We start from the raw sequence: 54,984 nt of genomic DNA on the forward strand, positions 1-54,984 counted from the left end.
GCGGCGCTGCCGAGCGCGGCGCAATATGCGCTGCTGGAACGGATCGAGCAGGGCGCGGGTGCGCGGGTGATCGCGGGCGCGAGCGGCGACATCGCGTCCGAGGTCGAAGCCGGGCGGATGCATGCCGAGCTGTACTACCGGCTGGATGTGATGCCGGTGCGCATCCCGTCGCTGGCCGAGCGGCCCGAGGACATCCCGGTGCTGTTTCGCCACTATGTCGCGCTGGCGGCCGAGCAGGCCGGGCTGCCGATGCCGGAAATCGCGCCCGATCACATGGCGGCGCTGATGGCGCAGGACTGGCCTGGCAATGCCCGCTCGCTGATGAGCGCGGCGATGCGTTTCGTGCTGGGCATGCCCGGAGAAACCCAGGCGGCGGCCGAGCTGGGGCTGGCCGAACAGATGGCGCGGGTGGAGCGATCCTTGCTGATCGCGGCGCTGAGCCGTCAGAACGGGCGGGCGTCGGAGGCGGCGAAGGTGCTCAAACTGCCGCGCAAGACGCTTTACGACAAGCTGGCGCGCTATGGCATCCGCCCCGAGGAGTTCCGGCGCGGATAGTGCGAACGCAGCGCGCTTTGCCGGGCCAGGCCGGGGGGCCAGCCCCCCGGACCCCCCGAGGTATTTCGGGCCAGATGAAGGGCGGGCCGGGCGCGGGACGACGATGGGACCGAGTCGTGTGCGAAAATCCGCACAATACCCAATCGCGCTGTGCGGGATGCCGCACAATGCTGTAACGCAGCATCGTGGCGCGGGGCGCAACTTGATTGCAAGTATTTGATATTGTTTCAATTTCTCAGGGATTGCTGTTTTTTCCGGCTCTTGACTTGAGCGCATGGCCGGTATGCGAAAACATGCCTGCGTCGCGTCATTGAAGACGCTGATTGCAATGTCTCAATGAATGGGAGGAGACTGACATGAAATTCCTGACAGCCACCGCAACCGCGATGGCCCTGAGCCTCAGCGCTGGCGGCGCTTTCGCGGCCTGTGACGATGGCGAGATCGTCGTCAAGTTCAGCCACGTCACCAATACCGACAAGCACCCCAAGGGGATCGCTGCCTCGTTGCTGGAGCAGCGCGTGAACGACGAGATGGACGGCACGATGTGCATGGAAGTCTATCCGAATTCGACGCTCTACAATGACAACAAGGTCCTGGAAGCCATGTTGCAGGGCGATGTGCAGCTGGCCGCACCGTCGCTGTCGAAATTCGAGCAGTTCACCAAGCAGTTCCGCCTGTTCGACCTGCCCTTCATGTTCAAGGACATCGAAGCGGTGGACGCGTTCCAGGCGTCGGAAACCGGCCAGGCCATGCTGGATTCGATGCAGCGCCGCGGCCTTCAGGGGCTGGCCTACTGGCACAATGGCATGAAGCAGATGTCGGCCAACGTGCCGCTGATCGAGCCGAGCGACGCCGAGGGCCTGAAGTTCCGGGTCCAGTCCTCGGATGTTCTGGTCGCGCAGATGGAAGCGATCGGCGGCAGCCCGCAGAAAATGGCCTTTTCCGAGGTTTACGGCGCGTTGCAGCAGGGTGTCGTGGACGGGCAGGAGAACACCTGGTCGAATATCTACGGCAAGAAGTTCTTCGAGGTGCAGGATGGCGTCACCGAGACCAACCACGGTGTGATCGACTACCTGGTCGTGACCAATATCGACTGGCTCAACGGGCTTGACGAGGATGTGCGCGAGCAGTTCCTGACCATCGTCAACGAGGTCACGCAGACCCGCAACAGCGAATCCGCCAAGGTCAACCAGGAGGCCAAGCAGGCGATCATCGACGCCGGCGGCGAGGTGCGCGAGCTGACGCCCGAGCAGCGTGAGAAATGGGTCGAGGCCATGAAGCCGGTCTGGGAACAGTTCAAGGACGACGTCGGCCAGGAGACCATCGACGCGGCCCAGGCGATCAACGCCAGCATGTAACACCGCGTTGCGCCACTGGCGCAACCGGCGGGCGGGCCGTTTCGCATGGCCCGCCCTTTTCTTACCCGGTGAGAGGGAGGGGGAGAGATGCAGACCCGTCACAGCACGACGGACAGGATAGAGGAGACGGTGATCGCCGCGCTTCTCGGTCTGATGACGATGGTGACATTCGCCAATGTCGTCGCGCGATACCTGTTCAATTCCAATATCCTGTGGGCGCTTGAACTGACCGTGTTCATGTTCGGCTGGCTGGTTTTGCTGGGCGCCTCCTATGCGGTGAAGAAACGCGCCCATCTGGGGGTGGATGCGCTGCTCAACATGATGCCGCAGGGGCTGCGCCGGGGAATGGCGCTGTTTTCGGTGACCTGTTGCCTCGTGTTCGCGCTGATGCTGCTGAAGGGAGCCTGGGATTACTGGGCGCCTTATGCCGAGCTGCCGCCGACAACGGGCCGCTGGTTTCCCACCGGGCTCAATTTCGAGATGCGTGGCCAGGGCTGGTACGAGGTGCAGGACATCCCGATGATCGCGCCGCTGAAGTTCCTTGAGACGCTGATCAACGAGGGGCAGAGCTATGAGAAGATCCCCAAGGCGATCCCTTACCTCGTGCTGCCGATCTCGATGCTGCTGCTGACGCTGCGTTTCGCGCAGGCCGCGGGCGCGATCTGGCGGGGTGAGAGCGATCGGCTGGTCGCCAGCCATGAGGTCGAGGACGAGCTTGAGAATATCCGCGCCCAGCAAGGGGAGCATGAGTAATGGAAGTCCTTCTTCTTTTCGTCATGGTGATCGGCCTGATGCTGGTCGGCGTGCCGATCGCCATTTCCCTGGGGCTGAGTTCGACCCTGTTCCTGCTGTGGTTCTCGGACAGTTCGATGGCCTCCATCGCGCAGACCCTGTTCGAGGCCTTCGAGGGGCATTTCACCCTGCTGGCGATCCCGTTCTTCATCCTCGCCTCGTCCTTCATGACGACGGGCGGCGTGGCGCAGCGGATCATCCGATTCTCGATTGCCTGCGTGGGGCACCTGCATGGCGGGCTGGCGATTGCAGGGGTGTTTGCCTGCATGCTGTTCGCGGCGCTGTCGGGGTCGAGCCCGGCGACGGTGGTCGCCATCGGCACGATCGTCATCGCGGGCATGCGGCAGGTCGGCTATACGCGCGACTTCGCCGCCGGGGTGATCGCCAATGCGGGCACGCTTGGCATTCTCATCCCGCCCTCGATCGTGATGGTGGTCTATGCCGCCGCGGTCGAGGTCTCGGTCGGGCGCATGTTCCTTGCGGGCGTGATCCCCGGCCTGATGGCGGGCGGGATGCTGATGACGGCGATCTACGTCATGGCGCGGCTTCGCAACATGCCCAAGGGCGAATGGCTGGGCTGGGGCGAGATCCTGTCTTCGGGGCGCGATGCGGCCTGGGGGCTGTTCCTGATCGTCATCATCCTGGGCGGTATCTATGGCGGCATCTTCACGCCGACCGAAGCCGCCGCCGTGGCCGCCGTCTATTCGTTCTTCATCGCCTCGTTCGTCTACAAGGACATGGGGCCGCTCGCGACCAAGGGCGAAGGGCGCAACCTGAGCCTGTTGCACAAGCCGCAGGCGCTGATCACGGCCTTCTTCCATGCCGATACGCGGCACACATTGTTCGAGGCGGGCAAGCTGACGGTGACACTTCTATTCGTGATCGCCAACGCGCTGATCCTCAAGCATGTGCTGACCGACGAGCAGATCCCGCAGCAGATCGCAGGTGCGATGCTGAATGCCGGGTTCGGGCCGGTGATGTTCCTGATCGTGGTCAACGTGATCCTGTTGATCGGCGGGCAGTTCATGGAGCCCTCGGGCCTTCTGGTGATCGTTGCGCCGCTGGTCTTTCCGATCGCGATGGAGCTGGGGATCGACCCCATTCACCTCGGCATCATCATGGTGGTCAACATGGAAATCGGGATGATCACGCCGCCGGTTGGTCTCAACCTGTTCGTGACCTCGGGCGTGGCGGGGATGCCGATGATGAGCGTCGTGCGCGCCGCCCTGCCCTTCCTCGCGGTGCTCTTCGTGTTCCTGATCCTGATCACCTATATCCCGTGGATATCGACGGTGCTGCCCAATACCTTCATGGGGCCAGAGATCATTACGAAATAGAGTTTGCGGTAACGAGTGATACGCGCCGTCCCCCCGTGGGGCGGCGCGTTTTCATTTGCGCGCGCTACTTCCCCTTCCAGACCGGGTCGCGTTTCTCTGCGAAGGCGCGGGCGCCCTCGGCCTGGTCCTCGGAGGCATAAAGCACATCCACGGTTTCAAACTGGCGCCGGGTGATCCGGTTCATGGCATCCTGGAAGGTCATCGCCTCGGCCTCGCGCACGATCTCCTTGAGTGCGGCGTAGACAAGGGGCGGCCCCGATGCGAGATGCCCGGCCATTTCGCGCGCCTTCGCCATCAGGTCGCCCGCGGGGTGGACCTGATTGACGAGACCCCAGCGGGCGGCCTCTTCAGCGTCGATCCAGCGCCCGGTCAGCAGCATTTCCATCGCGATGTGATAGGGGATGCGCTTGGGCAGTTTCACACTGGCGGCATCGGCCACCGTGCCCGAACGGATCTCGGGCAAGGCGAACTGCGCGTGATCCGCGGCCAGGATGATATCGGCCGAGAGCGCCCATTCCAGCCCGCCGCCACAGCAGATGCCGTTGACGGCGGCGATGATCGGCTTGTTCATCGCGCGCATTTCCTGAATGCCGCCAAATCCGCCCGGCCCGTAATCGCCATCCACCGCGTCACCATCGGCGGCGGCCTTGAGATCCCAGCCGGGGCAGAAGAATTTCTCGCCCGCGCCGGTGATGAGGGCGACGCGCATGTCGGGATCGTCGCGAAAATCGCGGAACACTTCACCCAGGATGCGGCTGGTGGCGATGTCGATGGCGTTGGCCTTGGGCCGGTCCAGCGTCACCTCGAGCACATGGCCCGAGCGGCTTGTCTTGACGGGGCTCTCTGTCATGGCGTCTCTCCGATGGTTGCGATGGTGATGAGCGCATCCACCGCCACGGCGCGGTCGGGCGTGCAGATGAGCGGGTTGATTTCCACCTCTTCGAGGTGTTCGGCATGGCGGGTCACGTAATCCTGCACCGCCAGCACCGCATCGGCAATGGCGGCGCGCGCGACCGGCGGCGCACCGCGATAGCCCGCCAGAAGGGGCGCGATGCGCAACCCGTCGAGCGCAGCATCGATATCGGCGCGGGTCACGGGCAACAGGAGCTGTGCGCTGTCCGCGATGATCTCGGTGAGGGTGCCGCCCGCGCCGAGCGTCAGCACGAAGCCATGCGCCGGATCGCGGGTGACGCCGACCAGCAACTCCACCAGCCCGTCGGTGATCATCTCTTCGACCAGCCAGCTTTCGCAGGGCATGGCGCGCGCGGTGGCGATGGCGGCGGCCGCGTCATCGCGCGCCAGCACGACGCCGCCCGCTTCGGTCTTGTGGGCAAGGCCCTCGGCCTTGATCGCGAGCGGCGCGCCGATCCGCTGCGCGGCGTCTTGCAACGCCGCATCGTCACCGGCACGCAGTGCGTTCGGCACCGCCACGCCATGCCGGGCGAGTGCCGCCTTGGCCTCGGCCTCGCTGAGGGTGACGGGCGCCCTGGGCGCGCCGGGCAGCAGAAGCGGTGCGGGATCGCGGCGGGGCCGGCCGAGAAAGGCGGCAACCTCGATCGCGCTCAGCGCATCATCAAGCCCGAGCAGCGGCACGAGCCCCGCCTCGATGCCGCGCAGGGCAACGGGTTCGGGCAGCGCCTCGGGCAAGGTGGCGATCAGCGCAAGCGGCTTGCCGCTGTCGCGCGCGGCGGTGGCGCTGGCCGTGATGATGCATTCCCAAGCTTCCATGGAGCAGCGATCCGTGCGCGGGAAATCGGCAACAACGCAGCCAAGCGCCAGGTCCCCCGACAGCATCGCCGTGAACGTGCACGCCATAGCCGGGACATTGTCCCAGATATAGGTGTGATAATCCAATGGGTTGGCGAGGGACACCATCGGCCCGAGCGCTTCCCTGAGCGCGGCTTGCTGGCCCGTCGAAAGTGGCGGACATTCGATATCGCGCCCCGTCGCGCTGTCGGCCACGAGGCTGGCCTCGCCCCCCGAGCAGGACATCGAGGCGATCCGGTTCGATGGCAGGGCGCCTGCGAAATGCACGAGCTTCAGGCTTTCCAGCAAGGCGGTCAGGCTGGAGACCTGCGCGAACCCCAGGCGCCGCAAGAGCGCCCGCCCGCCCGCATCGCTGCCCGCCAGCGAAGCGGTATGCGAAACCGCCGCCGCGCGCGCATGGGCCGAACGCCCGGCCTTCAACGCGATCACCGGCTTGTTGCGCGCATGTGCCTCGGCGGCAAGCGCCTCGAAGGCGCGCAGGTCGCCCACCCCTTCGATATGCAGGCCAAGCGCGGTCACGCGATCATCGGCCAGAAGCGCGCGCCCCATATCGGCAAGGCCGGTCTGCGCCTGGTTCCCGGCGGTCAGCACATAGGCCAGCGGCAGGCCGCGCGCCTGCATGGTGAGGTTGAGCGCGATGTTGGAGCTTTGCGTGAGGATCGCGACGCCCGAATCGCAGCGCTGCCCGCCATGCTGGTCGGGCCAGAGCAGCGCCCCGTCGAGGTAATTGACGAAGCCATAGCAGTTCGGCCCGATCACCGGCATCGCCCCCGCCGCCTGCAGCAACTGCGCCTGAAGGTCGGCGCCATCGCCGGTTTCGGCCTGCGCCTCGCTGAAGCCGCTGGCGAAACAGACCGCCCCGCCCGCCCCCATCAGGGCAAGCGCGCGAGTCATCTCGATGGTGGCGTGGCGGTTGACGCCGATGAATGCCGCATCCGGCGCGCCGGGCAGATCGGCGAGCTCGGCATAAGCCGCGACGCCGCCCAGCTCGCTGCGGCGCGGATGCACCGGCCAGATATCGCCGGCAAAGCCCATCTTGCGGCATTGCGCGACCACATTGGCGCACCACGCCCCGCCGCCGATCACGGCGATCGAGCGCGGGCGCAAGAGGCGGGAAAGATCGCGTGTCATGGATGACTCCCTCGTGAAGAAAAGGGGCGCTGCCCCTTTTGGCCTTCGGCCAATTCACCCCGAGGTATTTCCGGCCAGATGAAGTAACCCGCTGTTAACCCTGCCCCGGCATACTGGCCGCGCGGCACAGGCTGAGGAGCCGATGGCCGCGCAAGGTGAAGCCCCTCGTTCCTTGTGGACGGGGGGTGCTCCATGAAGCGGGCCGTGGTCTTCATCTGGCGGGAAATACCTCGGGGGTTCGGGGGCAGCGCCCCCGATGCGATGGCCCCGATATCCCGCGCACCGTCCGCCTTCATGCGCCGAGCGGTCGCAGCAATTCGCGGCTGATGATGTGGCGCTGGATTTCGCTGGTGCCGTCCCAGATCCGCTCGACCCGCGCATCGCGCCAGAACCGCTCGATGGGCAGATCGTCCATCAGACCCATGCCGCCATGCAGCTGGAGGGTGGCGTCGGTCACGCGGGCCAGCATTTCGCTGGCGTACAGCTTGGCGCTGGCGATCTCGCGGTTGGCGGGCAGGCCCTGGTCAAGCCGCCAGGCGGCAGCCAGGGTGAGAAAATCTGCGGCGTCGATCTCGGTGATCATGTCGGCGACCTGGAAGCCCACGCCCTGGAACTTGCCGATGGGCTGGCCGAACTGGCGCCGTTCGGCGGCCTGCGAGAGCGCGTATTCAAAGCAGCGCCGCGCGCGCCCGACGCTCATGGTGGCGACGGTGATCCGGGTGGCGTAGAGCCACTCGTTCATCACCGCGAAGCCACCATCGACCTCGCCCAGCACCTGCGCGTCGGGCAGGCGGCAATCGTCGAATTCCAGCACCATGTTCTTGTAGCCGCGATGGCTGACCGAGTTGTATCCGTCGCGGATGGTGAAGCCGGGCGTGCCACGATCCACCAGAAATGTCGTGATCCGCTTCTTGGGGCCGCGGTCGGTCATGTCCTCGCCGGTGGCCACGAAGACGATGACGAAATCGGCGTGATCCGCGCCCGAGATGAAATGCTTGGTGCCGTTGAGCACCCAATCCCCGCCGTCGCGCCGGGCGCTGCATTTCATGCTGCGCACATCCGATCCGGCGTCCGGTTCGGTCATCGCCAGCGCGTCCATCCGCTCGCCGCGCACCGCCGGCAGGAGGTAGCGCTCGCGCTGTTCGCCGGTGCAGGCCATGAGGATGTTCTGGGGGCGTCCGAAGAAATGCGTGAGCGCCATCGAGCCGCGCCCGAGTTCGCGCTCGACAAGGGCGAAGTCCAGATGACCCAGCCCCGCGCCGCCGACCTCTTCGGGGAAGTTGCAGGCATAGAAACCAAGGTCCAGCGTCTTGCGCCGGATCTCCTGCGCGAGCTCGGCGGGCACCGCGCCGCTGCGCTCGACCTCGGCCTCGTGGGGATAGATCTCGTTCTCGACGAAGCTGCGCACGGTCGAGACGATCATCTCCTGTTCGTCACTCAATCCGAAATGCATGGGTTCAGTCCTTATCGGCATGAAGCGCCGCCAGTTCCGCGACGCGGCGGGCGACCTGGGGCGCGGGGTCACAGGAGCGGCGGGTTTCGAGGCTGACATGGATCATCAGCTGATCGGAACTGGCCAGCACCGTGCCATCGCCCGCGCGGATCATCTGGTGGGCGCAGCGCAGTTTCTTGCCCGCGCCTTCGGTGACGCGGCTATGGACCTCGACCCGCTCGCCGGCATGGGTTTCAGCGAGGAAACGGATCGTGGATTCAACGGTGAAATAGCTGAGCCCGGAGGCGATGTAATCGGCATCGGCCCCCACATGTGCCATGACCACATCCGCCGCGTCCGAGAATATCTGCCCGTAGCGGCCTTCGTTCATGTGGCCGTTGGCATCGGTCCAGTCCACCGCGATCACCCGCGACTGCGACACCAGCGGATCACCTTCGGCAAGCGGCTGGCGCAGGCTGTCCTGATGCGCGTTGATCAGCCGCCCGGCGGCATTGCCCTGCTGCCGGAGCGCGCGCATCATGGCGATGAGGTTGCCATCGCGCTTGCGCTCGAGTTCGCGGATCGACAGGTGCCCCGACTGCGCGTCGGACTGGCTGGCGATCTTTTCCACCAGTTCGTCGCTCATTTCGGGCACATCCATTAGCTTGGTCCAGGGCCAGGCCAGGGCCGGGCCGAACTGGGCGATGAAATGGCGCATCCCCGCCTCGCCCCCGGCGATGCGGAAGGTCTCGAACAGCCCCATCTGCCCCCATCTGAGGCCAAAGGCATAACGGATCGCGTTGTCGATTTCCTCGGTGGTGGCGATGTCGTCATTCACGAGCCACAGCCCCTCGCGCCAGACGGCTTCCATCAGGCGGTCCGCGATATGGGCGTCGATTTCCTTGCGCACATGCAGGGGATAGAGCCCGACCGAGGTGAGCAGCGCCTTGCAGGTTTCCACAGCACCCGGATCGGTGGCGGGCGACGGGACGACCTCGATGAGTGGCAGAAGGTAGACCGGGTTGAACGGGTGCGTCACCATGATGCGGGACGGATCGGCGGCGCCCTCTTGCAGCTCGGAGGGTTTGAAACCCGAGGTCGAGGAGCCGATCAGCGCGCCCGGATCGGCGGCCTGGATCTCGGCGAAGACGCGGTGCTTGAGGTCCAGCCGTTCGGTCACGCTTTCCTGCACCCAATCCGCGCCGCTGACCGCCTCGGCGATCGAGGCGCAAAAGCTCAGGCTGCCCTCGTCCGGCAGGGCGCAGTCATAGAGCATGGGCAGGGCGCGGCGGGCATTGTCGAGCACTTCGCCGACCTTGCGCTCGGCCTGCGCGTCGGGGTCGAAGACACGCACGTCCCAGCCATTGAGCAAAAAGCGCGCGGCCCAGCCGCCGCCGATGACGCCGCCCCCGATGATCGCTGCGGTTCTTGTCATGTGTTGTCTCCTTCCGGGCGCATCCGAAGTGCGCCTTCGTCATATCCGTTGAATTCCAGTATCTCGCGGGCGGCGGTGATGCGGTCGCCGCCGCCCGAGGCCGCGCGGTCGAGCACCCAGCCGAAGCTGCCATCGGGCGTGCCGATGGCGGCGGTGCGATAGCCCTCATCGACCCAGACCACCCAGAGTTCCAGCGCCCCCGAGGGGCCGGAAAGCCGCCAGCGGTTCGGTCCCAGAACGGTGGCGGGTCGTGTGATGCGCCGGGTTTCACAGGCGCCGCCCGCATCGCAGACCCTGCGCGTGAAGGTGAATGTGTCGGTCTCGCCCGGATGGAAGCCAACCGCGACCAGCCCCGCCATGTCGGGCGTTGGCGGCGTGGCCGCGCGCAGCACCCAGTCGCCCGAGAGCCGCGCATGATCACTGCGCGTCGTGACCGAGAGCGGCTGTCCCGTGTCGCGATACCCCGGCCCGGTGGGCGCGGTGGCACAGGCTGCAAGGAGCAGCAGCGAAAAGAGGCTGACACGCAGTTTCATGGCACCATGCTTTCGGTATGGCCGTCCACCGCCAGCACCTGACCGCTGACGCGGGCGGCGGCGGGAGAGGCGAGGAACAGCGCCATGTCGGCAAGGTCGTCGGCGCTGACCCATGTGCGCAGGCTGGAGCCCTTGACGTAAATCTGGCGCACGTCGTCGGGGGAAAGCCCGCTGGCGGCGGCTTCCATTTCGACGACGCGGTCCATGCGCGCGCCCTCGACTGCGCCGGGGGCGATGGCGTTGACGCGCACGCCTGCGGGGCCAAGCTCCATCGCCAGCGTCTTCATGAGGCCAATGAGCCCCCATTTGGCCGCGACATAGGGGCTGCGATGGGGCACGCCATAGAGGCCGGAGGTGGAACTGGTCAGGAGGATCAGCCCGGCGCCCTGCCCCCGCATCACCCGCGCCGCCCAGCGGCAGGTGAGAAAGGCGCCGTTGAGGTTGACATCGAGGCAGGCGCGCCACGCGTCGAAATCGAGATCCTCGATCCGCCCCGCCGGGCCGCCGGTGCCCGCGTTGGCGCAGACCACGTCGGCGCCGCCCCAATCCTGTTCGACCTTTCCAAGAAAGGCGTCCATCTGTGCGGGATCGGTGACATCGGCCTGGACGGCGATGGCATCCGGCATTTCGGCCCGGGCGGCGGCGACGGCCGATGCATCCGCATCACAGAGCGCAACGCGATCGCCGCGCGCATGAAAGCGGCGCGCAAAGGTCAGGCCGATCCCCGAGGCACCGCCGGTGATGACGACACGCTGTCCCATGATCGCTCAGCCCTTGGGCGCTTGTTTGCGCAGGTTCAGCTTCTGGCGGACTTCGTCGGGGCCGATCACCCGCGCGCCAAGGTTCTCGACGATCCCGGCGGCGCGTTCGACAAGCTGCCAGTTCTCGGCCAGCACGCCCTTGTCGAGCATCAGGTTATCTTCGAGCCCGACGCGCACATTGCCGCCCGCCAGCACGCTGGCGGCCACATAGGGCATCTGGTTGCGCCCCAGGGCGAAGGCCGAAAAGGTCCACTCGGAAGGGATGTTGTTGACCATCGCCATGAAGGTGTTGAGGTCATCGGGCGCGCCCCAGGGCACGCCCATGCAGAGCTGAACCAGGGCGTCGGGTTCAAGGATGCCGTCCTTGACCAGTTGCTTGGCATACCACAGGTGGCCGGTGTCGAAGGCCTCGATCTCGGGTTTCACCCCCAGTTCGGTCATCATGCGGCCCATTGCCTGCAACATCCCCGGCGTATTGGTCATGACGTAATCGGCCTCGGCGAAGTTCATCGTGCCGCAATCGAGGGTGCAGATTTCCGGCAGGCAGTCGGCGACATGGGCGACGCGTTCGCTGGCGCCGGCCATGTCGGTGCCCGCCTCGTCCACCGGCAGCGGTGCGTCGATGCCGCCGAAGGTGATATCGCCGCCCATCCCGGCGGTGAGGTTCAGCACAACATCGGTGTCCGAGTCGCGGATCCGGTCGGTGACTTCGCGAAACAACCCGCGATCACGCGAGGGCGCGCCGGTTTCGGGGTCGCGGACATGGCAATGGACCACGGCGGCCCCGGCCTTGGCGGCGGCGATGGCGCTGTCTGCAATCTGCCGGGGCGAGCGGGGCACATGCGGGCTGCGGTCCTGGGTCGCGCCCGAGCCGGTCACGGCACAGGTGATGAAAACCTCGCGGTTCATGGCAAGCGGCATGGGGTCCTCCTGATCTGCTGCGGGTCATGCGATGGCATGAGTTGCGCGAAGGGTAACCCGCTGGTGGCCGGATCGCATATGCAGTATCAGACAATTATCATGCCTGAATGGACAAAAACCACGGACGCGCCGGTGCGCATCACCTTTCTGCTCTTTGATGAGTTCTCGAACCTGTGCCTGGCGAACTGCCTGGAGCCGTTGCGCGCAGCCAACACGATCACGCGGGCGCGCGCCTTTGACTGGCAGATCGTGACACCATCGGGCGCGCCGGTGCTGTCCTCGAGCGGGATGCAGGTGATGCCCCACGCCGCCCTGCCCGACATGCAGGGCAACGCCGATTACCTGTTCGTGCTGGCCAGCTATTACCACGAGGCGCATGATTCGGGCGCGACGCGGCGGGCGTTGCGGGTGGCGGCGCGCAAGGCGGGCGCGGTCGTGGCGCTGGATGCGGGGCCGTGGCTGCTGGCGGCGGCGGGGCTGCTGGCGGGGCGGCGGGCGACGGTGCATTGGGACCTGCTGGACGCCTTTACCGAGCGGTTCCTCGATGTCGAAGCCGAGCGCGCAAGGGTCTTGCGCGACGGGCCTTGGTGGACCTGTGCGGGGGCGATGTCGGCGCTTGATCTGACGCTGGGGCTGATTGCGGATCACCTGGGGCTGGCGGCGCGGCTGGATGTGGAATCACTGTTCATTCATGGCGATCCGCCGGTGGCGATGCCGCGTGAACGCCAGGCGGTGAGCGATCCGCTGGTGCACCGGGCGCTGAGCCTGATGCGCCAGAACACCGAACGGCCCCTGCCGCAGTCGGTGCTGGCGCGCAGGCTGTCATGCCAGGCGCGCACGCTGGACCGGCGGTTTCGCGCGACCCTGGGCGCGCCGCCCGGTGCGGTCTATCGCCATCTGCGCCTTGCGGCGGCGCGGCGGATGCTGGAAACCACCAGCCTCGGCATCGCGGAAATCGCGCTGCGCAGCGGTTATGACAGCCCCGCCGCGCTGACGCGGGCGGTGCGCCGCCTTTACGGGGCGACGCCGTCGCAACTGCGCGCAAGCGCTTGAGCCGCCCACGGTTTCGGCGCAGAATTGCGCCATGACAGAACCCACGAACGCCCCCCGATTTCGCCTGCGCCTTGTCTTTGCCAGCAACGAGATGCTGGGACCGGGCAAGGCCGAGCTGTTGGAGCGGATCGCCGAGACGGGGTCGATCGCGGCGGCGGGGCGTGGGATGGGCATGAGCTACAAGCGGGCCTGGCAGTTGGTCGAGACGATGAACGCGATGTTCCGCGCTCCGCTGGTCGAAAGCACGCGCGGCGGCGCGCGCGGCGGCGGGGCCGTGGTGACCGAGACCGGGCAAGCGGTTCTGGCAGAGTTCCGGGGTCTCGAGGAGGCCTCGAGAACCGCTGGCGCGGACCATATCGCGCGGCTGACGGGGATGCTGCGCGATATTCCCGATGGAAAATAACGCTTGCCTTGCGGGTGGCACTTTCGATATTCCCGGTGAAACATATCGCTTTGCTGAGGGAACCAGATGAGCCTTACATCCACGCGCCGCGCGATTGCCGCCATACTGGCCGCCGCGCTGCTGCCCGCAACCATTGCGCGGGCCGACAGCGTCACGGTCTTTGCCGCCGCCAGCATGACCAACGCCATGCAGGACGTGGAGGACCGGTTCGAGGCCGCAAGCGGTCATGAGCTTGTGGTGTCACTGGCAGGATCGTCGGCGCTGGCGCGCCAGATCCAGTTGGGCGCCCCGGCGGATGTGTTCATCTCGGCCAATCCGGGATGGATGGATACCCTGGAATCCGAAGGGCTGATCGCGGAGGGCACGCGGTTCGATCTCTTGAACAACGCCATCGTGCTGATCGCGCACGGGTCCGATGCGCCGCAGGTCGATATCGGCCCCGGCATGGACATGGCGGGGTTGCTGGATGGCGGACGGCTGGCGATGGCGATGGTCGATGCGGTGCCTGCCGGGATCTATGGCAAGGCGTCGCTGACATCGCTGGGGCTGTGGGATGGCATCGCCCGCGATGTGGCGCAGGCCGACAATGTGCGCGCCGCGCTGGCGCTGGTGGCGACCGGCGAAGCGCCCTACGGCATCGTCTATGCGACCGATGCGTCGGCCAGCGATAACGTGACGGTCGTGGGCACCTTCCCCGCCGAGAGCCACCCCCCGATTGTCTACCCTGCGGCACGTATTGCGGGACGCGAGAGCGAGGCCGTGGCGACGTTTCTTGAATTCCTGCGCGGTCCCGAAGCGCGCACGGCCTTCGAGCGACAGGGGTTCATCGTGGTGCAGGAGTAACGCGACCGCATGGGATGGCTTGAACCGCAGGAATGGGAGGCCGTGGCGCTGTCGCTGAGGGTCTCGTTCTGGGCAACGCTGGTGGCGTTGCCCTTTGGCGTGTTCATCGCCCATGCGCTGGCACGCTGGCATTTTCCGGGCAAGCAGCTGTTGAACGGGCTGGTGCACCTGCCGCTGATCCTGCCGCCGGTAGTGACGGGCTACCTGTTGCTGTTGACCTTCGGCACCAAGGGGCCGGTGGGCGCGCTGTTGCAGGATTTCGGGATCGTGCTGGCGTTTCGCTGGACCGGCGCGGCGCTGGCGGCGGCGGTTATGGGCTTTCCACTGATGGTGCGCGCGATCCGCCTGTCGATCGAGGCGGTCGATCCGAAGCTGGAACAGGCGGCATCGGTCCTGGGGGCATCGCGGGTATGGGTCTTCGTGACGGTCACGCTGCCACTGATCCTGCCGGGGATCATCGCGGGCAGTATCCTCGGCTTCGCCAAGGCAATGGGCGAGTTCGGCGCGACGATCACCTTCGTTTCAAACATCCCCGGCGAAACCCGCACGGTGCCCACGGCGATCTATGCCTTCTTGCAGGTGCCGGGGGGTGAATCCTCGGCGATGCGGCTGGTTGTGGTCTCGGTCGTGGTGGCGATGGGGGCGCTGATCATGTCGGAATGGCTGGCGCGGCGAGCGGCCAAAAGGGTTTCGGGAACATGACGCTCGCGGTGCGCATCAGACATTCATTCGGGGATTTCATGCTGGATGTGGATTTCGAGGCGCCGCCCGGCTTGACGGTGCTGTTCGGGCGTTCGGGATCGGGCAAGACGACGGTCATCAATGCGGTGGCAGGTCTGCTGAGACCCGATGAGGGGCGTATCGCGGTGGATGGGCAAACCCTGCTGGACAGTGCGGGCCGCGTGGACCTGCCGCCGCATCGCCGGGGTCTGGGATATGTGTTCCAGGAGGCGCGGCTGTTTCCGCATATGAGCGTGCGCCAGAACCTCAAGTTCAGCCGCTGGTTCCGCAAGGGTACGCGCGCCGATTTCGGGCAGGTGGTCGAGATGCTGGGGATCGGCGACCTGTTGGATCGCCGCCCCGGTGCGCTGTCGGGGGGCGAGCGCCAGCGCGTCGCCATCGGGCGCGCATTGCTGGGCGATCCGGGAATCCTGCTGGCCGATGAGCCGCTGGCGGCGCTGGATGATGCGCGCAAGGCCGAGATCCTGCCCTATTTCGAGCGCCTGCGCGACGAGGCGGCGGTACCGATCCTGTATGTCAGCCATTCCGCCGCCGAGGTGGCGCGGCTGGCGACCACGGTGGTTGCACTGGAAAATGGCCGTGTTGCGGGGCAAGGCCCCGCCGCCGACGTTCTGGGCGATCCGATGCTGACGCCGCTGGGTGCGCGGGCCATGGGCGCGGTCCTGTCGGCGCGGGTGGTGGCGCATCACGATGACGGACTGAGCGAGCTCGATGCCGGTGGCGTGCCGCTTTTCGTGCCGCGGGTGGTGCAGTCGGCAGGGCAAACCATACGCCTGCGTATTGCCGCGCAGGAGGTGATGTTGTCGCGCGCAAGGCCCGAGGGCGTGTCGGCACTCAATATCCTTCCCGGCACCATCGAGCAGGTCCGCCCCGGCGAGGGGCCGGGGGCGATCGTGTCGCTGGCGACCCCCGCCGGGCGCATCCTCGCGCGGATCACGCAACGGTCCGCCAAGACGCTTGGGCTGGCCGAGGGAATGCACTGCCACGCCATCATCAAGAGCGTCGCCATCGCGCCGCAGGATATCGGCGGCCAGGACTAGAACCGCGCCCGGGATTCAGGCCGCGTCGGCACGGCGGCTGATATGGCGATAACCCGCCTCGCCATGCCAGAACCCGTTGCTGAAGGACGTGCCCGTGCAGATCGCCGAAAGCCGCGCGCGCCCCTCATCAGGGTCGATACGCCCACCCAGAACCTCGTCGAACACATGCGCCACGGCGACCATATCCACATCCTGCGGCATCAGCCGGGCATGAGTGATGCCAAGCGCGCCCATGCCGCTCAGTTCCTGTAGCAGTTCGATATAGCTTTCGGATTGGGTCTGGATGCCGTTCACGCGCAGGATCGGCTGACCGTCGCCCGTGGACAGGGGCATGCCGTCCGGGTCGTCCTCGCAGATGAACTTGCAGTTGTCCTTTGTCCGGCCATGCGCGCGCGCATGATAACAGCGCGCCGAGACCGCCAGCGGCGCGCGGCCGAACACCTGCACCTCGACCCCGACGCCAAGCGTGGCGGCGGCCTGCGCGGCGACGGCGACCGCGTCGCGGGGCATTTCGGCGGGCAGGCAGACATGGGTCGCCCCCTGCCCCGCCATCCAGTCTATCGTGGCCTCGTTATAGGCATTGAGGAATGGCCCCACGCGATGCGCCCGCCCGCCCCGCGCCAGAAGCCCGGCGGCATTGTTGATCTCGACCTCGTGCTCCTCGATTTCCATCAGCCCGTCGGTGGCCTGACGCTCGCGCTTGAGCATGACCTCGGCCAGCGAGGAGAGCACCACCCGCTTGCCAGCGCGGGTAAGCCGCTCGATCATCCGGGGTATCTCGCGCTCGAAGAAGGGCGCGCGTTTGGAGCAGATCACCTCGCCCAGATAGACCGTCGAAACGGGTGCCTCATCGGCGATGCGCGCGTAGAAATCGGCCCGGCGTTCCGGTGTCCAGTGATAGGCCAGCGGCCCCAGCGTCAGCTCCATCGCTCTATCTCCATTTCTTGGTCTGGAAGGCGCCCTGGGTTTCCTTTTGCCCTTCGGTGAGGGCGACCAGGTCGGCAAGGTCAGGCGTGGCCCCGGCGCGCACGGCATCGACCGCCGCACGAAACGCGCCGACCACCTTGCGCACATAGCTTTTGGAGCGCTGCCGCCCCTCGATCTTGAAGGCATGGACGCCCGCGCCCATCAGGTCGGGCAGGAGCCGCGCCAGGTTGAGGCTGACCGGTTCTTCAAAAGCATAATAGCCCTCGGGTCGGTGCGGCGCGGCATAGCGCCCCTTGCAGATTGTGGGATAGCCCGCGGTCTCGTCGGGGGCGAAACGGTCGATGGTGAAGCCGCCAAGGCAGGAACGCAGCCCGCCATTGGCATCCTCTTCATAGGTGACCTTGCCCGCTGGCGAACAGACCCCGTCCATGTTGGTCGACTCGCCGGTCAGCCAGCTGGTCAGCGAACAGCGCCCTTCGACCATGAGCCCGTGATTGCCGAAGATGAAGGTTTCGATCTCGCAGGGGATTTCCTGCTTGATGGCGCGGATCTCCGGGATCGTCAGGATGCGTGGCAGCACCACCCGCTTGACGCCGAAATGCTGGCAGTAATAGCGGATCGCCTCGGGGCTGGAGGCCGCCGCCTGCACCGAAAGATGCAGCCGCAGGCCGGGGTGCTCGGTGGCGATGTGGCGGGCGACACCCATGTCGGCGACGATGCAGGCATCCACCTGAAGCCGCGCCGCATTGGCCGCCGCCGCGCGCCACAGATCGAACTTGCCCGCAGGCGGATAGGTATTGAGCGCCAGCAGCACCTTGGCGCCACGCGCATGGGCATAGGCGACCGAAGCCTCGAGCTCGGGCAGCGTGAAGTTCAGCCCCGGAAAGTTGCGCGCATTGGTGGCATCCTGAAAGCCGCAATAGACCGTATCGGCCCCGGCATCGACCGCCGTGCGCAGCGCCGCGGGCGTGCCGGCGGGGCAGACCAGCTCGCCCGCCTGCGAGAAGTCGGCCGGGGCGTTCATGGCGCGCTCCTCTGGCGCAGCGCATCGAGCAGCATGCGCCCCGGAGGGCCGAAGAGATCGGCGGTATCCTGGGCGATCGAGCCCTCCACATCGTCGAGCGCGTTGCGCAGGCTGACCACGGCTTCGGTATTCCCGGAGATCACCAGGTCACGCGAAAAGAACGCCGCATCGCCATCGGTCTCGCCATCCACGAGGCTGAGAAGCAGCATGAACGGTCCCTCGATCCGCGCGTCATGGGCCGGGAGCGGATCGCGGGGCACGGCGCGAAACAGCGGCGCCTGCGGATCGGGGCGCAGATGCAGGGCGAACGGGAGTTCGCTGGCGACAATCAGGAAATCGGCCTGCTGATAGGGCGCGATGCGCGCGAACATGCCGGGATGACGCGCCGCGATACGGCGCACCACGCGCTGAAGAACGGGCTGCAGGAGCGCGCGCAGCGGCGCGGTTGGAAGCAAGGCGGAAAACGCCGCGCGCGGGCGCGGTGCCGAGATATCGGTCATGTCGGGGTCTCCGGTCTGTCTGAGAGGCGGTTGCCGGGCCAATGAACGGACCTCATGCGACCGGCGCGGCACTGGCGTGGCGCGGCGGCGTGCATCGGGGCGGTTCCTGGCATGGATCGGTCCTTTCGTCAGCGCGCCGGGGCGCGCCGGGACGACGGGATATCCAGCCCCGTCTATGCAAATTCGTCTAGTGCTGTTAATAGGTATTGTAAATGCCGACTCCAGCCGGATAGCAGCGACCATGCGTCTCACCTCCTTCACCGATTTCGGCCTGCGGATGCTGATGCGGATGGCCAGCGCGCCCGAACGGGCGTTCTCGACCGCCGATCTGGCCGAGGAGTTCGGGCTGTCGCGCCACCACCTGTCCAAGATCATGCAACACATGGCGCGTGCCGGGCTTGTCGAAACGCGGCGGGGTGGCGGCGGCGGCGCGGTCCTGGCGCAGCCCGCACAGACGATCCGGCTGGGCGACATCGTGCGCAAGCTCGAGGTCGGGCAGCCGCTGGTGGAATGCATGGGCGCGGATGGCGGAGCCTGCACCATCGACGGGCAATGCCGCCTCAAGGGACATCTGCATGCCGCCGAAGCGGCCTTTCTGACGGAACTGGACCGGCACAGCCTGGCCGATATCGCCCTGCCCCGCGTGATGGCAAAGCCATAGCGGCGGCGCGCACAGCGCGATCAATATTCGAGGGATCGGGATGGTGTGGTAGCGGAGGAGGGACTTGAACCCCCGACACGCGGATTATGATTCCGCTGCTCTAACCAACTGAGCTACTCCGCCAGAACGAGGCGGTAGGTATGACAGGCGGTGCGTTGCGTCAAGGCGAAAAAACCGGATTCTCGCGGGCGCTCAGCCACCGGGAAGGAGCGGTTCGATCTGGCTGGTGATCCGCGCGGCGCCGGGCTTGACCACCGATCCCCAGGTTCCCGCGACACTGCCATCGGGGGCAAGCAGGATCTTGTTGAAGTTCCATGCCGGTTGGAACCCGGCGGTTTCGGCCACCCAGCGATAGAACGGATGGGCCTGCGCGCCGCGCACATGGGTGATGGTGGTCATCGGCATGTCGAGGTCGAAATTGATCTCGCAGAATTCGGCCACCTCGGCGTCGCTGGCAAGCTCCTGCTTGAAATCCTGCGATGGCACCGCCAGCACCACCAGCCCGCGGTCGCGATAGCGGTCATAAAGCGCCTGAAGCCCGTCATACTGGGGCGTGAAGCCACAGCGCGAGGCGGTATTGACCACCAGCACCGGCTGACCACGCCAATCGGCAAGCGAGAGCGTGCCGCCGTCGATCGACTCGAAGCTCCAATCGGGCGGCGCGGCAAGGGCGGGTGCGGCCAGCAGCGCGACAAGCAGGGCAAGGGCCGCATGGAGGCGGCGAAACAGGGGCGGCATGGGGTTCATCCTTCGCAAGGTTCCAGTGATAAGTAGCACGCGGCGAAGGTGGGTCCAGAGGTGACTTGTATCCGCGCCGGGGCTGACGCATCTTCGGCGCCATGACACAGGACACAGACGAAAACCTCATCGAGGCGCTTGGCGCCATTGTCGGCGCGGCGCAAGTGATCACCGGCAAGGATGCCGAACCCTGGTCGCGCGAGTGGACAGGGCACGCGCGCTGGACGCCGCTGGCGGTTGCCCGCCCCGCCAACACCGAGGAGGTTGCGCAGATCGTGCGGCTGGCCAATCGCAGCGGCACCCCGATCGTGCCGGTTTCGGGCAATACCGGGCTGGTCGAGGGCACCTGTGGCGAGGGCGCGATCATGCTGTCGCTGGACCGGATGTCGGCGATCCGCGAGATCCGCCCGGAGGCGCGCATCGCCATTGTCGAGTCGGGGGCGATCCTGTCGCGCATCCATGATGCGGTCGAAGAGCACGGGTTGATCTTTCCGCTGTTTTTCGGCGCGCGCGGCTCGGCGATGATCGGCGGCGCGCTGTCGACCAATGCGGGCGGGTCCAACGTGCTGCGCTATGGCAGCACGCGGCATCTGTGCCTTGGGGTGGAGGCGGTTTTGCCCAATGGCGAGATCGTCGACCTGATGAGCGAGCTGCACAAGGACAATTCGGGCTATGACCTGCGCGATCTGCTGATCGGGGCCGAGGGCACGCTGGGGATCATCACCGCCGCCGTGATCAAGCTGCATCCGAAGCCGCTGGCCTATGCGACGGCCACGGTGGCGGTCGCGTCGCTGAATGACGGGCTGGCGCTGTTGAACCGTCTGCAAAAGGAAAGCGGCGGCGCGGTCGAGGCGTTCGAATTCATGCCGGGCCTGTTCATGGATGCCTATCTGGAACGGCACCCCGAGGCGCGCCCGCCCTTCGAGGCGCGCCATGACGTGAATATCCTTGTGGAACTGGGCGCGCTGGCGCCGCGCGACGCCACCCCCGGCCCCGACGGGCAGACCCCGGTGGCGGCGCAGCTGGAAGAGGTACTGACGGGGCTCTTCGAGGAGGGCGCCTTGCTGGACGCGGTGGTGGCGCAATCCGAAACACAGCGCCGCGAGATGTGGGCGCGGCGGGAGGCCTCGGCCGAGGTCGCGCGGCTGCGCCCGGATGTGATCGACAACGACGTGGCCGTGCCGCTGGACAAGATGCAGGTCCTGCACGAGCGCATCACCGCGCGGGCGCTTGAGCTGGACCCCGGATTGACGCCGATCTGTGTCGCGCATCTGGGCGATGGTAACCTGCATTTCGCAGGCTGGCCCTCGAGCCAGGACCCGGCGGTTCACAAGGCGATCAAGGCCGCGGTGGATGAAGAAGCGGTGCGCCTTGGCGGCACGTTTTCTGCCGAGCACGGGATCGGGCTGGCCAAGCAACCGGCGATGCGGCGGTTCAAGAACCCCGCTGCGCTGGCGGCGATGCGGGCGATCAAGCAGGCGCTGGACCCCAATGGGATCATGAATCCCGGCAAGGTTCTGCCCGCCGACAACAGCGACTAGATCAGACGCGCCAGTCGAAGAAACCGGGGCCTGCGCGCTCCAGCAGTTTCACGCCCATCTCGCGGCCAAGGGCGGCGCCGTCCTCGACAGGGCCGCTTTGATCGTCGTCCAGCGCCTCGCTGCCATCGGGGCGCAGCACCTGCCCGCGCAGGCGCAGCGTGCCGCCGTCGATCTCGGCCAGACCGGCGATCGGGGTTTCACACGAGCCGTCAAGCGCCGCAAGGAACGCCCGTTCGGCCGCAAGCCGCTGGCCGGTATGGGCATCATGGATCGCCGAGAGCATCTCGGCGGCGCGGGTGTCATCGGCGCGCCGCTCGATGCCGATGGCGCCCTGGGCGACGGCGGGCAGCATTTCCTCGGGGGCGATGGCGGCGGTGGCCACATCGGCGCGCCCGAGCCGGTTGAGCCCGGCCATCGCGAGGAAGGTGCAGGCGGCGACACCGTCATCGAGCTTGCGCAGCCGGGTCTGGACGTTACCGCGGAATTCCACCACCTCGAGATGGGGATAGGCCACCAGCACCTGTGCCCGTCGCCGGAGCGACGAGGTGCCAACCCTGGCGCCCGGCTCGAGATCGGCGAGCCCGCGCACATGGGGCGACACGAAGGCGTCGCGCACGTCCTCGCGCGGAAGATAGGTATCGAGCGACAACCCCTCGGGCTGAAGAACCGGCATGTCCTTCATCGAGTGGATGGCGATGTCGATCTCGCCTTTCAGCAGGGCCTCCTCGATCTCGCGGGTGAAGAGGCCCTTGCCGCCGATCTCCTTGAGGGGGCGGTCGATGATCCGGTCGCCGGTGGTCTTGATCACCACGACCTCGAAGGCCTCCTGCGGCAGATCGAAGGCCGCGGCCAGCCGGTCGCGGGTTTCATGGGCCTGCGCCAGCGCCAGCGGCGAGCCGCGGGTGCCCAGCTTCATCGGGGTATCGGGTGTCGGCAAATCTCGTGTCATGGCGGTGGTCTAGCCATGTCCGAAGGCTCTGACAAGCGCAGGGTGCTTGACATTATGACGCCGGGGGGCGACGACCTGCGCAAACGGAGGATGACATGGCCGCCCAGAAAACAATCCTGAGAGCCCTTGCCGGTGAAACGCTGGAGACACCGCCGATCTGGATGATGCGGCAGGCCGGGCGGTATCTGCCGGAATACCGGGCGACCAGGGAGAAGGCGGGGGATTTCCTTTCGCTGTGTTACAACAGCGAGTTGGCGACCGAAGTCACCTTGCAGCCGATCCGCCGCTATGGCTTTGATGCGGCGATCCTGTTTGCCGATATTCTGCTTGTTCCCCAAGCGCTTGGCGCCGATCTGTGGTTCGTCACGGGGGAAGGGCCGCGCCTTTCGACGATCACGGAACAAGCCGGGTTCGATGCGCTGAAACCGGCGGGCGACATCCACGAGACGCTGTCCCCGATTTACCAGACCGTGCGCAACCTTTCGGGCGCGCTGCCCGCCGACACCACGCTGATCGGATTCGCCGGTGCGCCCTGGACGGTGGCGACCTACATGATCGCCGGGCGCGGCACCCCGGACCAAGGTCCGGCCCATGCCTTGAAGGCTGAAAACAAACCGCTTTTCGACGCGCTGATGGAGCGGCTGACCGAGGCCACGATCGAGTATCTCTCGGCGCAGGTGGCGGCCGGTGCGGAATGCGTCAAGCTGTTCGACAGCTGGGCGGGATCGCTGAAAGGTGAAGATTTCGACAATTACGCGACCGCCCCTGCAAAACGCATCATCAAGGAGCTGAAAGCGCGCCATCCGGGCATTCCGGTCATCGCCTTTCCGCGTCAGGCGGGCGATAAATACATCGGATTCCACGAGGAAACCGGCGCCGACTGCGTGGCGGTGGATGATTCCGTCAGCCCCGAATGGGCCGCAGAGCATATCCAGGTGTCCGGCTGCGTTCAGGGGAATCTCAAGTCAAGTCATATGGTTACGGGTGGCGAGGCGCTGGTGCGCGAGACGAAGCGAATCGTCGAGGCGTTCCGAAACGGGCCGCATATCTTCAACCTTGGCCACGGCATCACGCCCGATGCGGACCCCGAGAACGTGCAGCTGATGATCGACACGGTCCGCGGCGCCTGATCGCGTACAAAACGCACGTTTTGTACGCCGGTTTTGCACAGAAAACCGCGCCGGACGTCCGGGTTGCGTACAGAACCGCAATCGCGGAACGGCGCGCGCATCGCTCGGGCGTTGTTAACCCTTCTGTTCCATCCTGCCCGGATCACCCATGCAGGAGGCACAAGAAAGATGTTCACCGAGCTTCCCATCACCCGGTTTCGCGCGCAGCTGAGGCCCTGGCTGGATCATCAGCTTGCCAGCGGCGACCGGCTGGTGCTGACACGCCACGGCCAGCCGATCGGCGCGCTGGTCAGCATGAAGGATTTCAACGCGCTGGAAGAGGTCGAGCGCAATCGCGAGGAATTTCTGGAGGAACGTCACGCCGAGCGGATGCGCGAGTTCAGGGCGCTGAAGGCAGGACGGTTGTAGCGCGCGCCCCTTGGGGCACGCGCGGATCGCGGCGGGTTTCGCAGGCTCAGTCGAGACCCATGCAGTTGGCGTAATAGGTCACCGTGGCGGGCCAGTCGCTGAAGACGGCGACGACCCCGGCATCCTCGTGCAGCGCGCGCAGGATGTTGAAGTAATCGGCGTCGCTGTCGGTCACATCCGCGACCGAGCGGAAATACCAGCCGCCCCCCGAGGTAAGCGGGCCGGAGCGTTCCAGCGTCCAGGTGATCAGCGAAAGCCCGGCCTCGCGCGCGGCCAGCGCATAGGCGGAGGCGGTGAAATCGCCATCCTCGGGCGTGACCAGCATGTTCATCGAAGGGGCAAGGAAATTGACGCCCTGATCCTTGAGCGCGGCGAAATCCTGTTGCCAGGTTTCGGGATCCTGTTCGTCGAAACCGTCATGCCACTGGACAAGGTAGACCGCCTGCGCGCCGAAATCGGGTTCGTTTTCGATCCAGTAGAGGACATCGTCGAGATTGAAGCTTTGTGCCCAGACATCCGAGGCGGGGATACCGGCGGCCTTGTATTCGTCGATCATCTTCTGGGCGTAGTCGGCCTGGCTGAAGCCGTCATGGGGCATCTCGACCGAGGGGGTCTTGAGCTCGGGCGTGAATTTGGCGCCGAGCGACCCGATCAGTTCGATCGACTCGGCATGGGTCATGAGCGTGCCGCCCTGTGTGGCGTAAAGATCGGTGCGCCAGCCCGCGGTGCCGTTCATGTAATCCGCGACCGTGGTGGCCGATGTGTCGGCGGCGTCCATCTTGCCGGTGAGGCTCTGGAACTGGTCGAGTGTTATCTCGGAGGTGCGGCATTCGGCCTTGGCGGGTGTATCGCCCGAAGCGGGGGCAAAGGGTTGGACGCAGGTATCCGCGAGGTCCGAGGCCAGGATATCGGTGGTGGTGTGCAGATCGTTCTGCGCATGGCGGCAGACCAGTTCGTGATCGGCGGTGAAGGTCACGTCGCATTCCAGGATGCCCGCGCCCATGCGCGCGGCGGCACGGTAGGATTCGGCGGTATGTTCGGGGAACATCATCGCCGCGCCGCGGTGGCCGATCGAGAATTGCGAAACCTTCGGTGTCTGCCCGAGACAGGCGCCGAGCCTGTCCTTGAGCGCACCGTCCTGCATCCGATCAATCAGGTAGGCGGGGCGCGGCCCGTAGGTGAGCTGATCGGCAGCGGTGGCGGCGGAGGCGCTGGCGGCGAGCGCGGCGGCAAGGGCGGTGTTTGTCAGGATACGCATCGATTCCCTCTTGAGCGTGTGTGGGTGATGCGCCGACCTAGACCTGTGCCGTTCAACGGGATTGTGACGTTTGTGCCAATCTTGTGTGAAAGTGCTGCGCCTTGGCGTCGGGCGCAGGCGGCGGCACGGGATCGGGGCCGCCACGGCAGACCCGGTCGCGGCCCTGTTCCTTGGCGCGGTAAAGGGCGGCATCGGCGGCGCGAATGGCCAGCTCGACGCGGCGCGGATCGGTCAGTGAGGCGACCCCGAAACTGGCGGTCACCTGCACCGCGCGCGCGCCGATCCTGAGCGGTGTGTCGCGAATGGTGGTGCGCAGCCGTTCGGCCACGCGCAGCCCGCTGGACATCCCGGTGCGCGGCAGGAGGATGACGAATTCCTCGCCCCCGAACCGCGCCACCAGATCGCCCGCGCGGCAATGGTTCATCAGCCGCTGCGCCACCTGTTGCAGCGCCGCGTCGCCGCCGGGATGGCCGAACCTGTCATTCACCGATTTGAAATGGTCGATATCCGCCACGATCAGGGTCATCGGCCCGCGCGCCATGGCGGCAACGCGCGCATGGAAGCTGTCGCGCGTCTGCGCGCCGGTCAGGGAATCGAAGCTGACCGCTTCGGACAGGCGCTGCGCGAGGCGCTGTGCCTCGGCCATGCGGATGCCGAGGATATAAACCAGCGGCCCGGCCAGCATCGCCGCCACCGCCGCCGCGACCGGCCATGTGCGTATCAGCAGATCGCGCGGTGTCATAACGGCATGCAGCGCCAGCGTGCCCAGCACGATCCCGGCCACCGTGACGGCGGTGAACAGTCGGACATCGTTGCGGGTCTTGAGCAGCAGTCGCATTGGCGCATCCATCGCTTCGGGTGCCGTCACGATGGCGGGCAGGTATTAACAAAGCCTCTGCCCGCGCCCTCGGAGCGCTTAGAATTTGGCGTAAATCTTCACCTTGGCGTGACGGGACGGTCACATCTCTGGCCGCAGGCGGGCCGAGCACCTACCCTTGAGAGGCACAGCAAGGAAAGGGCGCGCCATGTCGAGCGAGCGATTCACCTTCACCGGCCATTCCGGCGAGGCCTTGGCCGCACGGCTGGACATGCCCCAGGGGCCGCATCTGGCGACGGCGGTTCTGGCGCATTGTTTCACCTGCTCCAAGGACAGCCATGCCGCGCGGCGCATCGCAGCGCGGCTGGCGGCGGCGGGCATTGCGGTGCTGCGCTTCGATTTCACCGGCCTCGGACAATCCGAGGGCCGTTTCGCCGAGACGTCCTTTACCTCGAATGTCGATGATCTGGTGCTGGCCGCAGAGGCGCTTGAGGCGCGCGGCATGACGCCGGGGCTGTTGATCGGGCATTCGCTGGGGGGTGCGGCGGTGCTGCGCGCGGCGCGCAAGATCAAGAGCGTCAAGGCGGTCGTCACGCTGGGTGCGCCGTTCGATCCGGGCCATGTGCTGCACAATTTCGGCGACGCGCTGGAACGGATCGAGGCAGCGGGAAGCGCCGAGGTCGACCTCGGGGGGCGGCCGGTGCGCGTGGGCCGCGATTTCGTTCAAAGCGTGCGCAGCGAGGACCTGGCGGGCGATATCGCCGGCCTGGGGCGCGCGCTGCTGGTGCTGCATGCGCCGCGCGACGCCGTGGTCGGGATCGAGAATGCCAGCGAGATATTCAAGGCCGCGAAGCACCCCAAGAGCTTTGTCACGCTGGACGATGCCGATCACCTGATCTCGGGCGCGCGGGACGCCGAATATGCCGCCGGGGTGATCGCCGCCTGGGCAGCGCGCTACCTTGATCTGCGCGCCCCCGCGCCGCCGCCCGGCGCCCCCGAAGGCGTTGTGCGCGTCAGCGAGGCCGACCCGGACGGGTTCCTGCAGGACATCCAGTCAGGCCCGCGCCACCACCTGCTGGCGGACGAGCCCGAGGCCTATGGCGGCACCGGGCAGGGCATGTCGCCCTACGGGTTCCTGTCCGCGGCGCTGGGGGCCTGCACCTCGATGACGATCCGCATGTATGCGCGGCGCAAGGGCTGGCCGCTGGATCATGTGAGTGTCGAAGTGAACCATGACAAGGTGCATGCGCAGGATGCCGGGACCGGGACGGATGAAAAGGCCGACCGTTTCACGCGGGCGGTGCGGCTGGAGGGCGATCTGGACGATGAACAGCGCGCCCGCCTGATGGAGATCGCCGATCGTTGCCCTGTCCACCGCACGCTGGAGCGGCGTTCGGAGATCGTGACACAGGCGGCGGCGGGCTGAGCCCGCGTGAGGGCTGCGGCGACGGGCGGGCAAACCGCGCTTGCCAGAGCGGCCGAATCCGGTTTCAAGGACGCATGAACGCTTGGAAAGGCCCGACATGACCACCTGGATCACCATCTGCGACACCTGCAAACGCGACGATTGGGACGCCGGAACCCACGAGCGCACGCATGGCGAGGACATGGCCGAACTGGTGGAAAAGCACGCTGCGGGGCTCGACGTGAAAACGCGGCGGGTCTCGTGCCTGATGGGCTGCGCTCATGGCTGCAACGTCACCATCCAGGCGCAGGGCAAGCTGTCCTATACGCTGGGCCGTTTCACCCCGGACGACGAATCCGCCGCCGCCATCGTCGGTTATGCCGAGCTGCACCGCGAGAGCGACAACGGCCAGGTGCCGTATCGCCAGTGGCCCGCAGGGGTGAAGGGACATTTCGTGACCCGCCACCCGCCGCTGCCGGACACCGATTCCGGCGCCGGGGGCTGATTCCCATGGGTGGCGCGGCGCGCGATCACGGCGGGGGGCTCGATGCGGCGCTGGCGCGCCACGGAGGCGTGCGCGCGGGCTGGATCGACCTTTCGACCGGGATCAACCCGCTGCCCTACCCCGTGCCACCCCTGCCCGACGATGCCTGGAGCGCGCTGCCCGACAGCGCCGCCAGCGCCGCGCTGGAGCGCGCCGCGCGCAATCATTGGAATGTGCCCGACGGCGCGGCGATCCTGGCGGCACCGGGGGCGTCGGCCCTGATCGCTCGGCTGCCCGCGCTGACCGGAGCAGGAAGGGTGCATATCGCACCGCCCACATATAACGAACATGCCGCCGCCTTCGCGGCGCATGGCTGGGAGGTGGCGGAAACCGCCAAGGCCAGTGAGGTCGCGGCGCGGGTCATCGTCAATCCCAACAATCCGACCGGCGACTGGCATGGCGCGGAGGCGCTGGGCGCGCCTTTGACCGTCATCGACGAGAGTTTTGCGGATATCCGCCCCGAAAGATCGCTGATTGCCCATGCGGACACGCCGGGGGTGATCGTGCTGAAGAGTTTCGGCAAGTTCTGGGGCCTCGCCGGTCTGCGGCTGGGCTTTGCCATCGGCGCGCCGGAGCTGATCGCGCGGCTACGCGAGCTGCTGGGGCCGTGGCCGGTCTCGGGCCCGGCGCTGGCGGTGGGGGAACTGGCGCTGAATGACACGGGCTGGGCGGCGCGCACGCGCAAGCGGCTGGACCGCGACGCGGCGCGGCTTGACGGGTTGATGCAGGGCGCGGGCGCGGAACTGGCGGGGGGCTGCGCGCTGTTCCGGCTTTACCGGGTCGGTGACGCCGCCGGATGGCAGGCGCGGCTGGCGAAACACCATATCTGGAGCCGCTGTTTTCCCTATGCCGCTGACTGGCTGCGCCTTGGCCTGCCCGCGCCCGGCGCATGGGACAGGCTGGAGGCAGCATTATGAGCGGCGCGGCAATCCTGGTGCTGGCGATGCTGCTGGACGCGGCGCTGGGCGAGCCGCGCTGGATCTGGGCGCGCGCGCCGCATCCGGCGGTGGTGATGGGGCAAGCGGTGGCCTGGCTCGAGGCGCGGCTGAACCGTGGCGGCGCACGGCGCCTGAAGGGGATCGCGGCGCTGGTATTGCTGTGCGCGGGCGCGGTGCTGACCGGCACGGTCCTGGGCCTGTTCGGCTGGCCGGTCGAAATGATCGCCGTCGCGGTGCTGCTGGCACAGCGCAGTCTGGTCGATCATCTGCGCGCGGTCAGTGACGGGCTGCGGATGTCGCCGGACGCGGGCAGGCGCGCTGTCGCGATGATCGTGGGGCGCGATACCGCCGCCATGCAGCCCCCCGACGTGGCGCGCGCGGCGATTGAATCGGGTGCCGAGAACCTGAGCGACGGGGTGATCGCCCCGGCCTTCTGGTTTCTGGTGGCGGGGCTGCCGGGACTGTTTCTTTACAAGCTGGTCAACACCGCCGATTCGATGATCGGCTATCGCAATGCGCGTTACGAGCGCTTTGGCTGGGCGGCGGCACGGCTGGATGATGTGCTCAACGTGATCCCGGCGCGGCTGACGGCGGGGTTGATCGCGCTGACGCATGGATTGCGCGGCTGGAAGGCGATCGCGGCGGATGCACGGCTGCACCGTTCGCCCAATGCGGGCTGGCCCGAAGCGGCGATGGCGCGCGCGCTGGGCGTGGCGCTGTCGGGGCCGCGATCCTATGACGGGGCGATGCGGTATTTTCCCTATGTGAACGGATTCGGACAAAAGGCGATCGGCCCGAATGAGGTCGAGGCCGCCTGCACCGCATTGTGGCGCGCATGGGGCGCGGCACTGGCCCTGTGCATCGTGCTGGCGCTGCTGCTCTAGCCCAGCAGAAGCCAGAGCGCCACGAGTGCCAGCGCGATCCCGAAGCCCGTGTTGATGCGCCGCGCCTGACGGTCGATGCGAAAGGCCGCGGCAAGGCGCGCGCCCGCCACCGTCCAGAGGGTAAAGGCCATCAGGTTGTTGAGCGTGAAGAATGTCGTGATCCAGAGCACCGCACCCGCGCCCGAGAGCCCGCCGCCCTGCGGCGCGGTCGGCAGGAACTGCGAGAACATCAGCGCGATGATCATGTAGGCCTTGGGATTGAGCAACAGCAGAAGCGCACCACCCAGCGCCCCGAGCGGGCGCGCGCCCTGCCCCGCGCCACCCGCCCCGGCACGAAGAAAGCCGAAGGCCAGCCACAGCAGCCACGCCGCCCCGGCCCAGCGCAGGAGGCTCATCACCGAGGGGAGCCTTTCGAGCCCGGTGGCGAAGCCGAACCCGATCAACAGCGTCACCCCCCAGGTGGCGATGTGATACCCGGCGCTGGCGGGCAGCGTGCGCCAGAGGCCGAAGCGCGCCCCATTGGCGGCGAACACCATGTTGCCGGGGCCGGGGCTGTAGGCGAGCGGGAAAAGGAACAGCAATAGCGCGGCGGTCCAGTCGATCATGGGGTGGCTCCGGGTGGGGTTGCATGGGCAAGATGCCTTGGCGCGTGCGCACAGGCGACCCGGATCATGCGGTTTCGCCGGGCGCGGGGATGGCCTAGGCTGTGCGCGAATGGATGACGTGAGGACGAACCATATGCGCCTGATTGCCCGCCTTGCCGCCCCATGCCTGACCGGCATGGTCCTTGCCGCGCTTGCTCCCCTGCCTGCCAAGGCGCAGCAATGCGGCGGCGGATTTCAGCAGTTCGTTGCGGCGCTGGCAGATGAAGCGGTGGCGCGCGGCCATGACAGGCAGGCGGTGAACGGCTTTCTTGCCGGGGTGCGCAAGGATCAGTCGGTGCTGAATGCGGACCGGCGACAGGGGGTCTTCCAGATGCCCTTCGTGGATTTCGCCCGCCGCCTCATCAGCGCGAATCGCCTGAACCGGGGGCAGGAGCTGTCACGGCGTCATGACGCGGTGTTCGACCGGATCGAGCGGGAATACGGGATCGACAGGGGTGTCCTGCTGGCGTTCTGGGCGTTCGAGACGGATTACGGCGCGGTGCAGGGTGATTTCAACACCCGCGACGCTCTGGTGACGCTGGCGCATGACTGCCGCCGCCCGCATCTGTTCCGCCCGCAGATCTTTGCCGCGATGACGCTTTACGAGCGCGGCGATTTCAGCCCGCAACGCACCAAGGGCGCATGGGCGGGCGAGATCGGCATGGTGCAGATGCTGCCGGAGGATATCCTGGAACATGGCACCGATGGCGATGGCGACGGGCATGTGGACCTCAAGGGATCGCCGCAGGATGCGCTGCTGTCGGGGGCCTCGATGCTGGCCGGGCTGGGCTGGCGGGCGCATGAGCCCTGGTTGCAGGAGGTCACATTGCCCGAGGGCATGGACTGGGCCGAGACCGGGCTGCGCACGAAGAAGCCGGCGCGCGACTGGCAGGCGATGGGCGTGCGCCCGCGCCACGGCGAGATCGCGGGCGATCTGCCGGCCAGTATCCTGGTGCCGCAGGGGCGCGGCGGGCCGGCCTTTCTGGCCTATCCCAATTTCCGGGTCTATTTCGAGTGGAACCAGAGCTTTGTCTATGTGCTGACCGCCGCCTATTTCGCCAACCGCCTGGAAGGCGCGCCGGTTTTCGATGCGGGGCAGCCCGAACCGGGCCTGTCGGGCGAGGAGATGAAGGCGCTGCAACGCAAGCTGGCGGCGCGGGGTCACGATGTGGGCGGGATCGACGGAATCCTTGGCGCGGGCACGCGCGAGGCGGTGCAGGAGGTCCAGCAGGAACTGGGCCTGCCCGCCGATGCATGGCCGACGCGGGCGCTGCTGGATCGGCTGTAGGGGCGCGCCGTCAGTCGGCGACGCGCGCCAGCAGTTCCTGCGCGCGTTCGGGGCCGAACTTGTCGGCCAGCACCTGCGCGCGGGGCACCCATTTGTAGCGCGTGTCGTCGCGCAGATGCGCCCAGAACAGCCGACCGCCCTTGCGCCACGGGTCCAGAACGATGCCCTTCTGCATCGGGTCGCCCTTGGCGCTGATGATGGCGGTGCTGTGTTCGAGGCGGATATTGTGGGCATTGGCGACGGCGCGGTGCATCTGCAGCGTCTCGAAGCGCTCCCGCTTGAGGCGGGCCTCCATGTCCATCGCCCAGTGCCAGCAAAGCCCGCGCGGTTTAACCCCCATGTTCACCTTGGTGTTGTGCACGAGCGGGCGGTCGGTGATCTGGTATTCCTGCGACAGCTCATAGGGGTATTCATAGGCGATCCGGGCGGCGCGCTGCGCCTCTTCGGGGTCCACATCCGGCCCGAGCGAGCGAATCTCATGTGCGAGTTCGGCGACCTCCTGATCGGTCGGCAGGACCGGGCCATAGGGGCCGGACGAACAGGCTGCGAGGGTCAGAATGGCGAGAAGCGACAGGAGACGTAAGCAGATCTGCATGAACCAAGCCCGGATTGTTGAACGAAAACCGAGCGCAGAGCTAGCCGCTGCGCCCCCGCTTGTCGAGACAGGCGCGCGCGCGCACACGCTTATGTGACGAGAAGGAAACAGCGCCCCCCCGGCAACCACGCCCCGGCGATCAGGCGACCAGCGCCTCGGCCTTCTTGAGGTCGACGCTGACCAGTTGGCTGACGCCCTGTTCGGCCATGGTGACGCCGAAGAGGCGGTCCATGCGGCTCATGGTGACGGCGTGGTGGGTGATGATGAGGAAGCGGGTTTCGGTGCGGCGGCACATTTCGTCGAGCAGATCGCAGAAGCGGCCGACATTGGCGTCGTCGAGCGGCGCGTCGACCTCGTCGAGCACACAGATCGGGGCGGGATTGGCGAGGAACACCGCGAAGATCAGAGCCAGCGCCGTGAGGGTCTGCTCCCCCCCGGACAGGAGCGAGAGCGTCGCCAGTTTCTTGCCCGGCGGCTGGCACATGATCTCAAGCCCGGCATCCAGCGGATCGTCGCTTTCGACCATCACCAGATTGGCGTCGCCGCCGCCGAAGAGATGCCGGAACAGCATGGTGAAGTTCGAGTTCACCTGTTCAAAGGCGGTCAGCAGGCGTTCGCGCCCCTCGCGGTTGAGGCTGGCGATACCGTTGCGCAATTCGCGGATCGCCTGTTCCAGATCCTCTTTCTCGGTGGCGAGGTTGTCATGTTCCTCCTGCACCTCGCGGGCGTCCTCCTCGGCGCGCAGGTTCACCGCGCCCAGCGCGTCGCGCTGACGTTTGAGGCGGTTCACATCGGCCTCGATGCTTTCGGAGGGTGGCATCTTTTCGGGATCGGCGGAAAGCTGTTCAAGCAGCTCTTCGGGGGTCGTGTCCTGTTCCTCGGCGATGCGCTCGGCGGCATAGGCACGCGCATCGCGCGCCGCGTCGGTGCGCGCCTCGGAGCGGGCGCGGGCCTCGCGCGACTCCGAGGCAGCGCGCTCGCTCTCGCGTTCGGCGAGCACGGCCTCGCGCAGGGCGCCTTCGGCGGATGACAGCGCATCGGCGGCTTCGGCGCGCCGCGCGGAGGCGCGGTCGATCTCGGTGCCGAGTTCGGCGCGCTTGGCGGCGATGTCCTCGGGCGCAGCGGTGGCTTCGGCGAGTTCCGCCTCGGAGGCTTCCTTGCGCTCGGCCAGTTCGGCGCTGCGCTTCTCGGCGGTTTCCAGACGATGCCGCCAGCCGCTGATTTCCTTGGTCACTTCCTGCGCGCGCCGGGTGCGGGCCTCGCCTTCGCGGCGCAGTTCATCATGGTTCGAGCGGCGCGCCATCATGGTCATGCGCGCGGCCTCGACCGTCATTTTCACGTCCTCCACCCCGGCGCGGGCGGAGTCGAGGTCGCCCAGTTCGCCATGCCCCTTCTCGGCCTCGGCCAGCTGGGCACGCGCGGACATGGCCTCTTCCTCGTGGCGGGTCACGGCGAGGCCCATCGATTCGAGCTTGGACTGGGCCAGGTTGCGGTCGGCCTCGGCGCGGCTGAGGGCGCGGTTCGCCTGATTGAGTTCGGCATCGGCGGTGCGGCGGTCCTCGCGGGCCTGCTTGTCGGCCTCGATCAGATCGGCGAGCCGGGCGCGCAGGCTGTCATGCGCAGCCACGGCGCCTTCGGCGCGGGCGGTGGCATGGGCAAGCTGCTGCTTGAGTTCCTCGAGCCGGTTGAGCTGCTGGAGGCGCAGCGCGGCGGCGGAGGGCGCATCTTCGGCCCAGGCACGATAGCCATCCCAGCGCCAGAGATCGCCCTCGGTCGTGACCAGCCTTTGACCGGGTTTCAGAAGCGGTTGCAGGCGCGGTCCGTCATCGGGATCGATCAGGCCGATCTGCGACATGCGGCGCGCCAGCACCTCGGGGACGGTGACATGGGCCGACAGGGCACTGACGCCTTCGGGCAGGGTCTGGGAGGTGCCATAACCGGGCAGAAGCGCCCAGCCGGTCGGCCCGTCGGCCTCGACCTGGGGCGCGCGCAGATCGTCGGCGAGCGCGGCACCGAGCGCCTTTTCGTAACCCGGCGCGACCTGCAAGAGGTCAAGGATCTGGCCGCCTTCGGCGGTGTCGCGCTCGACCAGGCGCGCCAGCGCCGATACTTCGGCAGAGAGCGCGTTCACCTCGCCCTCGGCCTCGGAGCGCTGCGCGCGGGCGGTGGCCTCGCGGGTCTGGGTTTCAGCACGGGCCTCATCGGCGGCGTTGAGCGCGTCTTCGGCCTTCTGGGCCTTTTCCACGGCGGCGGCTTCGGCGGCCTGGGCGGCCTCGTAATCATGGCCCGCACGGGTCAGCGCCTCGCGGGCGGTCGACGCGGCTTCGCGTGCGCGGACTGCTTCGGATTCACTTTTCTCGAGGGTCTTGCGGCTGTCTTCGAGGAAGCGTTGCGCCGATTGGTGGCGCGCGGCAAGGCGGGCCACGTCCTCGGTCAGCTGGCTGAGCTGGGTCTCGCGGTCCTGCAGCACCTGCGCGGCCTCGTGCGAGGCGGCGGCGGCCTCGGCGAGCTTGGCGTCATGGCCTTCGCTGGCGCGGGCCAGTTCGCGGGCCTCCCATTCCAGCCGCTCGATGGTTTCGCCGGCGTCGCGGTTGAGCCCGGATTCGCGCTCGATGTCGCGCGAAAGCTGTTCGATGCGGCCTTCCAGCGTCTCGATCCGGGCGCGGGCGTTCTGTTCCTGCTCCTTGAGGCTGTCGCGCTGCACCTCGAGTCGTTGCAGGATGGCGGCGGCGATGGCCTCCTCCTCGCGCAGGGGCGGCAGGGCTTCTTCGGCCTTGGCGCGGGCCTTGGCGGATTCGCGCGCGGCGGATTCGGCGCGGGCGGCGGCGGCGGTGCGTTCGCGCAGATCGTCCTCGGCGCGGGCGCGGGCCTCGTCCGCCTCTTTCCAGCGCCGATAGAGCAGCAGGCCCTCGGCCTGACGCAGATCTTCGCCGATGGCGCGGTAGCGGGCGGCCTGCTTGGCCTGGCGGGCCAGCTGCGCAAGCTGCCCGGCCAGCTGTTCGATCACGTCATCGACGCGCGCGAGGTTCTGTTCGGCGCCCTTGAGCTTCAGTTCGGCCTCGTGGCGGCGCTGATAGAGGCCGGAGATCCCGGCGGCCTCTTCGAGGATTCGGCGGCGGGCCTTGGGCTTGGCGTTGATGAGTTCGGAAATCTGCCCCTGGCGGACCAGCGCGGGAGAATGCGCGCCGGTCGAGGCGTCGGCAAAGAGCATCTGAACGTCACGCGCGCGCACATCCTTGCCGCCCGCCTTGTAGGCGGAGCCGACATCGCGGGTGATGCGGCGGACGATCTCGAGATGGTCGGAGTCGTTGAACCCGGCGGGGGCGAGGCGGTCGGTATTGTCGATATGGATCGACACTTCGGCGAAATTGCGCGCCGGGCGGGTGGCGGCCCCGGCGAAGATCACGTCCTCCATGCCGCCGCCGCGCATCGCCGTGGGGCGGTTTTCGCCCATCACCCAGCGCAGCGCCTCGAGCAGGTTCGACTTGCCACAGCCATTGGGCCCGACCACCCCGGTCAGACCATGCGCGATATGCAGGTCCGTGGGGTCGACGAAGCTTTTGAAGCCGGTCAGTCTGAGCTTGGTGAACTGCAAGGGCACCTCGGGCGCGTGATTCCGCTATGGCGGGAAATGTGGGGCGCGCAAAGCCCTTCTGTCAACGCCAAACCCCTGTATATGGGCGTTTGGGCGCAGTTATCCACAAGATATATGCATAACAGGCGGAAAATGGCGCGACGGACGGCGCGTGACGTCGTGACCAGTTCATCCTTGACGCCCCCCCGCCGGGACGGTCATACCGGAGGGGCAAAGGTTCCCATCGGGGCGCAAAGCGCCTCACGGGATAATTCGGGAATGACGTGACGGCGGACCCAATCCGGGCGCTCAATCGTTAGCCGCCCCCGCGACTGTGAGCGGAGAGCCCCTGCCATCATGCCACCGGCCAAGACACCGGGAAGGCGGCAGTTCAGGCGATGACCCGCAAGCCAGGAAACCAGCCCTTGCTTGATGAAACCCAACGCCTCGGGTGAGAGGCAAGAAGGAGTGACCACCATGAGCACATTGGCTCAATCCAACGTCGTATCGACCATATTGCCATTCGTCGCCGCCATGCTGATCGGGCTTGGCATCATCACGCTTGCGGGCCACGTGCAGGCCGCCGCGCTGCATGATGCCGCCCATGACGTGCGCCACGCCACCGGCTTTCCCTGTCACTGAACCATGTTTCAGAAAATTCTGACCAGCGCGTTGTTCGCTGGGTTCTGCACGGGGCTGATTGCCGCCGCGCTGCAGATCGTGTTCGTGCAGCCCGTGCTGTTGCATGCGGAGCTTTATGAAGGCGGCGAGCTGGCGCATTTCGCCACCCCGCCCGCCAGTGCGCATCCCGAATTGCCGGGGTTCGAGCCGGTGCGCGACGGGCTGAGCATCCTGTTCTCGGCGCTGATCTATGTGGGCTACGGGCTGATGCTTGTGGCATGCATGGGTTTTGCCGCGATGCGCGGTGCGGTGATCGACGCGCGGCGCGGGATCGTCTGGGGCATCGCGGGCTTCGTGGCGCTGCATTTCGCCCCGGCCTTTTCTCTGCCACCCGAGGTGCCGGGCGTGGCCGCAGCCGATCTTGTCGCGCGGCAGGTCTGGTGGTGGGGCACGGTCGCGGCCAGCGCCACGGGACTGGCGCTGATCGGCTTTGGCAGGGGCTGGCCAGCCTGGGGCGCGGCGATCCTGTTGTTGCTGGCGCCGCATGTGATCGGCGCGCCGCATCCCGACAGCTTCGCCGGACCCGTCCCGCCGGAGATCGCGGCGCAGTTCGCGGCGCGTGCGCTTGGCACGGGGCTGGCGGCGTGGTCCATACTTGGCCTGTTGGCCGGGTATTTCTGGCAACGCGAATCAGCCACGGCCTGAGACGCGCCCGGTCCGGCGGCCCCTGTCGCCGGACCACGACAAGGAGCGACGAGAATGCCCAGAACCTTTATCTTTCTGCTGATCGGACTGTTCTTCGGCACCGGTTTCGGCTTCTTGCTGGCGGCCAGTTCCGGCACGAAGCTGGAGGGGCATGATCACGGCGCGGACACTGCCGCCCATGATCACGCGGCGCATCAGCATGACGGCGGCGACACCCATCACCATGACGCCCTGACCGAGGCCGCAGACCCGGCCCCGACACTGGCCCTGAAGATCCATCCCGACGGGCCGCAAAGCCGTAACCTGGAACTGGTGACCGGCAATTTCACCTTTGATCCCGAGGGGGTGAACGGCCCACATGTGCCCGGCCACGGCCATGCGCATGTCTATCTGAACGGCGTCAAGCTGGCGCGCGCCTACGGGCGCTGGCAGCAGCTTTATGCGCTGCCCAAGGGGCGCCACCGGTTGCGCGTGACGCTCAATGCCAACGATCATTCGCAACTGGCCGTGGATGGCGAACCGATCACCGCCGAGATGGAGCTGGTGATCGAATGAGGCCCTATGCAGGCACCCGCCCCACGAGGCAGAAGCGCAGCCGCCCTGCGCCGCGGGCATCCTCGATCCAGCCATCGGGCTGCGCGGCATACAGCGCCGCGAAGGCCAGCGTGTCATCGAGGTCGCGCGCGGGGTCGATCCCGGCGAAAAGATATGTCGCCTTGCCCGGCGCGCTGAACGCCAGCGACAGGGGCTGCGCGCACATCGAAAGGCAGGGATGTTCCTGCACAAGGGTGCCCGCCCCGAGCGCCATGCGCAGCCGTTCGGCAAAACCGCTGCCATCGCGCACCCCGTCGCCCGTTTCGCAGGTCGAGCATATGACGATGCGATCCATTCCCCCGGCCCTCCTCTGCCCGATCCGGTCAAGCCGGATCCGCCTAGGACAGGGCCGCGCCGCTGGCAAGCCCCGGAAGGGGCGAACCGCACAACCCAACGCCATTCCCCGAAAGGAGGCAGCCTGATGCCAGCCAAGATCCCCGCAACAATCGTCACCGGATTCCTGGGCGCCGGAAAGACCACGCTGATCCGGCACATGCTGGAACATGCCAACGGCAAGCGCATCGCGCTGATCATCAACGAATTCGGCGATCTGGGTGTCGATGGCGGCATCCTGAAGGGCTGCGGCATCGAGGGCTGCGCCGATGACGACGTGATGGAACTGAGCAATGGCTGCATCTGCTGCACCGTGGCCGAGGATTTCATCCCCACCCTGCAAAAGCTGCTGGAGCGCGACGCGCCGCCCGATCATATCGTGATCGAAACCAGCGGTCTTGCCCTGCCCCAGCCGCTGGTGCGGGCGTTCAACTGGCCCGAGATTTCCACACGCGTCACGGTGGACGGGGTGGTCACGGTGGTGGATGGCAAGGCCGTTGCCGAGGGCCGTTTCGCCCATGACGTCGCTAGGGTGGACGCCCAGCGCGCGCTGGACGAGAACCTTGACCATGAAACGCCCCTGTCGGAGCTGTTCGCCGACCAGATGGCCTGCGCCGACATGATCGTCGTCAACAAGGCCGACCTGCTGGACGCGACCGAGGCCGAAAGCCTGACCGACAGGCTGCGCGAAGAAAGCCGCGACGGCGTGCAGGTCATCAAGGCCACGATGGGGGCGTTGCCGGTGGATGTTCTGCTGGGCCAGGGCATCGGCGCCGAGGGGGACATGGCGGCGCGCCACGAGATCCATCACCATCATCACCATGATGACGAGGGGGACGGCGACCATCACCATCACCACGATCACGACCATGACGAATTCGAGTCCTTCGTGGTGACGCGCCCTGAAATCGGGGATCCGGCGCGCTTTGCCGAGGAGGTGGCCGAGGTGATCCGCGCGCATGACATCCTGCGGCTCAAGGGCTTCGTTGCCGTCACGGGCAAGCCCATGCGCATGACGCTTCAGGCGGTGGGGCCGCGCGTGGACAGCTATTTCGACCGCCCCTTCGGCGGTGCTCCGCGCGAAACCCGGCTGGTGGTGATCGGCCAGGCGGGGCTGGATCGCGCGGCGATCACGCAAGCGCTGTTAAGCCCATGCTGATCGTTGCGCCTGACGATCCCTGCGCGCCCGGCCCGCGCGCCCTGCTGCAGGACAGCCGCGCGATGATGCTGGACCTGTTTCCCGCCGAGGATTGCTATGGGTTGACGCCCGAGGCGCTGACGGCGCCGCATATCGCCTTTTTCACCGCCCGCGAGGGCGGCGCGGTGCTGGGCACCGGGGCGCTGGCGGTGATGGAAGGCTACGGCGAGGTCAAGGCGATGTTCACCGCGCCCAATGCGCGGGGCCGGGGCGTGGGCGCGGCCCTGTTGCGCCAGATCGAGGACGAGGCGCGTGCGCGCGCCCTGCCCTGCCTGCGTCTTGAGACCGGCAAGGGGCTGGACGATGCCATCCGGCTTTATGAGCGCGACGGCTTTGAGCGGCGCGGGATTTTCGGCGATTACCAACCCAACGAGACCAGCGTTTTCATGGAAAAGCCGCTGGATGATTCAGGCGCCGCGGGCGCCATCTGAAAGGCCAGGCGACATGCATCTTCTTGCCGCGACCCCCGGTTCCATCGACGACGGGCTTGAACCTGTCGATCCCGGCCAGACCCCGGCGGACGTGGTCGTGATCTCGGCCGCCGATACCGAACTGGCCGCGCTGAGCGCCGCGCGCGCCGAAATGGACGCGCCGCCGTCGCTGCGCCTGACCAGCCTGCATTACCTGCGCCATCCGATGTCGGTGGACATGCATCTGGATGCCTGCGCGACGCGCTCAAAGCTGGTGATCGCGCGGGTGCTGGGCGGTGTCGGCTATTGGAAATACGGCGCCGAGCAATATGCCGCGCGTTGCGTCGAGGCGGGCGTGAAGCTGGCGCTGCTGCCCGGTGACGACAAGCCCGATGCCGAGCTGCGCGGGCTTTCGACGGTGGGGGATGCGGATTACGATGCGCTCTGGTCCTATCTTGTCGAAGGCGGGCCGCAGAACGCCGCGAATTTCCTGGCCTATGCGCGCGCCATGCTGGAGGGCGGGGAACGCCCCGCTGCCGCCAGCCCGCTGTTGCGCGCCGGGGTCTATTGGCCCGGTGCAGGGGTCGCGGACCTATCGGCGGCGAAAGCGGCCTGGCGCGAGGGCGCGCCGGTGGTGCCGCTGATCTTTTACCGCGCGCTTCTGGAGGGGGCGGGGCTCAATCCGATCAACCGGCTGGTGAAATCGCTGCTGCGCGCGGGCATGGCACCGCTTCCGGTTTTCGTGGCCTCGCTGAAGGACCCGGTGTCGGTGGCGACGCTCGAACATCTGTTCGATGCCGCGCCGCCCGCGGTGATCCTGAACTGCACCGCCTTTGCGGTGGGATCGCCCCATGATGGCGATGACGGCCCCGACAACCCGCTGACCATGCAGGCGGCCAATGGCGCGCCGGTTTTCCAGGTGGTGCTGGCGGGATCGGGCGAAGAGGCGTGGGCGACCGGGCTGAGCGGTCTTTCGGCGCGCGATATCGCCATGAACGTGGCCCTGCCCGAGGTCGACGGGCGGGTTCTGAGCCGGGCTGTCAGCTTCAAGGGCGAGGCGTTTTTCGACGAGGCCACGCAATGCCCGATCGCCGCCTATCGCGCACAGGGCGACCGGGTGGAATTCGTGGCGGAACTGGCGAAGAACTGGGCCGAGCTGCGCGCCACGGAGGAAGGCGCGCGCCGGGTCGCGCTGGTGCTGGCCAATTATCCCAACAAGGACGGGCGGCTGGCCAATGGCGTGGGGCTGGATACGCCAGCGGGCACGGTGCATGTGCTGAGCCTTCTGAAGGAAGGCGGCTATCGCGTGAGCGGCGCACCGACCGACAGCGATGCGCTGATGCAGGCGGTGATGGCGGGGCCGACCAACTGGCTGACCGACCGCGCCGAACGGCAGGGCGGCGTGCGCCTGTCGCTCGCGGATTACCGCGCGGGATATGCAGAGTTGTCATGGGATCTGCGCGAGGCGATGGAAAGCCGCTGGGGCGCGCCCGAGGACGACCCGTTTCTTGTGCCGGACACGGACGGGACAGGCGGGGCTTTTGCGCTTTCGGTGCTGGAATTCGGCAACGTGGTCGTGGGCATGCAACCGGCGCGGGGCTATAATATCGACCCGACCGACAGCTATCATTCCCCCGACCTCGTGCCGCCGCATAATTATCTGGCCTTCTATATCTGGCTGCGGCGCAGCTTTGGTGCGCAGGCGGTGGTGCATATGGGCAAGCATGGCAACCTGGAATGGCTGCCGGGCAAGGCGCTGGCGCTGTCGCGGGATTGCTGGCCCGAGGCGGTGCTTGGGCCGATGCCGCATCTTTATCCCTTCATCGTCAACGATCCCGGTGAAGGCACGCAGGCCAAGCGGCGCGCGCAGGCGGTCATCATCGACCATCTGACCCCGCCGCTGACCCGCGCCGAGACCTATGGCCCGCTGCGTGATCTGGAGGCGCTGGTGGATGAGTATTATGAGGCCGCAGGGGTCGATCCGCGCCGCATCGACCATCTGCGCCGCGAGATCCTGAGCCTGAGCGCGGCCACCGGCCTGGACAAGGATGTGGGCTTCGGCGGCGAGGACGAGGCCACGGACCTTGCCAAGCTCGACGCCTATCTTTGCGAACTCAAGGAGGCGCAGATCCGCGACGGGCTGCATGTGTTCGGCGTCTCACCCGGGGGGCGGCAGGAACGCGACCTTGCCATCGCCCTCCTGCGGGTGCCGCGCGGACAGGGAAAGGGACGCGATGCGTCGATCATCCGGGCGCTGGCCGACGACCTGGGCCTGGGCTTTGATCCGCTCGATTGCGACATGGCCGCGCCCTGGCAGGGACCGCGACCCGATGCGCTGCACAGGCTTGCACCCGGCGCGTGGCGCAGCGCGGGCGACACCGTGGAGCGGCTCGAGGCGCTGGCGGTCGATATGATCGAGGGCAAGACACCCCCGCCGGGGGTGGCGAGCCGCGCGGTGATGGACCATGCGGTTGCGTATGTTTTGCCCGTGCTGCGCAGCTGCGGCCCCGATGAGGGGGCTGGCCTGCTCACCGGTCTTTCGGGGCGGTTCGTTCCACCCGGCCCCTCGGGGGCACCCACGCGCGGGCGGCTCGATACCCTGCCGACGGGGCGCAATTTCTTCAGCGTGGATGCGCGCGCGGTACCGACTCCGACCGCCTGGGCGCTGGGGTGGAAATCGGCGAACCTCCTGATCGAAAAGCACCTGCAGACGCATGGCGACTGGCCGCGCACGATGCTGCTGACCGCCTGGGGCACCGCCAACATGCGCACCGGGGGCGATGACATCGCGCAGGCAATGGCGCTGATGGGCGTGAAGCCCCGATGGGACAGCGCCAACCGCCGTGTCACCGGTTTCGAGGTGCTTCCCGAAGGCGTGCTGGCGCGGCCGCGTGTGGATGTGACCCTGCGCATCTCGGGCTTTTTCCGCGATGCCTTTCCGCAGCTGATCGCGCTATTCGACAGCGCCGCGCGGGCAGTGATGGAAATGGACGAGCCCGAGGATATCAACCCCGCCGCCGCCCGCGCGCGCATCGAGGGTGCGCGCGCCCGCATCTACGGTGCCAAGCCCGGCGCCTATGGCGCGGGGTTGCAGGCGATGATCGACGAGCGGCTGTGGAACGACAAGGCGGACCTGGCCGAGGCCTATCTGACATGGGGCAGCTATGCGTATGGCGCCAAGGACGAGGGCCGCCCCGACCGCGAGGGCTTCGAGACCCGGCTGCGCCAGACCGAAGCCATCGTGCAGAACCAGGACAATCGCGAACACGACATCCTGGACAGCGACGACTATTACCAGTTCGAGGGCGGCGCGGCGGCGGCGGTCGAAACGCTTCAGGGACGCGGGCGACCGATCTGGCACAATGACCATTCGCGCCCCGAGCGCCCCGTGATCCGCAGCCTCGAGGACGAGATCGGCAGGGTGGTGCGCTCGCGCGTGGTCAATCCCAAATGGATCGAGGGCGTGAAGCGGCACGGCTACAAGGGCGCCTTCGAGATCGCGGCGACGGTCGATTACCTCTTTGCCTTCGCCGCCACCACGGGCGCGGTGCGCGACCATCATTTCGATCTGGTCGAGGCGGCGTTTCTGCAGGATGACGACACCCGCGATTTCATTGCCGAGCATAACGCCCCCGCCCTGCGCGAGATCGCCGAGCGTCTGGAGGAAGCGATAGAGCGGGGGCTTTGGGTGCCGCGTTCAAACACGGCGCGCGCGCGGATCGCCGCCGCGCGGGTCAGTTGAGCGGCGTGCAGGTCATTCTGGCGCGCCCCTCGCCCTGAGGCGCGAGTTTGCAATCATATTCAAGCGGTTGCGACGCATCCGCCGGCGAGGACCGTGGTGCCTTTCGGGCGCGCGCGCTGGCGCAGGCGAGCCGCGCGACGAGCACCACCTGATCCCCGTCGAGATGCGCGACACGACAGCCGCTGACCTGTTCGATGGCGGCGACGGCGCGCTGTTCGACCGACTGGCGACGCGGCGCCCATTCGGGATTGACGCGGATCGCCTGAGCCCGCGCGCCAAGTGGATCGACACGCACGTCAAAGGTGCTCTTGCCGATGCTGACGCGCTGGGGGTCGATCCCGCGAAAGCCGGGGCCGGGCGTGTTGCACCCTGCCAGAAGCAGGCAAGCGAGCATCAGGGGCAAGGCATATGGCGGAGATCGGGTCATGACTCACCCTGCCCTGCCAATGGTTAACAATTCCTTTCCGACGGCACTTGCAGGCAGCGACACTCTGCCCCAGATATATTCCGGTTTCGGAATGTTATGAAGCCGTCAACCAGACCGTGACCATCGGGAGTCCCATCATGTCCAGTCCTGCCTCGCGTCCTGCCGACAGCTATTCGCCCCTGTATTTTCTCGCCTCGCTCGGGGCCGGGGGACTGACGGTGACCTTTTTCATGTATCTGATGTTCTGGCTGCCCCATCCGGGCCGCCCCGTGCCGATCTTCGAGGATGTCGCCGCCGGGCTTGCCTCGGGCGGGACCGCTCTAAGGCTTGCGATCGTGGTGGCGCTGATCGGGATCGCCGTGATGGCGTTTCTCAACATCAAGTTGCTGATCTGGAATATCGGCGCGCTGCGGCGCTTCCAGCAAAGCGAGGCCTATGCCGAGCTGCGCCGCACCAATGGCGAGACCACGCTTCTGGCGGCACCGCTGGCGGCGGCGATGACGGTCAATGTGGGGTTTATCCTGGGGCTGGTCTTTGTGCCGGGGCTGTGGGGAATCGTGGAATACCTGTTTCCGATGGCGCTGATAGCCTTCCTTGCGATCGGCATCTGGGCGCTGCGGCTGGTCGGGCATTTCCTTGGCCGGGTGCTGAGCCAGGGGGGCGTCTATGACATGACCGCCCACAACTCCTTTGCGCAGCTTCTGCCCGCCTTTGCGATCGCGATGGTCGGCGTCGGCCTTTCCGCCCCGGCGGCGATGAGCACCAACACGGTGATCGTGGGCGCAAGCCTTGTGCTGAGCACGTTTTTCGGCGTGACCGCGATCATCTACACGCTGTTCGCGGCGATCACCGGGCTGAATTCGATGCTGCATCACGGCACTGCCGAAGAATCGGCGCCGACGCTGATGGTGGTGGTGCCCATCGTGACGGTTCTGGGCATCATGTTCATGCGTCAGGATCACGGGCTGCATGTGGCTTTCGAGGTGCATTCCGGCGCGGGCGAGACGCTGATCTTCCTGTCGCGGCTGATCACCATCGAGCTGCTGTTCCTGGCGCTGGGCCTGCTTGTGCTCAAGCGGCAGGGCTATTGGCGCAATTTCATCAGCGGCGAGCGGGCATCCGCGGGGTCCTATACGCTGATCTGTCCCGGCGTGGCCTTTGCGGTGCTGATGCATTTCTTCGTCAACAAGGGGCTGGTCGCGGCCGGTGTCATCGCCAAGTTCGGCCCGGCCTATTGGGGGCTGACGGCCATCGCCATCCTGGCGCAGTTCGCCATGATCGCACTGGTGCTGCACCTCAATCGCAAGCATTTCACGCCGCGCAGCACCGCCCCTGCCGGGCCGCTGAGCGCCACCTGAGCCACAGGGCTCGACATGATCCGGGGGAAAGGGCCGCGCGGGCGATGCGCGGCCCTTTCTCTTGCGGGGCGATGCCTTGCTAAGCGCCCATGAAGCATCCTATGTCTGGTCCCTGTTCCAATCAGGGAGACGCGCGCCAGATGAGTGATGACAGCGACCGCCATGCCGCCAAGATGGCCAAGAAAAAGGCCGCCCGCGACAAGATCATGGCCACCAAGACCGATGAAAAGGGCCTGATCATCGTCCATACCGGCAAGGGCAAGGGCAAATCCAGTGCGGGGTTCGGGATGATCTTCCGCTGCATCGCCCATGACATGAGATGCGCCGTGGTGCAGTTCATCAAGGGCGGCATGTCCACCGGCGAGCGCGACCTGATCATGTCGAGGTTCAGCGACATCTGCGCCTTTCACACCATGGGCGAGGGATTCACCTGGGAGACCCAGGACCGCGACCGAGATATCGAGATGGCACAGGCGGCGTGGAACAAGGCAAAGGAGCTGATCCGCGACGAAGCCAACAAGATGGTCCTGCTGGACGAGATCAACATCGCGCTGCGCTATGATTACATTGATATCAACGAGGTGGTGCAGTTCCTTGCCGAGGAGAAGCCGCATATGACCCATGTTGTCCTGACCGGGCGCAACGCCAAGGACGAGCTGATCGAGATCGCCGACCTCGTGACCGAAATGGAACTCGTGAAGCACCCGTTCCGTTCGGGGATCAAGGCACAGATCGGGGTGGAGTACTGACCATGCCAAAGCACCGCGTATTGACCGAGTTCGGCCTTGGCACATCGCTCAGGCGGCAGGATTACACCGAGGCCGCGACCCGCGCCGTCATGGATGCGCTGTGGCGCAATTCGATCAACATGGCCGAGCTGTTCGGCTTCGACAAGGCGTCGATGATCATCGACGTGGAGATCGCCGTGCAGGCGCCCGAAGAGGTGGATTGCGCCGCCGTGGCCGGGGTCTTTCCCTATGGCCAGGTCAGCGTCTCCGCGCATCATGGCGGACTGGATATCGTGCGTCCGGAGGGCACGGGCAAGCCCACGGTGATCGCCAACGCGGCAATTTCCGTCAGTTTCGAGATGGAGCGGGCCAATGGATGAACAGCGCATCATCATCGAAATGGGCATGGGCAACGACCTGCATGGCATGGACTACCAGAAGGCCGCGCGGCGCGCGATCGAGGACGCGATGCGCCGCTCGACCCTGCCGATCTTTGGCGCGCTGGGGCTGGATCACACCGAGATGCGCGTGCAGGTGACGATCGGCGTGCAGGAGCCCGGCGCACTGGATACCGCAGCGTTGGCCGAGGGGCTGCCGCGCGGGCGCGCCGAGGTGCGCGCGGTCGCGGGCGGGCAGAACATGGTCGACCCGGCCAGCGGCGATACCCAGGTTGTCGCCACGGCGGCGATCGAGGCCTTCCTGCCGCGCCAGACCGGGCGCTGGCGCCTGTCGGAAAGCTGACCAATGCCACGCTTGCCGCGCTTGCGCGGCGGTCATATGATCTGACCAGTTCACGCAGGACGCGCCATGCCCTTTGAAAGAGTGACCCCCGAAAAGCTGTCGACCGCCGTCACGCGGCAGATCGAGAAGCTGATCCTGCGCGGCATCCTGCGCCCCGGCGAGCGCCTGCCTTCGGAGCGAGAACTGGCCGAGCGGCTGGGCGTGTCGCGCCCGTCGCTGCGCGAGGCGGTGGCCGAATTGCAGGACAAGGGGCTTTTGAGCACACGGGCCGGCGCGGGGATCTTCGTGGCCGATGTTCTGGGCAACGCCTTTTCACCCGCGCTGATCCGGCTGTTCGCCGATCATAACGAGGCGGTGTTCGACTATATCGCCTTTCGCCGCGATCTGGAGGGGCTGGCGGCGGAACGCGCCGCGCGGCTGGCCTCGGATACCGATCTTCAGGTCATCCAGGCGGTGTTCGACAAGATGGAAGCCGCCCACGAAAAGCCCAACCCGCAGGACGAGTCGCGCCTTGATGCGGAATTCCACATGGGCATCATCGAGGCGAGCCATAACGTGGTGATGCTGCACATGATGCGCTCGATGTTCCAGCTCTTGCAGGAAGGCGTGTTCTACAACCGGCAGGTCATGTTCAAGCAGCGCACCACGCGCGGCGCGCTTCTGGATCAGCACCGGGCGATCAACACTGCCCTTCAGGCCCGCGACGCTGAGGGCGCGCGCGCCGCGGTGACCGCGCATCTCAATTATGTCGAGACGTCGCTCAGCGACCAGCAGCGGGCCGAGCGCAACGAGGCCATCGCCCGCCAGCGTTTCGACCACGAAAAGTCGCGCTGACCCCGCTTTCTGCCCCCGCTTTCAAACAGATGCCGGAATGCGCCGCAGCGGCGCACGCATGGCCGCATTGCGGCCAAGGCCTTGGGATTGCGATTATTTTTCCGCCTTAATTTTACCATTTGATAAAAAATAGAATCGTGGAATACTGATTCCTGCAATGACAAATTCTGGAGGCCCCCGTGAGTGAGACCGCACTGACCCCAGGCATCGTCGCCGGACGGCTGAGCGCCCCGGCCTATGACGAGAACTTCGGTGATCTGCATCCGCGTCTGGACGAGCATGAGGCGCTTGTCGCCGCCGACCGCTGCTACTTCTGCCATGACGCGCCCTGCATCACAGCCTGCCCGACCGGGATCGACATCCCGCTGTTCATCCGCCAGATCGCCACCGGCACGCCCGAGGCGGCAGCCGAAACGATCCTGAGCCAGAATATCCTTGGCGGCATGTGCGCCCGCGTCTGCCCCACGGAAACCCTGTGCGAGGAGGCCTGCGTGCGCGAGGCTGCCGAGGGCAAGCCGGTGCTGATCGGCCAGTTGCAGCGCTATGCCACCGACACGCTGATGGAGGCGGGCACGCATCCCTTTACCCGCGCCGCCCCCACCGGCAAGCGCATCGCCGTGGTCGGGGCCGGTCCTGCGGGCCTGGCCTGTGCGCACCGCCTGGCCATGAAAGGCCACGAGGTGACGATCTTCGATGGGCGCGACAAGCCCGGCGGGCTGAATGAATACGGCATCGCCGCCTACAAGGCGGTGGATGATTTCGCCGAACGCGAGGTGGACTGGCTGCTCAAGATCGGCGGCATCCGCATCGAGACCGGCAAGCGGCTGGGCCGCGACATGACCCTGGCCGAGGTGGCGGGGGATCATGACGCGGTATTCCTTGGCATCGGCCTTGGCGGGGTCAATGCGCTGTCGCTGGAGGGCGAGGACAAGGACGGTATTCGCGATGCTGTCGATTTCATCGCCGAACTGCGTCAGGCCAGCGACCTTACCGCGCTGCCCATCGGGCGCGACGTGGTGGTGATCGGTGGCGGCATGACGGCGGTGGACGCCGCGGTGCAGGCCAAGCTGCTGGGCGCGCTGAACGTGAGCCTGGTCTATCGCCGGGGTCGCGAGCGGATGAATGCCAGCGTCTTCGAACAGGACCTGGCGGCCTCCAAGGGCGTACGCATCATCACCAACGCGCAACCCGTGGCGATCCACGGCAACGGCGCGGTGCGCGAGGTCGAGTTTGAATATACCGACGACAACCTGAAACCCACCGGCCAGACGTTCCGGCTGGCGGCTGACCAGGTGTTCAAGGCGATCGGCCAGACGCTTGATGCCAGCGCCGCCCTGCCCGCGCTCGAGGGGCGCAAGATCCGCGTGACCGGCGCCGGGCGCACCAGCAGCGAGGGCATCTGGGCCGGGGGCGATTGCGCCACGGGCGGCGATGACCTGACGGTGACCGCCGTCGCCGAGGGCCGCGACGCGGCCGAAGACATCCACGCCAGCCTGATGGGCTGAGCGCGCCAGCACGCAAGGAGATCAGCGACATGGCCAATCTCGAAACGAACTTCATCGGTATCAGATCGCCCAACCCGTTCTGGCTGGCTTCGGCACCGCCGACGGACAAGGAATACAACGTGCGCCGCGCCTTCGAGGCGGGCTGGGGCGGTGTGGTCTGGAAGACCCTGGGCGAGGAAGGCCCGCCCGTCGTCAATGTGAACGGGCCGCGTTACGGCGCGATCTGGGGCGCTGATCGGCGGCTTCTGGGGCTCAACAATATCGAGCTGATCACCGACCGCCCGCTTCAGACCAATTTGGACGAGATGACCCGCGTCAAGCGCGACTATCCCGACCGCGCGCTGATCGCGAGCCTGATGGTGCCGGTCAACGAGGATGCGTGGAAATCCATCCTCGAGCGCGTGATCGAAACCGGCTGCGACGGTGTCGAGCTGAATTTCGGCTGTCCACATGGCATGAGCGAGCGCGGCATGGGCAGCGCCGTCGGACAGGTGCCCGAATATGTCCAGCAGGTCACCGAATGGTGCAAGAAACATTCTGACCTGCCGGTGATCGTGAAACTGACGCCCAATATCGCGGATATCCGCAAACCGGCGCAGGCGGCCAAGGATGGCGGCGCCGACGCGGTCAGCCTGATCAACACGATCAACTCGATCACCTCGGTCGATCTCGACATGTTCTCGCCCGAGCCGATGATCGACGGCAAGGGCGCGCATGGGGGCTATTGCGGACCGGCGGTGAAACCCATCGCGTTGAACATGGTGGCCGAGATTTCACGCTCGCCCGATCTGGCGGGACTGCCGATCTCGGGGATCGGCGGCGTCACCACATGGCGCGACGCGGCCGAGTTCATGGCCCTCGGCGCGGGCAATGTGCAGGTGTGCACGGCGGCGATGACCTATGGGTTCAAGATCGTGCAGGAGATGATCTCGGGCCTGTCGCAATACCTGGACGAAAAGGGAATGACCTCGGTCGACGAACTGGTCGGGCGGGCGGTGCCCAATGTGGTGAACTGGCAGGATCTGAACCTGAACTACATCAGCAAGGCGCGGATCGACCAGGATGCCTGCATCAAGTGCGGTCGCTGCTATGCGGCCTGCGAGGATACGAGCCACCAGGCGATTTCCATGTCGGAGGACCGCGTCTTCGAGGTGATCGACGCCGAATGCGTGGCCTGCAACCTCTGTGTCAATGTCTGCCCGGTCGAAGGCTGCATCACGATGGAGCGCATGCCCGCGGGCGAGGTCGACCCGCGCACCGGCAAGACGGTCAGCGACGATTACGCCAACTGGACAACGCATCCCAACAACCCGATGGGCTGCGCCGCCGAATAGGACCGCCTGAGCGGCGCGGGCGCGGCCCCTCCCCGGCGCCGCGCCGCGCAGAAGGTCCGCCCTGCTGCCCGGTTTCCCTATTCGCTGAGGCGTGTGCGGTGCCGGGCGGCGTCATCCTTTCGCCCCGCCGCATCCAGCATCTCGATGGTGGCACGCCGCACGCCGGTGGATTCGGGGCGGATGTCGAGCGCCGAAAGATAGGCCTCTATGGCGCGTTCGTTCTCGCCCATCGCCCGTTTCAGGTTTGCCAGCAGGGTCCAGCCTTGCCAGTGATTGGGGCGTAGTTCGACCACCTTTTCGGCATGGGCCAGCGCCTCGGGCACCTGCCCCTGATCCGCCAGGAACCGCGCCAGGTGAACACGGGGTTCGATATTGTCGGGCAGGCTGTCGACAACGCGGCGCAGGATCGAGACCGCCTGCGCCGGATCGCCGGTGCGATACAGCACCACGGCGACCGCCGTGACCGCCTTGGGGTTCTCGGGCGCGAGGGACAGGACCTTTCCGGCGATCTGACGCGCGGCAGCGAAGTTCTGTTGCGTGACATAGGATTGAAGCAGCACGAGCCAGGGTTCGTAATGCTCGACCTTGCCCTGCACCAGCACCTGATGGAGGTCGCGCGCGGCGGTGGTGCTTGCAAAGGCAGAGTATTCCAGCACCGACATCAGCGCGAGCGCGGCTTTCTCACCCTCGGGCAGGGGCTGGTCGGGATCGGCCAGCATGATGCGCTCGACCTCGACCTTCTGGCTGGTGATCGGTGCCAGCAGTTCGGATTCCGGCCCCGGATCGCGGACGATCTTGTGGTCGGTCATGGTCACTTCGACAACGTCCTGTGTGCGCCGTTCCGGCATGTGGCAGGCGGTGCAGTCGTCGCTTGCGCTGATCGTCGGGTGGACAGCATCTGCGGCGGCCATTTCGGGCAGGCCCGCATCATCCGTCTCGTGGCAGGCGAGGCAGGCGTCACGGTAATGCGCCGCCCGTTCCTCGGGTTTGATCTTGACGTGGGGATCATGGCACGAGAGGCAACCGAGCTGCCCCTCGCTTTCGATGAAACAGGCACTTTGCTCCATCCGGTAGGGGTGGTGGTTGATCTCGAAGCGGTCGTCATGGGCGATCTGCGCATCCTCGATATCCATCTTGACGATGAAATCGCCAAGCGACTGGCCGGGACGGAATGAAAACTCCTCGCGGCCAAGGCGAAGCTGGCCGTTGACGGTGGCGGTGGGCTGCATGTGGCAGCCATAGCAGATGCTGTAGAGTTCCTCGCGCGCCAGCTTGCCGGGATTGACGATGGCCGAATGCAGCGCATCGAGGTCGGCCTCGCCCGAATAGGCCTTGCTCACGTGCTCGGCGCCGGGGCCGTGACAGCGCTGACAACTGATGCCTTCGGGCAGGTCCTCGGGGAACAGCATCGGGTGTCCGGCCTTGCCGCTGTTCTCGGAATAGGCGGCGTAGGAGTTGTGACAGGCCATGCAGCGGGTCGAGACCGCGCGCATGACACCCTCATGCTCGGGAAATTCATAGCCGGGCGCCATCGCCCAGATGCCCTCTTGCGTGTACCAGGACAGCGGCAACTGAAACAGCGCGCCATCCGGGGTCTGATAGAGATAGATGCGCGAGTGGTTGCCCGACCCCAGCACCCAATCCACCTTGACCGAGAAGACATCGATCCGGCTGCCATCGGAGGCCAGACCATAGCGCGTGAACCAGTACTCGTCGCCGCGCAGCTCCATTTCATAGTAACGCTGGCTCGGTTCATGGAAATAGGGGCTTTGCGCGAAATCCTCGATCACCTTCTCGGGCGAGGGGCTGTAGAAACTGCGCGCCATCCCCATTTCGGCGAAACTCTCGGCCTTGTCGGCGTGGCACTGGGCGCAGACCTGATCGGGCACATAGCCCGCCGCGGCGCCCTGACTGACGGGTATGCCCATCTCGCGCAGGATATCGTCCTGCTCGGTCATGGTCTCGGCCCAGATCGGCATGGGCAGGAATAGCAGGGCAAAGCAGAGCGCTATGCGCGTCGGTAGATGTTTCAAGATGGCTGGTCCGTCGCTTGTTCGCGCTTCCAGCTAACGCGATAGCGGGCGCGAAAGAAACTTCGACGACGCCCCGAAAGCGCCGAAGCCCCCGCGCCGTGCTCTTGCTGCATCAATCCGGGCGCGGCTCCAGCACCCGCCGGAACAGCGTGTCGAGGAACGCCTCGGCGGTCTCGAACACGGGTCCGTCCCCCATGAGAACCCGCACCTGCGCGTCGAAATCCGCGTAATGCTGGGTCGTTGCCCAGATCGAGAAGATCAGGTGATGCGGATCGACCGGCGCCAGCCGCCCCGCATCGACCCAGCCCTGGATCAGTGCCGCCTTATCGGCGACCAGCGGGCGCAGCACCGCTTCGAGATGCGGCGCGATGCGCGGCGCGCCTTGCAGGATCTCGTTGGCGAAAAGGCGGCTTTCGCGGGGGAATTCACGGCTCATCTCAAGCTTGCGCTGCACATAGGTCAGGATCTCGGCCAGCGGATCGCCCGCCGCGTCGACCTCGCGCAGCGGCGCAAGCCATGCATCCATCAGCTTGTTGAGAAGGGTGACGTGAATCTCTTCCTTGCCGGTGAAGTAGTAGAGGATATTGGGCTTGGAGAGGCCCGAGGCCTCGGCGATCTGATCGAGCGTCGCACCGCGATAGCCATGCTGCGCGAATACCTCGAGCGCAGCTTCGAGGATGCGCTTGCGATTGCGGATCTGGATGCGCGTTGGCTTTTTCGCGGACTTCAGTTCGGTCATGCGGGGCTCCGGGTGCCGGGGTCAGCCCCCAGATTGGGCCATTTTCGCGCCGCGTGAAAGGGCGTTGCACCCGCTCAGGCCGAAGGAATTGCGCCGATGCCGGTCAGGATGATCGTCTTGACCGAGTCCTTGGCCGCCTCCCACTGCGCGTCCGAGAGGGGCGCGTTGCCGTTCAGGGTTTCGATCTGGTGGCCGAAATCGGCGTAATGCTGGGTGGTGGCCCAAAGCATGTAAAGCAGGTGGCGCGGGTCGACCGGGTTCATCTTGCCCTCGTCGATCCAGCGCCGGATGATCGCCATGCGCCCTTCGGTCCATTCCACCAGGGTGGTTTCAAGATAGTCCTGGATCACCGGCGCGCGGTGCATCACCTCGGAGGCCCAGACCTTGGACCCGGCCGGATGGCGGCGGCTGATTTCCATCTTGGCGTCGATATAGGCACCGATTCCCTCGACCGGGCCGGGGGCGTTGTCGAAAATGTCGGCGGCTTTGAGCCAGTCGTGGAAAATCGCTTGCACGACGCGGCGATAAAGCGATTCCTTTGTTGGGAAATAATAATGCAGATTGGCCTTGGGCAGGCCCGCGAGATCGGCGATCAGCTGCATGGTGGCGCCGCCAAACCCTGCCTCTGCAAAGACTTTTTCCGCTGCCTCAAGAATGAGCTTTTCATTCTCGCGGCGGATGTCCTTCTTGCTGAGAGGCCTGGTCTCTTGGGTCATCGCGGGGCCTGTCCAGAAATTTCTTGACCGGTTGGTCAACGTGTGGTGCCATCATCTTGACCATACGGTCAGGTTAAGACCGTTGGCAAGAGGCCCGGATATCACCGGCCCGCCAAGGCGACGACAACAGGGAGACAAGGACGATGGCCGCACCCGGCGAGAACCTCAGGATCAATGGCGACCGGCTGTGGGACAGCCTGATGGAGATGGCCAAGATCGGCCCCGGTGTCGCCGGCGGCAACAACCGCCAGACCCTGACCGATGCCGATGCCGAAGGGCGCGCCCTGTTCAAGGAGTGGTGCGAGGCGGCGGGCTGCACGATGGGGCTCGATCAGCTGGGCAACATGTTCGCGCGCCGCGAGGGCACCGACCCCGACGCGCTGCCGGTCTACGTGGGCAGCCATCTCGACACCCAGCCCACGGGCGGGAAATATGACGGGGTGCTGGGCGTGCTCGGCGGGCTTGAAATCCTGCGCACGCTCAATGACCTCGGGATCAAGACGCGCCACCCGATCGTCGTGACCAACTGGACCAACGAGGAAGGCACGCGGTTTGCCCCGGCGATGCTGGCATCGGGGGTGTTCGCGGGCGTGCACGAACAGGATTGGGCCGAAGCGCGCGAGGACGCCGAGGGCAAGCGGTTCGGCGACGAGCTGGACCGGATCGGCTGGCGCGGCGAGGAAGCCGTGGGCGCGCGCAAGATGCACGCTTTTTTCGAGCTGCATATCGAACAGGGTCCAATTTTGGAGGCCGAGGGCAAGGATATCGGCGTGGTCACCCACGGCCAGGGGCTGAGTTGGACGCAGGTGACGATCACCGGCAAGGAGAGCCATACCGGCTCGACCCCGATGCCGATGCGCCGCAATGCCGGGCTGGCGATGGCGCGGGTGCTGGAAAAGGTCGAGGAGATCGCCCTCAGTCACGCCCCCGACGCGGTGGGCGCGGCGGGCCATATCGACATCTATCCCAATTCGCGCAACGTGATCCCCGGCAAGGCCGTGTTCACCGTCGATTTCCGCTCGCCGGAACTGCCGGTGAT

The 54,984-nt window shown here is 66.6% G+C and carries 54 protein-coding genes, 1 tRNA gene and 1 riboswitch (2 of these 56 cut by a window edge); of the genes, 32 read left to right on the forward strand and 23 right to left on the reverse strand.

Annotated features, from left to right (window positions below):
- From ROH8110_RS15585 to ROH8110_RS15600, 4 genes are all read left to right on the forward strand, one after another.
- A protein-coding gene (locus ROH8110_RS15585; protein WP_085818684.1) for a sigma-54-dependent transcriptional regulator crosses the window boundary here: on the forward strand, window positions 1-555 show its final stretch. The gene continues 687 nt to the left of window position 1, outside the view; 555 of the gene's 1,242 nt are visible here — the last part of the coding sequence; its start codon lies beyond the left edge, outside the window; the stop codon is at window positions 553-555.
- A gap of 356 nt (window positions 556-911) precedes the next feature.
- Window positions 912-1,913, forward strand: coding sequence for a DctP family TRAP transporter solute-binding subunit (locus ROH8110_RS15590; protein ID WP_085818685.1), 1,002 nt, complete (start codon window positions 912-914; stop codon window positions 1,911-1,913).
- 87 nt (window positions 1,914-2,000) lie between these two features.
- Window positions 2,001-2,666, forward strand: a complete 666-nt coding sequence (locus ROH8110_RS15595) for a TRAP transporter small permease (RefSeq protein WP_085818686.1) — start codon at window positions 2,001-2,003, stop codon at window positions 2,664-2,666.
- Window positions 2,666-4,042 carry a TRAP transporter large permease gene (locus ROH8110_RS15600; RefSeq protein WP_085818687.1) on the forward strand — a complete coding sequence of 459 codons (1,377 nt, stop codon included), beginning with the start codon at window positions 2,666-2,668 and terminating at the stop codon, window positions 4,040-4,042. The genes ROH8110_RS15595 and ROH8110_RS15600 overlap by 1 nt, the downstream gene beginning before the upstream one ends.
- A 64-nt stretch (window positions 4,043-4,106) precedes the next feature.
- On the opposite strand, the gene ROH8110_RS15605 is transcribed toward ROH8110_RS15600, so the two are convergent.
- The 7 genes from ROH8110_RS15605 to bcoG form a co-directional block, all read right to left on the reverse strand.
- Window positions 4,107-4,892: a carnitinyl-CoA dehydratase gene (locus ROH8110_RS15605; RefSeq protein WP_085818688.1), complete on the reverse strand. Its 786-nt coding sequence runs from the start codon at window positions 4,890-4,892 to the stop codon at window positions 4,107-4,109.
- Complete coding sequence (locus tag ROH8110_RS15610) at window positions 4,889-6,940, reverse strand: acetate--CoA ligase family protein (protein WP_085818689.1); 2,052 nt, start codon at window positions 6,938-6,940, stop codon at window positions 4,889-4,891. The genes ROH8110_RS15605 and ROH8110_RS15610 overlap by 4 nt, the downstream gene beginning before the upstream one ends.
- A 292-nt stretch (window positions 6,941-7,232) precedes the next feature.
- A complete protein-coding gene (locus ROH8110_RS15615; protein ID WP_085818690.1) occupies window positions 7,233-8,393 on the reverse strand; it encodes an acyl-CoA dehydrogenase family protein in 1,161 nt (386 codons plus the stop codon).
- A 4-nt stretch (window positions 8,394-8,397) separates the two neighbouring features.
- Window positions 8,398-9,807, reverse strand: coding sequence for a carnitine 3-dehydrogenase (locus ROH8110_RS15620; protein WP_085818691.1), 1,410 nt, complete (start codon window positions 9,805-9,807; stop codon window positions 8,398-8,400).
- Window positions 9,804-10,340 (reverse strand): lipocalin family protein, encoded by a 537-nt coding sequence (locus ROH8110_RS15625; protein WP_121143720.1) that lies wholly within the window; start codon window positions 10,338-10,340, stop codon window positions 9,804-9,806. Before ROH8110_RS15625 ends, ROH8110_RS15620 begins: the two co-directional genes overlap by 4 nt.
- The gene (locus ROH8110_RS15630) at window positions 10,337-11,101 is read right to left on the reverse strand and encodes an SDR family oxidoreductase (protein WP_085818692.1); all 765 of its coding nucleotides are present in this window, start codon (window positions 11,099-11,101) and stop codon (window positions 10,337-10,339) included. Before ROH8110_RS15630 ends, ROH8110_RS15625 begins: the two co-directional genes overlap by 4 nt.
- Window positions 11,102-11,107: 6 nt before the next feature.
- Complete coding sequence (gene bcoG, locus ROH8110_RS15635; protein ID WP_085818693.1) at window positions 11,108-12,022, reverse strand: 3-dehydrocarnitine:acetyl-CoA trimethylamine transferase BcoG; 915 nt, start codon at window positions 12,020-12,022, stop codon at window positions 11,108-11,110.
- 99 nt (window positions 12,023-12,121) lie between these two features.
- On the opposite strand from bcoG, the gene ROH8110_RS15640 reads away from it, so the two are divergent.
- From ROH8110_RS15640 to modC, 5 genes are all read left to right on the forward strand, one after another.
- Complete coding sequence (locus tag ROH8110_RS15640; protein WP_085819047.1) at window positions 12,122-13,075, forward strand: GlxA family transcriptional regulator; 954 nt, start codon at window positions 12,122-12,124, stop codon at window positions 13,073-13,075.
- Window positions 13,076-13,106: 31 nt separating this feature from the next.
- Window positions 13,107-13,478 (forward strand): winged helix-turn-helix domain-containing protein, encoded by a 372-nt coding sequence (locus ROH8110_RS15645; protein WP_085818694.1) that lies wholly within the window; start codon window positions 13,107-13,109, stop codon window positions 13,476-13,478.
- Window positions 13,479-13,544: 66 nt separating this feature from the next.
- Window positions 13,545-14,321 carry a molybdate ABC transporter substrate-binding protein gene (modA, locus tag ROH8110_RS15650; RefSeq protein WP_085818695.1) on the forward strand — a complete coding sequence of 259 codons (777 nt, stop codon included), beginning with the start codon at window positions 13,545-13,547 and terminating at the stop codon, window positions 14,319-14,321.
- A 9-nt stretch (window positions 14,322-14,330) separates the two neighbouring features.
- Window positions 14,331-15,023 (forward strand): molybdate ABC transporter permease subunit, encoded by a 693-nt coding sequence (modB, locus tag ROH8110_RS15655; protein WP_085818696.1) that lies wholly within the window; start codon window positions 14,331-14,333, stop codon window positions 15,021-15,023.
- The gene (gene modC / locus ROH8110_RS15660) at window positions 15,020-16,102 is read left to right on the forward strand and encodes a molybdenum ABC transporter ATP-binding protein (RefSeq protein ID WP_085818697.1); all 1,083 of its coding nucleotides are present in this window, start codon (window positions 15,020-15,022) and stop codon (window positions 16,100-16,102) included. Before modB ends, modC begins: the two co-directional genes overlap by 4 nt.
- A gap of 15 nt (window positions 16,103-16,117) precedes the next feature.
- Here modC and ubiV read toward each other — a convergent pair whose 3' ends face one another.
- The 3 genes from ubiV to ubiT are packed head-to-tail and all read right to left on the reverse strand — an operon-like array spanning window position 16,118 to window position 18,553.
- A complete protein-coding gene (gene ubiV, locus ROH8110_RS15665) occupies window positions 16,118-17,029 on the reverse strand; it encodes a ubiquinone anaerobic biosynthesis protein UbiV (protein ID WP_085818698.1) in 912 nt (303 codons plus the stop codon).
- Window positions 17,030-17,033: 4 nt separating this feature from the next.
- Window positions 17,034-18,053, reverse strand: a complete 1,020-nt coding sequence (gene ubiU, locus ROH8110_RS15670; protein ID WP_085818699.1) for a ubiquinone anaerobic biosynthesis protein UbiU — start codon at window positions 18,051-18,053, stop codon at window positions 17,034-17,036.
- Complete coding sequence (gene ubiT / locus ROH8110_RS15675) at window positions 18,050-18,553, reverse strand: ubiquinone anaerobic biosynthesis accessory factor UbiT (RefSeq protein WP_085818700.1); 504 nt, start codon at window positions 18,551-18,553, stop codon at window positions 18,050-18,052. Before ubiT ends, ubiU begins: the two co-directional genes overlap by 4 nt.
- A 241-nt stretch (window positions 18,554-18,794) precedes the next feature.
- On the opposite strand from ubiT, the gene ROH8110_RS15680 reads away from it, so the two are divergent.
- Entirely contained in the window at window positions 18,795-19,214 is a 420-nt protein-coding gene (locus ROH8110_RS15680) for an Rrf2 family transcriptional regulator (protein WP_085818701.1), read from the forward strand.
- 46 nt (window positions 19,215-19,260) lie between these two features.
- Here ROH8110_RS15680 and ROH8110_RS15685 read toward each other — a convergent pair.
- Both ROH8110_RS15685 and ROH8110_RS15690 read right to left on the reverse strand, forming a co-directional pair.
- Window positions 19,261-19,337 (reverse strand) — tRNA-Met (locus ROH8110_RS15685).
- A gap of 69 nt (window positions 19,338-19,406) precedes the next feature.
- Window positions 19,407-19,952, reverse strand: a complete 546-nt coding sequence (locus ROH8110_RS15690) for a glutathione peroxidase (protein ID WP_370738119.1) — start codon at window positions 19,950-19,952, stop codon at window positions 19,407-19,409.
- Window positions 19,953-20,053: 101 nt separating this feature from the next.
- Here ROH8110_RS15690 and ROH8110_RS15695 point away from each other — a divergent pair, with 101 nt between their 5' ends.
- A complete protein-coding gene (locus tag ROH8110_RS15695; protein ID WP_085818703.1) occupies window positions 20,054-21,493 on the forward strand; it encodes an FAD-binding oxidoreductase in 1,440 nt (479 codons plus the stop codon).
- 1 nt (window position 21,494) lies between these two features.
- Here the strand turns inward: ROH8110_RS15695 and hemC are convergent, their stop codons facing one another.
- A complete protein-coding gene (gene hemC / locus ROH8110_RS15700; protein WP_085818704.1) occupies window positions 21,495-22,442 on the reverse strand; it encodes a hydroxymethylbilane synthase in 948 nt (315 codons plus the stop codon).
- Between the two features lie 95 nt (window positions 22,443-22,537).
- On the opposite strand from hemC, the gene hemE reads away from it, so the two are divergent.
- Together hemE and ROH8110_RS15710 are read left to right on the forward strand one after the other, a co-directional pair.
- Window positions 22,538-23,572, forward strand: a complete 1,035-nt coding sequence (gene hemE / locus ROH8110_RS15705; protein WP_085818705.1) for a uroporphyrinogen decarboxylase — start codon at window positions 22,538-22,540, stop codon at window positions 23,570-23,572.
- Between the two features lie 168 nt (window positions 23,573-23,740).
- Window positions 23,741-23,980, forward strand: a complete 240-nt coding sequence (locus ROH8110_RS15710; protein ID WP_085818706.1) for a type II toxin-antitoxin system Phd/YefM family antitoxin — start codon at window positions 23,741-23,743, stop codon at window positions 23,978-23,980.
- Window positions 23,981-24,026: 46 nt separating this feature from the next.
- On the opposite strand, the gene ROH8110_RS15715 is transcribed toward ROH8110_RS15710, so the two are convergent.
- Both ROH8110_RS15715 and ROH8110_RS15720 read right to left on the reverse strand, forming a co-directional pair.
- Window positions 24,027-25,238: a glycerophosphodiester phosphodiesterase family protein gene (locus ROH8110_RS15715; protein ID WP_085818707.1), complete on the reverse strand. Its 1,212-nt coding sequence runs from the start codon at window positions 25,236-25,238 to the stop codon at window positions 24,027-24,029.
- Between the two features lie 52 nt (window positions 25,239-25,290).
- Entirely contained in the window at window positions 25,291-26,076 is a 786-nt protein-coding gene (locus ROH8110_RS15720) for a GGDEF domain-containing protein (protein ID WP_170156526.1), read from the reverse strand.
- Window positions 26,077-26,263: 187 nt separating this feature from the next.
- Between ROH8110_RS15720 and ROH8110_RS15725 the strand changes: the two genes are divergently transcribed.
- From ROH8110_RS15725 to cbiB, 4 genes are all read left to right on the forward strand, one after another.
- A complete protein-coding gene (locus tag ROH8110_RS15725) occupies window positions 26,264-27,481 on the forward strand; it encodes a bifunctional alpha/beta hydrolase/OsmC family protein (protein WP_085818709.1) in 1,218 nt (405 codons plus the stop codon).
- 97 nt (window positions 27,482-27,578) lie between these two features.
- Window positions 27,579-27,965, forward strand: a complete 387-nt coding sequence (locus ROH8110_RS15730) for a DUF1636 family protein (protein WP_085818710.1) — start codon at window positions 27,579-27,581, stop codon at window positions 27,963-27,965.
- A gap of 5 nt (window positions 27,966-27,970) precedes the next feature.
- Window positions 27,971-28,921 carry a threonine-phosphate decarboxylase CobD gene (cobD, locus tag ROH8110_RS15735; protein ID WP_085818711.1) on the forward strand — a complete coding sequence of 317 codons (951 nt, stop codon included), beginning with the start codon at window positions 27,971-27,973 and terminating at the stop codon, window positions 28,919-28,921.
- Window positions 28,918-29,826, forward strand: coding sequence for an adenosylcobinamide-phosphate synthase CbiB (gene cbiB, locus ROH8110_RS15740; RefSeq protein ID WP_085818712.1), 909 nt, complete (start codon window positions 28,918-28,920; stop codon window positions 29,824-29,826). The genes cobD and cbiB overlap by 4 nt, the downstream gene beginning before the upstream one ends.
- On the opposite strand, the gene ROH8110_RS15745 is transcribed toward cbiB, so the two are convergent.
- Window positions 29,823-30,431 (reverse strand): LysE family translocator, encoded by a 609-nt coding sequence (locus ROH8110_RS15745; RefSeq protein WP_085818713.1) that lies wholly within the window; start codon window positions 30,429-30,431, stop codon window positions 29,823-29,825. The two genes, cbiB and ROH8110_RS15745, sit on opposite strands and share 4 nt — an antisense overlap.
- Before the next feature lie 133 nt (window positions 30,432-30,564).
- Here ROH8110_RS15745 and ROH8110_RS15750 point away from each other — a divergent pair, with 133 nt between their 5' ends.
- Window positions 30,565-31,758 carry a lytic murein transglycosylase gene (locus tag ROH8110_RS15750; protein ID WP_085819048.1) on the forward strand — a complete coding sequence of 398 codons (1,194 nt, stop codon included), beginning with the start codon at window positions 30,565-30,567 and terminating at the stop codon, window positions 31,756-31,758.
- 10 nt (window positions 31,759-31,768) lie between these two features.
- On the opposite strand, the gene ROH8110_RS15755 is transcribed toward ROH8110_RS15750, so the two are convergent.
- Window positions 31,769-32,353: a hypothetical protein gene (locus ROH8110_RS15755; protein ID WP_085818714.1), complete on the reverse strand. Its 585-nt coding sequence runs from the start codon at window positions 32,351-32,353 to the stop codon at window positions 31,769-31,771.
- 139 nt (window positions 32,354-32,492) lie between these two features.
- Complete coding sequence (smc, locus tag ROH8110_RS15760) at window positions 32,493-35,948, reverse strand: chromosome segregation protein SMC (protein ID WP_085818715.1); 3,456 nt, start codon at window positions 35,946-35,948, stop codon at window positions 32,493-32,495.
- A 197-nt stretch (window positions 35,949-36,145) separates the two neighbouring features.
- Window positions 36,146-36,368, forward strand: a riboswitch (cobalamin riboswitch).
- A 36-nt stretch (window positions 36,369-36,404) separates the two neighbouring features.
- Here smc and ROH8110_RS15765 point away from each other — a divergent pair.
- The 3 genes from ROH8110_RS15765 to ROH8110_RS15775 are packed head-to-tail and all read left to right on the forward strand — an operon-like array spanning window position 36,405 to window position 37,808.
- Window positions 36,405-36,569, forward strand: a complete 165-nt coding sequence (locus ROH8110_RS15765) for a CbtB domain-containing protein (RefSeq protein ID WP_085819049.1) — start codon at window positions 36,405-36,407, stop codon at window positions 36,567-36,569.
- A gap of 3 nt (window positions 36,570-36,572) precedes the next feature.
- Complete coding sequence (locus tag ROH8110_RS15770; protein ID WP_085818716.1) at window positions 36,573-37,253, forward strand: CbtA family protein; 681 nt, start codon at window positions 36,573-36,575, stop codon at window positions 37,251-37,253.
- A 54-nt stretch (window positions 37,254-37,307) separates the two neighbouring features.
- Entirely contained in the window at window positions 37,308-37,808 is a 501-nt protein-coding gene (locus ROH8110_RS15775) for a hypothetical protein (RefSeq protein ID WP_085818717.1), read from the forward strand.
- A 4-nt stretch (window positions 37,809-37,812) separates the two neighbouring features.
- On the opposite strand, the gene ROH8110_RS15780 is transcribed toward ROH8110_RS15775, so the two are convergent.
- Window positions 37,813-38,142 (reverse strand): DUF1636 family protein, encoded by a 330-nt coding sequence (locus tag ROH8110_RS15780; RefSeq protein ID WP_085818718.1) that lies wholly within the window; start codon window positions 38,140-38,142, stop codon window positions 37,813-37,815.
- A 126-nt stretch (window positions 38,143-38,268) separates the two neighbouring features.
- Between ROH8110_RS15780 and cobW the strand changes: the two genes are divergently transcribed.
- Genes cobW through cobN form a run of 3 tightly spaced genes read left to right on the forward strand, consistent with a single transcriptional unit; the run spans window position 38,269 to window position 43,530 of the window.
- Entirely contained in the window at window positions 38,269-39,339 is a 1,071-nt protein-coding gene (gene cobW, locus ROH8110_RS15785; protein ID WP_085818719.1) for a cobalamin biosynthesis protein CobW, read from the forward strand.
- Complete coding sequence (locus tag ROH8110_RS15790) at window positions 39,333-39,809, forward strand: GNAT family N-acetyltransferase (protein ID WP_085818720.1); 477 nt, start codon at window positions 39,333-39,335, stop codon at window positions 39,807-39,809. Before cobW ends, ROH8110_RS15790 begins: the two co-directional genes overlap by 7 nt.
- Window positions 39,810-39,822: 13 nt before the next feature.
- Window positions 39,823-43,530, forward strand: coding sequence for a cobaltochelatase subunit CobN (gene cobN, locus ROH8110_RS15795; protein WP_085819050.1), 3,708 nt, complete (start codon window positions 39,823-39,825; stop codon window positions 43,528-43,530).
- Here cobN and ROH8110_RS15800 read toward each other — a convergent pair.
- The gene (locus ROH8110_RS15800) at window positions 43,523-43,957 is read right to left on the reverse strand and encodes a hypothetical protein (RefSeq protein WP_176236621.1); all 435 of its coding nucleotides are present in this window, start codon (window positions 43,955-43,957) and stop codon (window positions 43,523-43,525) included. The genes cobN and ROH8110_RS15800 overlap by 8 nt on opposite strands.
- 137 nt (window positions 43,958-44,094) lie before the next feature.
- Here ROH8110_RS15800 and ROH8110_RS15805 point away from each other — a divergent pair, with 137 nt between their 5' ends.
- The 7 genes from ROH8110_RS15805 (at window position 44,095) to preA (ending at window position 50,457) form a co-directional block, all read left to right on the forward strand.
- Complete coding sequence (locus ROH8110_RS15805) at window positions 44,095-45,315, forward strand: TsoY family (seleno)protein (RefSeq protein WP_085819051.1); 1,221 nt, start codon at window positions 44,095-44,097, stop codon at window positions 45,313-45,315.
- A 140-nt stretch (window positions 45,316-45,455) separates the two neighbouring features.
- Window positions 45,456-46,064: a cob(I)yrinic acid a,c-diamide adenosyltransferase gene (gene cobO, locus ROH8110_RS15810; RefSeq protein ID WP_085818721.1), complete on the forward strand. Its 609-nt coding sequence runs from the start codon at window positions 45,456-45,458 to the stop codon at window positions 46,062-46,064.
- A 2-nt stretch (window positions 46,065-46,066) separates the two neighbouring features.
- Window positions 46,067-46,423 carry a Lin0512 family protein gene (locus ROH8110_RS15815; protein WP_085818722.1) on the forward strand — a complete coding sequence of 119 codons (357 nt, stop codon included), beginning with the start codon at window positions 46,067-46,069 and terminating at the stop codon, window positions 46,421-46,423.
- The gene (locus tag ROH8110_RS15820) at window positions 46,416-46,784 is read left to right on the forward strand and encodes a Lin0512 family protein (protein ID WP_085818723.1); all 369 of its coding nucleotides are present in this window, start codon (window positions 46,416-46,418) and stop codon (window positions 46,782-46,784) included. Before ROH8110_RS15815 ends, ROH8110_RS15820 begins: the two co-directional genes overlap by 8 nt.
- Before the next feature lie 66 nt (window positions 46,785-46,850).
- Window positions 46,851-47,618: a FadR/GntR family transcriptional regulator gene (locus tag ROH8110_RS15825; protein WP_085818724.1), complete on the forward strand. Its 768-nt coding sequence runs from the start codon at window positions 46,851-46,853 to the stop codon at window positions 47,616-47,618.
- Between the two features lie 179 nt (window positions 47,619-47,797).
- Window positions 47,798-49,123 (forward strand): NAD(P)-dependent oxidoreductase, encoded by a 1,326-nt coding sequence (locus tag ROH8110_RS15830; protein ID WP_085818725.1) that lies wholly within the window; start codon window positions 47,798-47,800, stop codon window positions 49,121-49,123.
- A 29-nt stretch (window positions 49,124-49,152) separates the two neighbouring features.
- Entirely contained in the window at window positions 49,153-50,457 is a 1,305-nt protein-coding gene (gene preA, locus ROH8110_RS15835; protein ID WP_085818726.1) for an NAD-dependent dihydropyrimidine dehydrogenase subunit PreA, read from the forward strand.
- A gap of 77 nt (window positions 50,458-50,534) precedes the next feature.
- Here the strand turns inward: preA and ROH8110_RS15840 are convergent, their stop codons facing one another.
- The 3 genes from ROH8110_RS15840 to ROH8110_RS15850 form a co-directional block, all read right to left on the reverse strand.
- Entirely contained in the window at window positions 50,535-52,490 is a 1,956-nt protein-coding gene (locus ROH8110_RS15840; RefSeq protein WP_139837424.1) for a tetratricopeptide repeat protein, read from the reverse strand.
- Between the two features lie 112 nt (window positions 52,491-52,602).
- Entirely contained in the window at window positions 52,603-53,229 is a 627-nt protein-coding gene (locus tag ROH8110_RS15845) for a TetR family transcriptional regulator C-terminal domain-containing protein (protein ID WP_085818728.1), read from the reverse strand.
- Between the two features lie 74 nt (window positions 53,230-53,303).
- Window positions 53,304-53,945: a TetR/AcrR family transcriptional regulator gene (locus tag ROH8110_RS15850; RefSeq protein ID WP_085818729.1), complete on the reverse strand. Its 642-nt coding sequence runs from the start codon at window positions 53,943-53,945 to the stop codon at window positions 53,304-53,306.
- A 143-nt stretch (window positions 53,946-54,088) separates the two neighbouring features.
- Between ROH8110_RS15850 and ROH8110_RS15855 the strand changes: the two genes are divergently transcribed.
- Window positions 54,089-54,984 carry the 5' portion of a Zn-dependent hydrolase gene (locus tag ROH8110_RS15855; RefSeq protein ID WP_085818730.1) on the forward strand. 355 nt of this gene lie beyond the right edge of the window, so the window shows 896 of its 1,251 coding nt (coding positions 1-896); the start codon lies at window positions 54,089-54,091; its stop codon lies off the right edge, out of view.

Source organism: Roseovarius halotolerans (assembly GCF_900172255.1).
GTDB lineage: Bacteria > Pseudomonadota > Alphaproteobacteria > Rhodobacterales > Rhodobacteraceae > Roseovarius > Roseovarius halotolerans.

What these genes read in the sequence shown, in the direction of transcription:
- modA (WP_085818695.1), top strand. Translation starts at nt 13,545, where the DNA reads ATGAGCCTTACATCCACGCGCCGCGCGATTGCCGCCATACTGGCCGCC.
- ubiU (WP_085818699.1), bottom strand. Translation starts at nt 18,053, where the DNA reads ATGAACGCCCCGGCCGACTTCTCGCAGGCGGGCGAGCTGGTCTGCCCC.
- ROH8110_RS15755 (WP_085818714.1), bottom strand. Translation starts at nt 32,353, where the DNA reads ATGCAGATCTGCTTACGTCTCCTGTCGCTTCTCGCCATTCTGACCCTC.
- ubiV (WP_085818698.1), bottom strand. Translation starts at nt 17,029, where the DNA reads ATGGAGCTGACGCTGGGGCCGCTGGCCTATCACTGGACACCGGAACGC.
- modB (WP_085818696.1), top strand. Translation starts at nt 14,331, where the DNA reads ATGGGATGGCTTGAACCGCAGGAATGGGAGGCCGTGGCGCTGTCGCTG.
- ROH8110_RS15595 (WP_085818686.1), top strand. Translation starts at nt 2,001, where the DNA reads ATGCAGACCCGTCACAGCACGACGGACAGGATAGAGGAGACGGTGATC.
- ROH8110_RS15765 (WP_085819049.1), top strand. Translation starts at nt 36,405, where the DNA reads ATGAGCACATTGGCTCAATCCAACGTCGTATCGACCATATTGCCATTC.
- cobO (WP_085818721.1), top strand. Translation starts at nt 45,456, where the DNA reads ATGAGTGATGACAGCGACCGCCATGCCGCCAAGATGGCCAAGAAAAAG.
- ROH8110_RS15695 (WP_085818703.1), top strand. Translation starts at nt 20,054, where the DNA reads ATGACACAGGACACAGACGAAAACCTCATCGAGGCGCTTGGCGCCATT.
- cobW (WP_085818719.1), top strand. Translation starts at nt 38,269, where the DNA reads ATGCCAGCCAAGATCCCCGCAACAATCGTCACCGGATTCCTGGGCGCC.
- ROH8110_RS15605 (WP_085818688.1), bottom strand. Translation starts at nt 4,892, where the DNA reads ATGACAGAGAGCCCCGTCAAGACAAGCCGCTCGGGCCATGTGCTCGAG.
- ROH8110_RS15640 (WP_085819047.1), top strand. Translation starts at nt 12,122, where the DNA reads ATGCCTGAATGGACAAAAACCACGGACGCGCCGGTGCGCATCACCTTT.
- cobD (WP_085818711.1), top strand. Translation starts at nt 27,971, where the DNA reads ATGGGTGGCGCGGCGCGCGATCACGGCGGGGGGCTCGATGCGGCGCTG.
- ROH8110_RS15645 (WP_085818694.1), top strand. Translation starts at nt 13,107, where the DNA reads ATGACAGAACCCACGAACGCCCCCCGATTTCGCCTGCGCCTTGTCTTT.
- hemC (WP_085818704.1), bottom strand. Translation starts at nt 22,442, where the DNA reads ATGACACGAGATTTGCCGACACCCGATACCCCGATGAAGCTGGGCACC.
- ROH8110_RS15845 (WP_085818728.1), bottom strand. Translation starts at nt 53,229, where the DNA reads ATGACCGAACTGAAGTCCGCGAAAAAGCCAACGCGCATCCAGATCCGC.
- ROH8110_RS15715 (WP_085818707.1), bottom strand. Translation starts at nt 25,238, where the DNA reads ATGCGTATCCTGACAAACACCGCCCTTGCCGCCGCGCTCGCCGCCAGC.
- ROH8110_RS15590 (WP_085818685.1), top strand. Translation starts at nt 912, where the DNA reads ATGAAATTCCTGACAGCCACCGCAACCGCGATGGCCCTGAGCCTCAGC.
- ROH8110_RS15770 (WP_085818716.1), top strand. Translation starts at nt 36,573, where the DNA reads ATGTTTCAGAAAATTCTGACCAGCGCGTTGTTCGCTGGGTTCTGCACG.
- ROH8110_RS15615 (WP_085818690.1), bottom strand. Translation starts at nt 8,393, where the DNA reads ATGCATTTCGGATTGAGTGACGAACAGGAGATGATCGTCTCGACCGTG.
- modC (WP_085818697.1), top strand. Translation starts at nt 15,020, where the DNA reads ATGACGCTCGCGGTGCGCATCAGACATTCATTCGGGGATTTCATGCTG.
- ROH8110_RS15610 (WP_085818689.1), bottom strand. Translation starts at nt 6,940, where the DNA reads ATGACACGCGATCTTTCCCGCCTCTTGCGCCCGCGCTCGATCGCCGTG.
- ROH8110_RS15790 (WP_085818720.1), top strand. Translation starts at nt 39,333, where the DNA reads ATGCTGATCGTTGCGCCTGACGATCCCTGCGCGCCCGGCCCGCGCGCC.
- preA (WP_085818726.1), top strand. Translation starts at nt 49,153, where the DNA reads ATGGCCAATCTCGAAACGAACTTCATCGGTATCAGATCGCCCAACCCG.
- ROH8110_RS15600 (WP_085818687.1), top strand. Translation starts at nt 2,666, where the DNA reads ATGGAAGTCCTTCTTCTTTTCGTCATGGTGATCGGCCTGATGCTGGTC.
- ROH8110_RS15680 (WP_085818701.1), top strand. Translation starts at nt 18,795, where the DNA reads ATGCGTCTCACCTCCTTCACCGATTTCGGCCTGCGGATGCTGATGCGG.
- ROH8110_RS15630 (WP_085818692.1), bottom strand. Translation starts at nt 11,101, where the DNA reads ATGGGACAGCGTGTCGTCATCACCGGCGGTGCCTCGGGGATCGGCCTG.
- ROH8110_RS15815 (WP_085818722.1), top strand. Translation starts at nt 46,067, where the DNA reads ATGCCAAAGCACCGCGTATTGACCGAGTTCGGCCTTGGCACATCGCTC.
- ROH8110_RS15710 (WP_085818706.1), top strand. Translation starts at nt 23,741, where the DNA reads ATGTTCACCGAGCTTCCCATCACCCGGTTTCGCGCGCAGCTGAGGCCC.
- bcoG (WP_085818693.1), bottom strand. Translation starts at nt 12,022, where the DNA reads ATGCCGCTTGCCATGAACCGCGAGGTTTTCATCACCTGTGCCGTGACC.
- cobN (WP_085819050.1), top strand. Translation starts at nt 39,823, where the DNA reads ATGCATCTTCTTGCCGCGACCCCCGGTTCCATCGACGACGGGCTTGAA.
- ROH8110_RS15850 (WP_085818729.1), bottom strand. Translation starts at nt 53,945, where the DNA reads ATGACCCAAGAGACCAGGCCTCTCAGCAAGAAGGACATCCGCCGCGAG.
- ROH8110_RS15750 (WP_085819048.1), top strand. Translation starts at nt 30,565, where the DNA reads ATGCGCCTGATTGCCCGCCTTGCCGCCCCATGCCTGACCGGCATGGTC.
- ROH8110_RS15625 (WP_121143720.1), bottom strand. Translation starts at nt 10,340, where the DNA reads ATGAAACTGCGTGTCAGCCTCTTTTCGCTGCTGCTCCTTGCAGCCTGT.
- ubiT (WP_085818700.1), bottom strand. Translation starts at nt 18,553, where the DNA reads ATGACCGATATCTCGGCACCGCGCCCGCGCGCGGCGTTTTCCGCCTTG.
- ROH8110_RS15720 (WP_170156526.1), bottom strand. Translation starts at nt 26,076, where the DNA reads ATGCGACTGCTGCTCAAGACCCGCAACGATGTCCGACTGTTCACCGCC.
- ROH8110_RS15825 (WP_085818724.1), top strand. Translation starts at nt 46,851, where the DNA reads ATGCCCTTTGAAAGAGTGACCCCCGAAAAGCTGTCGACCGCCGTCACG.
- ROH8110_RS15780 (WP_085818718.1), bottom strand. Translation starts at nt 38,142, where the DNA reads ATGGATCGCATCGTCATATGCTCGACCTGCGAAACGGGCGACGGGGTG.
- ROH8110_RS15820 (WP_085818723.1), top strand. Translation starts at nt 46,416, where the DNA reads ATGGATGAACAGCGCATCATCATCGAAATGGGCATGGGCAACGACCTG.
- ROH8110_RS15690 (WP_370738119.1), bottom strand. Translation starts at nt 19,952, where the DNA reads ATGCCGCCCCTGTTTCGCCGCCTCCATGCGGCCCTTGCCCTGCTTGTC.
- ROH8110_RS15725 (WP_085818709.1), top strand. Translation starts at nt 26,264, where the DNA reads ATGTCGAGCGAGCGATTCACCTTCACCGGCCATTCCGGCGAGGCCTTG.
- ROH8110_RS15620 (WP_085818691.1), bottom strand. Translation starts at nt 9,807, where the DNA reads ATGACAAGAACCGCAGCGATCATCGGGGGCGGCGTCATCGGCGGCGGC.
- ROH8110_RS15800 (WP_176236621.1), bottom strand. Translation starts at nt 43,957, where the DNA reads ATGACCCGATCTCCGCCATATGCCTTGCCCCTGATGCTCGCTTGCCTG.
- ROH8110_RS15775 (WP_085818717.1), top strand. Translation starts at nt 37,308, where the DNA reads ATGCCCAGAACCTTTATCTTTCTGCTGATCGGACTGTTCTTCGGCACC.
- ROH8110_RS15745 (WP_085818713.1), bottom strand. Translation starts at nt 30,431, where the DNA reads ATGATCGACTGGACCGCCGCGCTATTGCTGTTCCTTTTCCCGCTCGCC.
- ROH8110_RS15805 (WP_085819051.1), top strand. Translation starts at nt 44,095, where the DNA reads ATGTCCAGTCCTGCCTCGCGTCCTGCCGACAGCTATTCGCCCCTGTAT.
- hemE (WP_085818705.1), top strand. Translation starts at nt 22,538, where the DNA reads ATGGCCGCCCAGAAAACAATCCTGAGAGCCCTTGCCGGTGAAACGCTG.
- ROH8110_RS15730 (WP_085818710.1), top strand. Translation starts at nt 27,579, where the DNA reads ATGACCACCTGGATCACCATCTGCGACACCTGCAAACGCGACGATTGG.
- cbiB (WP_085818712.1), top strand. Translation starts at nt 28,918, where the DNA reads ATGAGCGGCGCGGCAATCCTGGTGCTGGCGATGCTGCTGGACGCGGCG.